Below are 56,079 nucleotides of genomic sequence, written 5' to 3'. Positions count from 1 at the left end.
ATGACCATCCACGTGGCGTGGGAGCCCGGCGACCCCGGAACTCCGCCGCATCGCCACTCCGGACCGGCGTTCGGATACGTCGTCAAGGGCGCGGTCCGCTTCGAACTCGAGGGCGAGCCCGAGCGCGTCGTCGAGGCAGGCGGCACGTTCTGGGAGCCCGGCGGCGACGCCATCCACTACCAGGACGGCAATGCACTGGAGGACGCCAGGACCGAGTTCGTGGTCACCATGATGTGCGCCCCGGGCAAGCCCATGCTCGAACTCGTCGACGAGGAGGAGCTCAAGCAGCGCGCACATCTGCGCGCTCCGCGGCCCACAGCCTGATCCGCGGCCGTCAGACGGTCCCGCCCACCGGACACCGCCACGCAGGAGGGGACGAGCGGCCATGGATGCCTCCGACCTCGTTCACGTGATGCTGACCGTGCTGTTCACGGCCGTCGCCGTGCACGCAGTGCACCGGGGTATGGCGTCCCACCGGGCGGGATGGCGCGGACGTGGAGACCAACTGCTGCATGCCGCCATGGCTTCCACCATGGCGGTCATGCCGTGGAGCCACGATGCACTACCGCCCCGCCCCGCTGGAGCAGCGTTCTTCGCGGCCGCAGCCGTCTGGTTCCCCGTGACCGCCGTCCGCCGGCACTACGAGTCCCGGTTCGCCGCCCTTGCCCGAAGACTGCCTTCCACGACCGGTATGGCCGCCATGGCCGCCATGGCCTGAATGGAGTGGCCGTCGCACGCCGAGCCCGGCCCGCCACACGAGAACCTCGCCGGTCCGCCGGCCACCGCGCACCACGTCGACATGCCCGGTCATGCGGCACACCTCTCGACAACCGGCCAGACGGTCACCAGCGCACTGGCCCTGTGTCTCCTGGCGTACGCCCTGTCGTCACTGGTCCGCGTCCTGCCCGGCCGGTGTACCCGGCCCGACCGGACCGCGGGCTCGATCGATCGGCACGAGCCGTACGCACCTTTCTGGGACGGATCCATGGCGCTGGGCACGAGCGTCATGCTGCTCATGCCCCACTGATCCGCACTGAGCCTCCGTCAACTTGCGCTCGTGGCGGGCCCAAACGGTGTTCACCGCGGTCTGGAGGTTCCGGAGGGGCGCGTCGGTGGTTTGGCCCGGTCCGGTCGGGTCGCGGCCTCGCGGCGGTGCCCGCCGTTGAGGGCCACGGCACCGGCGAGAGCGTCCGGCAGCGCGCGTCGCGAGTTGATCCCGAGCTTCGCGTACACCTTCCGCAGGTGCCACTCCACTGTGTGCGGGCTGATGAACAGCTCGGCACCGATCTTCGCGTTCGTCATGCCGTCGGCGGCGAGGGTCGCGATCTGCGTCTCCTGTGCGGTCAGGGTGTTCGTCGCCTTGGTCACGCGGGCCTTGACGTGCTCGCCGGTGGCGATCAACTCGCGGCGGGCCCGCTCGGCGAATGCGTCGGCCCGCATTCCGTCGAACATCTCGTAGGCCGCGCGAAGGTGGTCGCGGGCCTCTGACGGACGACGGTGACGGCGGAGCCACTCGCCGTACAGCAGGTGGGTGCGTGCGACTTCCACGGTCACGCCGCCGCGGCCGAACTCCTCGATCGCGGTCCGGTAGAGAGCGTCGGCCTCGTCGCCGTCTGCGAGCAGGGCCTGGCTGCGCGCGCCTGCGCCGACGGCCCATCCGGAATCGGCGGCACGGGTGAGTTCGAGCAGCCGGGCGAGCGAGGCGTGGGCTTGGTCGAGCTTGCCGCACCGGGTCGCGGCCTCGATGTGTTCGACCAGCGACAGGCCGGTGAAGTTGAACCCGTCGTGCTCGATGCCCGAGCGAGCGGCCGCCAGGGCTTCCTCGTAGCGGGCCAGCCCGTTGCACAGCACGCCCTGGATGTATCCCGTGACGCCCAGGAGAGACACCTCGCCGCGTTCCACAGCACTGGCCCGGGCATCGTCGATGATGCGGGCGGCCGCGTCCGCGTCGCCCCGCCACGCGGCCAGGACGAGCGCCGCGTACTTGTGCGGTGCGTGACCGGTCGCGGCGGCGATCGCATCGGCTTCGTCGATCATCCGGGCGGCCTCGGCGAAGTTGCCGTAATGGATGTGGACTCCGCCGGCGTAGATCAGCGCCGGTGGCAGCGCGCCGAGCGCACCGATGTCGCGGGCCAGCCGCACCGCTCGCGTCGCCAGCACGTCCCACGCGTGCAGGTCCCAGGCGTAGTGGATGAACGCCTCCAGGGCGACCGGAGCCAGGAGGAGCCAGCGCATGGTGGCCTCGCGGGTTCGGAGTTCCTCTTGTGCGAGGAGGTCCAACGCGCTACGCAGGGCCGGGACTCCGGTCTCGTAGCCGTCGGTGAGGATCGCCGCCACACCCTCCAGAAGGAGGTCGGCTGCCTTGGACCCCGAGGGTGGCGCCCCGGATGCGCGGGCTGCGACGGCGGCGGCACGAGCACCTGTCGGACCGTGCACCCTGCCCGCGAAGATGGTCGCGCTGATCGCTTCGAGGTAAGTCTCCCGCGCCAGTGGCGACTTGGCGGCGGTGAACTGTGCGGCGGCTTCAAGGAGGAGTGGTGCCGCCTCGTCGCTGCGGCTGCGGGCGAAGAGGATTCGGGCACGCAGGCGCGCCAGGCGCGCGCGGTCCAGGGAGCTGAGGGGGCACAGTTCGGCGAGCGTCGCCTGTTCGGTGGCGCGATCGGGCGAGGCGGCCGAGAAATGGGCCTCGGCGGCGGCGACGGCCCGGCGTCCCCGGCGCCAGGCGTCCGGCGTCAACTGGGCCGCGCGCTCCAGGAGTACCGCTTCGGCGGCGATCCCGCCGCGCTGCCGCGCCCGGTCGGCCGCCCGTTCCAGATCCGCGGCGACCTCCTCCTCCGGTCCTGAGGCAGCCTGGGCCGCGTGCCAGGCGCGCCGGTCGGGATCCAGGGCGGGGTCCGTGGCCGCGGCCAGCGCCCGGTGGACCGCGCGGCGCTCCTCGGGGTCGGCTTGGTGATAGACCGCGGACCGGACCAGTGGGTGCCGGAAGCGGAGGAACCCGTGGAGGTCGATCAGGCCTGCCGTCGTGGCCGGAGCGGCGTCGGGAGCGATCTTGAGCGAGGCTGTGGCGCGCGTCAGCAGGCCGGCGTCCCCGACCGGTTCTGCGGCGGCGATGAGCAGCAGGGTACGGGTCGGTCCCGGCAGCGAGCCGAGCCGATCGGCGAAGTCCCGTTCGAGACGGCTCGACACCGTCCCCTCGACACCCGGATAGGCGGACGAGTCCAGGCCATACGCCAGCTCGGCGGCGGTACGGCCCCGGGAGAACTCCAGTAGGGCGAGTGGATTGCCGTGCATCTCGGCCACGAAACGGTCCCGGACCCGCTTGTCCAGCCGTCCGCCCACAGTGGACTCCAGGAGCTCCGCGGCCGCGACGGCGTCGAGTCCGCCGATCCGGGTCTCCGGCAGATCGGCGAGCGCGGCCTTCCCCTCGGGATCGCGTACGGCGAAGACCATCGCGACGGCCTCGGCGAGCAGCCGTCGGGCCACGAACTCCAGGGTCTGCAGGGACACCTGGTCAAGCCACTGGGCGTCGTCGACCGCGACGAGCACCGGTCGGGTCTCCGAGGCCCGGGTGAGCAGGGACAGCACGGCGAGCCCGACCAGGAAGCGGTCGGGCGGATCTCCTGCCGCCATCCCGAAGGCCACGCGGAGTGCGTCCCGTTGGGGGCCCGGCAGCGCATCAACCTGCCCCAGGAACGGTGCACACAGTTGGTGCAGACTCGCGTACGGCAGTTCCATGTCCGCCTCGACGCCTTGCGCCCGGGTGACCGTCACCTGTGACGCCCGGGCGACGGCGTACTCCAGCAGCACCGACTTCCCGATGCCCGCCTCGCCCCGGAACACCCGTACGCGGGACTCACCGGCACGCAGACCGACCAGCAACTCGTCGAGCGCCGCCCGTTCAGGATGCCGGCCGACCAGATCGGGAAGCGTACTGGTGGTCATGGGACGCGACTCCTATCGGACTGCGGGGACCTCGAAAGGACTGTGCATGTGCGCGCACAGGCCCGTTCACCCGACTGACCGGGAAGCGGCATGATTTGTGACAAGCAGATCGCGGCCGTCCGCCGCCGCTGACAGCGAGCGTTTCAACGCCCGACGCCAGTCCGCCCGATCCTGACCTGAATGCGAGCCCATTCACCCTCTTGCGCTCGTCTTCGAGCCTGAGGAACGGGACGGACGCGCCGCCGCCCAGGACCCACAGTGGGAGCCCCCCGCCGAGCACGCGGCCTACTACGCCGCGCTGGACGAGGCGATATCCCAAGGAGACGAGATAGTCACGCTCATCGTGGATCTGGTCGACCGGCACGAGAGCGGAAGGGGTTCGGTCTTCATGTGCGTGGGCGCGACGATCCTCGGCGACCGGGTCTTCTGCAGCGAGCGCCACACTCAGAACTGGCAGACTCCGGAACCGACGAGGAACGTGCGGCCGCTGACTTCGGCCGGACCTCCGCAACATCTCGGCAGGATCGCCGCTGCCTGGTTCGAGGAGACCATGCGCAGCGCCGTCATCGTAGGGAAGGGAGGACTCCGGTTCGTCCCTCAGGGCACCGCACTTCCCCACCACCGCTGGGTGCGTAACGGCCCACGCAGTGATCCGCCGGACAAGTCCTAGACACACCGCTCCTCCGACGTGCCCGTTTCGCTCGGCTCTCCCCGCAGGTACCGCAGCAGCTCTGCGTCGGTGTCCTCGGCGCCCATCTGTCCCACGGCGCCTGTGACAGCCTGGTGCAGGACCGGCGTGCCGATCCGCAGAGTGTCGTGGGCGACGGCGGTGAGTTCGATCTCGATGCTGCGACGGTCGTCGCTGGACGTGCGGATCGTGATCAGGCCGCGGTCCTGGAGGCGGGCGACGAGGCGGCTGGTCGCGGACTGGCTCAACCCGACGACGGTGGCCAGGTCACCTAGGTAGAGCGATCCCTCGCCCGCCCATGTCCCGGGCCGCAGAGCACTCAACGCGGAGAACTCCCGGGAACCCAGCCCCACGAGCCGACGAAGATCTCGTTCGATCCGGGCCTCGATCCTCCTGTGGACACGGTTCATCGAGGTCCATCGCTTGACCATCACCAGATCGTCGCTCACCAGAGACTGCTCTTTCCCTGTCGTGGCCCGTCTGTCACGTCGTAGGACGGCCGCCGTCCTGGCTGCCGGGGCCTCGGCGCGCCTTTCTCTGATCAGACAAGGCAGAAGCTCTCCACGTGACACTCGGCGGGGACCCGGTAAGGCCGCCCCTGTCTGTGGCCCGGCGTGGCGTCAGATGAGTTCGAGACCGCCGTCGACGGTGATCACCTGTCCGGTCGCATGACGTCCGGCGGGCTCCGCGAGCCGCAGAACCCAATGGGCCACCTCTTCGGCGTCGGCGATACGGTGGGTCGGGATGCGCTCACGCTCGTAGGCGTACATGTCGTCGGCCGCTTCGGGGCTGAGGTCGGCGTGCAGCATCACGTCGGTCCGAGTCGGCCCGGGAGCGATCGAGTTGACGCGGACGCCTTCGGCGGCGAGCTCCAGCGCCCAGCTGCGCGTCAGCTGCTCCACGGCGGCTTTCGTGGCCGCGTAGTGGGCGCCTCCGGCCATGGGGCGGTGCCCGTAGGTGCTGGACAGGTTGATGATCGTGCCGGAGGTTTCGCGCAGGTGGGGCAGTGCCTCGTGCGCGAGCAGGCTCGGTGCCACGACATTGAGGGCGAACAAGTCGAGCACGACCTGCTTGTCCGTCTCGGCCAGCGGCATGACGGCTGTCGCTCCGGCGTTGTTGACCAGGTGGTCGAGACGTCCCCATCTCCGGACGGCAGCACCGATGATCTCGGCAGGTGCTCCGTCCTCGCACACGTCGATGGCGAGGATCTCGATGTTGCTGTCGATCGCCGCCGTGTCCTTCAGGGGCTTCTCCCGTCGGCCCACTCCGAGCACGTGCGCACCGGCCTGCGCGAAAGCGACGGCCGTGGCCCGTCCGATGCCCGACCCGGCCCCGGTCACGATCACGACGTGCCCGGAGAAGATCTGGTCGGTTGATTTCGTGATCATGAGACTCTCATTGTTCGAAGGTCGTCGTACATCAAACATGATGTGCAAGCGTTTCCCACTCAGTCAAACATGTGAGTCGATCGGTGACGCATGGCACAAAAACGTGTCACAGCGTCCTCACACGTCAGTACGGCGATCGGCCGTGCCGTGCGCCCGTGCGGCGACCGGTCATGCGCCCGGCGAGGCGACGTAGGACGAGAGCTTGGCCGGGTTCATCACCCACATGAGCCGCTCGACGCCCCGGGCGGAGACGTCCACGGACAGCAGAGCGATCTCGTTCCCGCCGGCCTCGACCAGCACGGCGGGCAGCCCGTTGGCCTCGACCCAGCGGACCTCGGCCTGCGGCCAGAAGCGCGGCGCGAAAGCGACGAGGTAGCGGGAGACATGTGTGCGTCCGACGACCGGGATCCTGGAAGCTCCGCGGATGCCGCCACCGTCCGCGTAGCTGACGACGTCGGCCGCGAGGATGTCCCCCAGCACGGCCATGTCACCTGTTCGCGCGGCGGAGAGGAAGACCTCCAGGAGCCGCCGGTGAGCGGCCGGACTGACGCTCTCCCTGCGCTCGGCCCCGTGACCGGTTCTTCCTCCTGGCAGGGCCACGGTGTCCTCCTCCCCCGTGGTCCGTGGCCACGCATCCACCACGTGCTCACCACGTACTTGCCACGGACTGTCAATGGCGCGACCCACCACCTCTGGAAGCGAGGTTGGTTCCACGGCCGTTCTGGACCGCTCACCCCCCTTCCGACGGAGGAGATGACCGTGGACACCACCCTCACCGAAGCAAGGCGCCCGCCCACCGTGCAGGACACCCCCGCGATGCCGGACATCGCGGATCTGGACGACGCGGTCGCCGTGTTCACGCGGACCCGCCACTCACTGCTGCACATAGCGCATCGCATCGTCGGCAGCCCGACGGAGGCCGAAGACGTCGTGCAGGAGGTCTGGCTGCGGCTGCAGGGCACGGACCGCTCGGTCGTGCACAATCCGTCCGCTCTGCTGCGGACGATCACCGCGCGGTTGGCGATGAACGTGGCGCAGTCGGCCCGCAGACGCCGCGAGTTCAGCGCCAGTCCGTGGATTCCCGACTCGCCGGGCCCCGACGTGACACCGGAGTCGGTCGCCGAGCGGCAGGACGCCGTGGCACGCGCCGTCGCCCTGCTGCTGGCCACGATGACCCCCAGGCAGCGTGCGGCGTACGTGCTGCGAGAGGGTTTCGGTTACTCCTACGACGGTATCGCGGCGCTCCTCCACCTCAGCGTCGTCAACGCACGGCAGCAGGTGGCCCGTGCGCAGCAGCGGCTCGGCAGCCGTCGTCACCGCCAGGAGGTCGACTCCGTCGCCCACCGGCGCCTCGTGCAGGCGTTCCTCGGGGCTGCGCGCAGCGGCGAACTGGCTCACCTGGAGCGTGTTCTCCTGGCGGACGTTCAGTGACGCAGTCCCAACGCCGGAGCATGTCGCACAGTCCGTCGAGGGCCAAGGCCAGGGCCAGACAGGTTCTCACGCGCGCCACCTGATCAGGCCGATATGCCGACCGTCAGAGCCGTGCGGGCGATCACCACGATGACGGTCATTGTCATGGCAATCAGTGTTCCGCGTAGCCACCGTCCGAGTCGGACACGATGCTTCTCCTCCACCGCGCTGATGCTGCCGGCGACGTGATCGGTGACCATACGTGCCACATACCTCTGCTCGTCGAGGTACCACCTCTCGAGTTCGCGTTTCTGTTCAGGGCTGAGTCATCGACCCGTGCGGTGAATTCGGCCGGCCGTCGGCGAGCCGCGCTGAGGTGGGCCTCCTGGTACAGGTAGGCCTCAATGTCGATCAGGCCGCGGGCCGCTGCCTGCTTGTCCGTGTCCATCGTGTGCTCCGAAGTGGTGTTGTACGGCCATTCGGATCCCGGTGGTGGCGGCCACCGTCCGCGGGCCCCGACACCGGCAGCCGGAAATGGCGGAGGCGCTCCCGGGCTGGGCCGCGAGGGGTCGCCGACTCACCCCTCGCGGTCCAGCCCGGGATTGCGCGGTTCAGAGGGTGGCCTGCGCCGCCTCATTGATCAGGCGGGCGACGTCACCGGGACGCGAGACGGAGACGGCGTGGGAGGCGGAGACGCTGACCGCGGTGGCGTTCGCCCTCTCGGCCATGAAGGTCTGCGCCTGCGGCGGGATGTTGTTGTCCTCCGTGGCCACCAGCACCCACGAGGGGATGTCCTTCCAAGCCGGTGCTGTGGCGCCCTCACTCAGGGCGGCATCGGTCACGGGGCGCTGTGTGGCCGCCATGACAGAGGTGATCTCTACGGCGGCGTCAGCGGCGAACTGCCGGTGGAACTTGCCCTGTTCGATGTACAGATCGTTGACCTGGCCGTTGCCGGGGAGTGTGACGGGCACCGCTCGCAGTGCCTCACCGAGGGTGCTGCCGGGGAACTTCCCCGACAGTGTGATGGCGCTCTCGCCCTCGTCAGGCAGGAACGCCGCGATGAACACGAGCGCCCTGACGTTGCTCAGGTTCTTCGCCGCGTTGCTGATGACGGAGCCGCCGTAGGAGTGACCGACCAGTACCACCGGGCCTTTGATGGAGGCGACGAGCTGCCGGACGTACTCGGCGTCGCCGGTGAGTGTCCGCAGCGGATTACTGGCGGCCACCACCGGGTATTCGTGCGACTGGAGTTTTTCGACGACCCCGTTCCAGCTGGATGAGTCCGCGAATGCGCCGTGGACGAGGACAATGGTCGGTTTGTGTTCAGTCATGGATTCGGCCTTTCGACGTGCCGGAAAGACGCCCGCATTCGAGCGTCTGAAGGGATGCATCGGACGTGGCCGGACCGCGCAAAGCAGACGTTTGCCTGATCTTGTTTGGTTCTCACACGGGCCCGGCGCTTCGCGGAGTCAGTCGGTGCCCAGCACCTTGCGCACAACGTGCACGGCCTGCTCGACGGCCGCGGTCGACGCCTGCGTGCCACGGACGGGGTTGAGCATCATGAAGTCGTGCAGGGTCGCGTTGTAGCGGATACAGGTGGTCGCCACGCCCGCTTGGACCAGCTTGCGGGCGTACGCCTCGCCCTCGTCGCGCAGCACGTCGTTCTCGTCCACGATGACGAACGCCGGCGGCAGCCCCCGGAGGTCTTCGAGCGTGGCCCGCAGCGGAGACGCGGTGATCTCCGCGCGCTCGGCGGGGTCCGTCGTGTAGGCGTCCCAGAACCACTCCATGGCCCTGGCGGTCAGGTGGGGACCGTACGCGAAGGCTCGGTAGCTCTCGGTGTCCTGAGCCGCGTCGGTCACGGGGTAGTAAAGCGACTGGTGCAGAAAGGTGACGTCACCACGCCGCTTGGCCAGGTGGGTGAGGGCAGCGGCCATGTTGCCGCCGACGGAGTCTCCCGCGACGACCAGACGGGATGCGTCCAGGCCCTCCTCGGTGCCCACGCTGGTGATCCACCGGGCGGTGGCGTAGGCCTGCTCGATGGCGACAGGGTACTTGGCCTCGGGCGAACGGTCGTACTCCACGAAGACCAGAGCGGCGGCGGCCCCGACGGACAGCTCGCGCACCAAGCGGTCGTGGGTGCCGGCGTTTCCGAGGATCCAGCCGCCGCCGTGGATGTACAGGATCACCGGCAGGACACCGGTGCTGCCGGCAGGCTTCACGATGCGCACGCGCACGTCACCAACGCCGGCGGGAACCGTGATCCACTTCTCGTCCACGTCCGGCTTCTCGATGGGCTGCGCCTGTACGTCGTCGAGGAGCTTGCGCGCTCCCTCGACTCCGAGTTCGTACAACAGCGGCGGCTTGGCGGTCGCGTCGGCGAAATCCCGGGCTGCGGGTTCGAGGACAATATCGCTCACGGCATGCTCCTTCGACGGTAGCGAGGCTTCTGGGGGTTTTTCATCCCATAGGACCGGGCCGGTAGGTTCGATGTGACACGCTCGAAGGAATTGCACGTCCTCCTGCCCGGATTGCCGACGGACCGTCGCGCCGCCGGAATCGGTGAGGCTCAGCAGCAGCGTGCCGTCAATTGGAGATCCACGTGTCCGCCATATGAATCTCGACTTCGATCACAGCCTCGATCGCAACGACGATCCCGCCGCCACCACCGTGTTCCTCGCGGCAGAAGCGGCGGTGCTCGCGGAGCGAGCCCGTGTGCTTCGCCGGCAGCTCGCCGAGGCCGGTGCACGCATACAGGAAACGACCGAGAAACTGCGCGGACTACAGACCTCGCCTTCCACAGCAGTCAACGAGGAGCACGAGAAGCCGCACGGAATCTCCGCCTCGGACACCGTCCGGCACCCGCACAACGGGCGATGCCATGAGCAGCTTGAGCGTTCCACTCCGTGCCGGGCTTGACCGCACGACGCTCCGCCACCTGTCCGCTGCGGCTCGCACAAGACAGTGGGACCATTCTCTGCATCTTCCGAGCACGACTCACCAGTGTGTCCGTGATGAGAGTATTCTCAACCATACAATGTCAAACGGTACGGAACGTAGCCGGACGCCCGCGCCGACCGTCCGCAAGCCCAGCCTGGCGGGTCAGCGTGGGGAAGTCGAGGATGAGAGGCGTCCATGGTCCCGGCAGCTCAGGCGGCGCACAACATCGAGGCCACCGCTGAGAGCCTCCAGGAGGATCTGGCGCGCCTGGAGCTGCAGAAGCGGGCGTTGGAGAGGGAACTGGCCGCCATCGTCGCGCACCTCGACTCGGTGCAACGGGCTCTGAGCGCCCTGTCGGTCCTGATGGCGGACTCCGCCGATCGGCTCGGCACTGGGGAGACAGCGCAGGCGCACGGGTCCTCCCTCCTGGAGGAACCCTCTGCACATGCTGCTGCCCCCTCGGGAATGGCTGCGGGGCAGCGGAGGCACCCGTTCCGAGCGGAGGAGCCTCGGCCACAACGGTACGGAGAGCTCACCGAGCAGATCCTCGAATACTTCGCGCGGGTCCCTGACACCAGGGTCCGGGCCCGCGACGTGGCTGCAGCGCTCGGCCGTGACACCGACAGCGGAAGCATCAATGCTGTACGCAGCACACTGGACCGGCTTGTCGGCACGTCCCGAATCCGCAGGGCCGGCCGGGGCCTCTACCGCGCCAAGTTTGATCCGACCACAGGTCGACCACCTGCCCGGCGGCGGAGACCCGTTGCCGGTCCGGCTGTGGTCCACCAGGACCGGGACGACCGGTGAGAACGTCGATCTGCGCCGGCAGGCATTCCTGCGCCGGTTCGATCTGGAGCACACGGTCCGGATGGCCAAGCAGACGCTGGGCTGGGCTCAGAAACCTCCGCCCCACGTTGAGTTGCCTGTCCATGCGCCGAAACCCACACGGCCAGGCCTCGATGGACCGCCCGGCTCCACCTGCCTGTTCCTGATGCGGTAATGCCCTGCCGATGATGGTGGATCCCGGGTTCGTTGCGCGCGCCCGTCAGCCGTGCTTGGCTCGCCCGATGAACTTTCTGTTGACGGCGAGTGGCCTGCGCAACGAGACACTCCGGGACGCACTGCGGGACATGCTGGGAAAACCGTTCGGATCGGCGAACGTCGTGTACGTTCCCACCGCATCGGTCGCCGAGCCCGGGGACCACGGGTGGTTCGTCGCTGACCTGAACCGGCTGCACAGCCTCGGCTGGCGGGAGTTCGACGTCCTGGAGCTCAACGGCCTGCCCCGGCAGATGGTGCTCGACCGGCTGCTCCACGCCGACGTCATCTATGTCGAGGGCGGCAGCCACTACCACCTCGCGCGCAGCATCACCGGCAACGGCCTGGCCGACGGCTTCCTGAAGGCTCTGGAAAGCCGGGTCTATGTGGGGGTCAGCGCCGGATCAATGATCTTCAGCCGGAATCTCACCGCACACTCCGCCGATGTCATCGGGGACGCCGCGGACCTCCACGTGCTCGGCGCGACGACCGTGGAGCCGCCGTTCGGCCTCTTCGACTGGTATCTCAAGCCCCACCTGTACTCGTCGGATTTCCCCGAGCGCGACGGCGCCTGGGCCGATCGCATCGCTGCGCGAGCGGACTTCCCGATCTACTTCATCGACGACGAGACGGCCGTTCGCGTCAGGGACGGCAAGGTGGATGTCATTTCTGAAGGCCGGTATCGGTTCCATCCGTGACTCAACGCGTGGTGGAGAGCCCCGGACAGGGCAGTGCGTCGCCCAAGAGCGCGCTGATGCGCAGCTGCCGGGGTGAGCACCTCCGTCAGACGGCGAGGCACGACAAGAGGGCCTACGTCTTCCCCGGCGCCCTCACCCTCGCCACCATCCGGCTCTGGCTCCGGTAGTGACCTGCTCCGATAAAAGGGCGCGATGGAAGCCCCCGCGAAGCCGTCGCCCACTCGGCGCAACTATCGCCGCCTGCACCCCACACAAGAGGATCTGCCGGGCGGTGATTAGGCTTCACCCATGCTGACCAGCGAAGACGAGTCGTACGAGGCCGTCAGGCGACTGGCCGCCGGAGTTGCTCCGGACCAGGCGCTCGATGTGACGGATCCGGAGTCCTGGATCGGCCTTGACTTCGGGGTACGCGAACTGGCCTGGCAGCGGCCGGAGCTGTTCCACTCGAACGCGTCGCCGTCCGGGCGGCGGCTGAGCTGGGATCCGGATACGTCGCTGCCCACCGTCACTTGGCACCGTACGCCCGGTGACGCCGAACTCGCCCTCGCCCTCTGCCACCCCGACGGCCGGATCCGTGAGGCCGCACTGGACCATACCGGGGAGCGACCCGCGCTGCTTGCGCTGGTCGTCATCCGCTGCGCGGACTGGGCGGAGCCGGTACGCGAACGGGCCCGCGGGCTCCTGTCCGAGACGCCCCCGCAACAGTTGGCCGCGCACGCCGCGCTGACCCTGCGGATCGGCCGCCGCCCGCGGGGCAGCTTCGCCCAAGAGCTGCTGACCGGGGCGCTGCGCGCGGGCCCTGCCGCGCAAGCCGAGGCGCTGCTCGACAGCGGCGACCGGGCCACGGCCCGCCTCGCGTACCGCATCGCCGTCGAGCGGCGGCTGCTCCCCGCAGCGCGGCTCGCTCAGACCGCCGCACGCCACCGCGACGTCGTAGTGCAGGACCTGTGCGCCGAAGCGGCCGTGGCCGCCCTCGGGAAGGGCACCTTCGACGAGTTCAGCGAGGTCGTGGCGCCGTTGCTCGGGTCCCGGCACCCACGGGTCAGGTCGGCGGGGGTGACCGCGCTGCGCCGGGCCGGGCGGCACGCCGACGCCGAGCCGTACCTCACCGACCGATCCGCCGTGGTACGGGCATGCGCCCGATGGGTGCTGCGGCAGGGCGGCACCGACCCCGCGTCGCTGTACCGCGCGCTGTGTGCCGACCCCGCGGCCCGGCCCGCCGCCGCAGTGGGCCTCGGCGAGTGCGGGGTGCATGAGGACGCGGACCTGGTCCGGGCACTCCTCGCACACCCGGCCCCCGGCGTGCGCGCCTGCGCATTGGCGGGGCTGCGGGCGCTGGACGCGGTACGCGTCGATGACATACGACCGCTCCTGGACGACCCCTCGGCAGCGGTGGTCCGGCAGGCGACCGCCGCTCTGTTGCCGTGGGCCGACCGCGTACCGCAGGAACTGCTGCGCGGGCTCCTGGCCGAGGACCGTCCGCGCCACCAGCGGATCGCGGCCGTCCGGCTGCTGCGGGCCGTCGGGGTGCACGCCCGGGTTGCCACGCGGCTCTGAGCTGACCCGCCGGACAGGCCCTGGCGTCCTGGTCACCGGCGCCACCTCCACGACCCCACTACAAGATCGGCCGGACACGGCTGGTCCGTGCGCTCACGCATCGCTCACGCGCGGAGACCTGTCCGAAGCTCGCGCTTGAGGATCTTGCCGGTGGCGTTGGTGGGGAGGACGTCGACGAATTCGATCAGGCGCGGGTACTTGTAGCCCGCCATCTGTTCCTTGCACCACGCGGTGAGGTCCTGCTCGGAGAGTTCGGCTCCCGGGGTGAGGACAACGCATGCCTTGATCTCCTCGCCGTGGCCGTCGTGAGGCACTCCGATGACGGCCGCCATGCTCACGGCGGGATGGGTGAGCAGTACCTCCTCGATCTCCCGTGGGTACACGTTGAAGCCGCCGCGGATGATCAGGTCCTTGGTGCGGTCGACGACGTAGAGCCATCCGTCGGTGTCCCGGCGTGCCAGGTCGCCGGTACGGAACCAGCCGTCGCGCATCACCTCGGCTGTCGCCTCGGGCCGGTTGTAGTAGCCCTTCATCACGTTGTGCCCGCGGACGACGATCTCGCCGATCGCGTCAGGGCCTTCCACCGTGGATCCGTCCTCGGCGACCAGGTTCACCTCCACGCCCCAGACGGGGCGTCCGACGGAGCCCGGACGCGCCTTCTCGCCGCGCGGCGAGAACGTGGCCGCCGGGCTGGTCTCCGACAGGCCGTACCCCTCCAGGATGGTGACCCCGAACCGCTCGTGGAACCGGCGGTGGATCTCGACCGGCAACGCGGAGCCTCCTGAGCCGGCGATGCGCAGATTCCCGGCGATCCGCGCCAGGTCCACGTCGGGGGCGTCCTCGCCGAGCAGTGCCCAGTACATGGTGGGCACGCCCGCGAAGAACGTGACGGCATGACGCTACATCAGGGCGAGCGCCGAGGCGGAGTCGAAGCGGGGCATCAGCACCAGCGTCGCCCGCGCGGCGAGGCCGGCGTTCATCTGGACGGTCTGGCCGAAGGAGTGGAACAACGGCAGGCCGATGAGATGCACCTCGTGCTCGACCTCGCCGAACAGCTTGTGGCAGGTGAGCGCGTTGAGCATCACGTTGGAGTGGCTGAGTTCGGCGCCCTTGGGCAGGCCGGTGGTGCCGGAGGTGTAGAGGATGACCGCGGTGTCGTCCGCGTCGGTGGCGACCGTCTCGAAGTCGGCGCTCTGGCCGGCCAGTGCAGCCGTCAGCGTCTGGGCGCCCGCGATCGGGGAGTCCTCGGCGGGAGCGGCGGTCATCAGGAAGAACTGCTCGCAGCCCGGGGCCTCGCCGAACCCGGTCCACCCCTCCTGCCCGAGCGGGAGTTCGGCGCTGCCTTCGAAGCAGAAGTAGGCTTTGGCCTCCGAGTCAGCCAGGTGGTACGCGATCTCCCTCCCCTTGAGCAGCACATTGAGCGGGACGACCACTGCGCCGGCCTTGAGGATGCCGTAGTAGACCACCGGGAACCACGGCAGGTTCGGGCAGGACAGAGCTACCTTGTCGCCAGGCCCGACACCGCGTGAACGCAGCAGGTTGGCCACCCGGCGCGCCGCGGTGTCCAGCTCCGCGTAGGTCAGCCTCTGGTCGCCGAGTACGACCGCGGCGCGGTCCGGCACGGCACGGGCGCTGCTTTCGAGCATGACGGCGAGGTTCAGCACGGGGTCTCCGTTAGGTGTGCGGGGCGGTGGCGGGGCTGGACGCGGTCAGCCGCGCAGCGCGGAGGCGAGGATGCCGGGCAGTTTCCACACGCTTGGTGCGGCGGTGAAGCGCGTGACGCGTTCGATGGTGGTCAGTGCGGTGCGGTTGGTGACGAAGTACGGCGGGCGCGGGGAAAGGGAGGGATCGCCCGTGAGCAGACCGCGTGGCGCGGGTGTGAAGGGGGCGCGCAGTACGGTCTTTTCGATGTTCTCGAGCATGAAAGCGTTGTGCACGAAGCCGGTGCCGCTGCCGATGTCCTGGCGGGTGTGGCCGGGAAAGGCGCCCCAGGGGGTGAAGCCGAGCAGGAAGCCCACACCGGACCAGCAGTTGATGCCCAGAGTGCCGTAGCGCAGGCCGGCGATGGCTCTCTGCACCGTCGGCCTGTCGGTCTTCTCGGTCCTGGGGTGGACGATCAGGGTGGCGCCGAGGGTTCCGGGGAGGGTGTTGTTGGCGAAGTCGACGGCGTGATGCAGGTATTCGGCCGTGGTCGCGCCTGGCAGTCGTACGACGCCCAGGGCACTGCCGAAGACCTCCTCGGTGATCAGGACGTCGTCGTGGTCGGTGATGTCGGGGACGAGGAGCCGGCAGTCGGCGCCGTGGGTCTCCGCCTGTGGGTGGGCGGCGAGAACGGCGGCCAGGCGGATGTCGGTGCCGGGGTAGTAGTCGGCGCGTGCGGGCAGCTCGCGCAGTACCCGCCGGATCTCGTCCAGGAGCCGCTCGGTGCCGTCCCAGTCACGCGGCACGACCAGGACCTGGCTGGCGATGCAGTTGTGGCCGGAGTTGTTCATCTTGCTGGTGACGATGTGCTCGGCCTGGAAGCGGAAGTCGGCGTCGCTCCACGGCCCGGGCGCCACGATGCACGGGCTGACACCGCCCAGTTCACTGCTGAAAGGCTTGGTGACCAGGGGCCGGTCGTCGCGTCGGCGCTGCTCGGCGTCCTCGTCGGTGCCCCAGACGATGGCGTCGTGGGTTCGGTCACTGCCGGTGACATGGATGGCGTCGATGCCTTCGTGGCGGGTGAGGTAACTGCCTTCGGCCGCGCCGCCGTCGACGAACCGCACCCAGTCGCGTGCGACGAAATCGGCGAAGACGCGCTCGAAGTGGGGGCGTAGGTAGGCGTTGACGGGGTTCAGTTTGGCGATGACGACCTGGCCCTCGGCGTAGAGCTTGTGCAGCACGTCGAGCGCGGTGATGGCGGCGACGTTTCCGGCGCCGAGCACCAGGGCGACGGCGGGGCGCCCGGGCCGGCCCCGGTACTCGCCCGCGGCGCTGTCCCGTACCTGCTCGGCGGTAGTACCGGGGCGCATCCATACCTGGGCCGTGAAGCCGTTGAGGAGCAGCCGGTCCCAGCCGGTGGCAGGGAAGACACCGACCTTGGTGCGGCCGTGCTCCTCGCGCACGCCTCCGGGGCCGACGGGTTCCTCGCCGTTCGCAATGCGTCGCAGTACGTGGAGATAGGCCGCGGCGTTCTGCGCCAGGGCCCACGGTCCGCCGCTCCAGTCCTCGGCGGCCCACGGGGTGTCGGGGCCGTACCCCTTGGCGTGGGCGCCCACCGCGGCCAGCTCGGCGGCGCCGGACGCCACGCGGGGCAGCAGTCGTTCCAGGAGGGCGATGCGTCTGGTGAGGGGGGTGGCCGACCAGGACCCGGCGCTGTTGCGCAGTTCCATGACGGCCCGGTCGAGGGAAGCGGTGTCGAGGGCGCTGGAGGTCACGTCATTCCTCGCTGAAGGGGGTTTGGGCGGGCGGGGGCCGTGCTCCGTGCGGTGGGGGACGGGCGGCGCACCCCGCCGGGGCTCGATGGACGTCGCCTCGTCACTCGGACAGCAGGCGCGCGTCGCGAGACGGGTCGATGAGCGTGATGGCGGCGGTTCCGCCGATCAGGAGCAGGGCACCGGTGATCAGGACAGCGTGCTGGTAGCCCGCCGACCCCTGGCTGTCCACAAGGCGCCCGATCAGTGTCGGGGCGATCAGGCCGGCGGTGGTCACCACGGCGTTCATGAGGCCAAGGGCCCCGCCGCGGCGGTGGGCCGGGGCCACTTCTGCGACGGTGGTGACGGCGACGCTGCCCATCGCTCCGGTGAGCCCGAAACCGATGACCAGGAGCGCGACCGTCGCCGCACCGGCCCGAGCCGACGGCAGGGCCAGGCACGCCGCGGCACCTATGAGCAGAAGGGTGCCGCCGACCCCGCCGCGGGCCCACCGGCTCGCGATGCCACGGCGCAGCAGCCACCCGGCCACGCCTGCCTGTCCGAGCACCACGACGCCGCTCAGACCCCAGACCAGCATCAGCAGCCGGGCGGATGCGGCCGAGGAATAGCCCAGGCCGTCGTGGAGGTAGGACGGGAGCCAGACCAGGCCGAAGGCGATGACCCAGTAGGTGCCGAAATAGGCGATCGTGGCACCGATCCAGGTACGGGTCGCGAGGATCCGGCGGTACGGCGTCCTGCGCGCGACCGTCCCCGTCCCGGGTCCGGCCCCTGCCCCTGCCCCTGCCCCCTCGACCGTCCCTGTCCCCTCACCAGAGCCGGCCGAGGCCGGGAAGTCGTTGTCCGACGTGGCCGCGTACGGTCCCTCTCCGCCCAGGGGGATCCACAGCAGCGCCCACGCTGCACCGGCGAGCGCCACCACGGTGACGGCCGAGCGCCAGCCGTGGTGGTGGATCACCCAGGTGAGGGCGGGAGCGGCGACCAGGACTCCCAGGGTGATCCCCAGCACGATCAGAGCCCCGGGCAGGTTGCGTCGATGGTTGGGGAACCAGGACAGGGTGGTCTGCTGGGCGACGGGGAAAGCGGGCCCCTCGGCGGCACCGAGGAGAACACGTGAGGTGATGAGCACCGCGAGCCCTCCGCCCATGGCCAGAGGAGCCTGGGCGACGGACCACAGAGCGGCCATCGCGAGCAGCAGCCACTTGGGCCGTACTCGGTCCGCGAGCAGCCCCACCGCGGCGCCGCAGATGGAGAACAGCAGGAAGAAGGCGCTGCTGGCGAGTCCGAAGGCGGACGAGGACAGGCCGAGGTCCTTACGGATCGGATCGGCCGCGAGGCCGAGCACGGACTTGTCGGCGAAGTTGATCATCATGAAGACGACCAGCAGCGCGGTGACGACCCATGCGCGGTGTCGGGGGCTCCTCACGGCCCTCGGGCGGTGAGCGGGCACAGCGGGTACGACATCGGTGTCGGTCACAAGGGCTCCGCGGGAGACGAGCGAAAGGAGGAGGGGGCAAAGGGGAAGAGGCGGAGTGCGGCCCGGACCCGGGTGCGGGTCCGGGCGGTGCTCAGGAGAGCGGGACCCCGGCGATCGCGATGCGTTCCATGACGCGGCGTTGCGGGTAGTAGTCGTTGATCGCGTAGTGCTGGACCGCGATGTTGTCCCAGATCGCGACGGAGTCCGGCTGCCAGCGGAAGCGCACCTGGTACTCGGGGATCCGGGCCTGCAGCACGAGCTCGTGGAGCAACTCGCGGCTCTCTTCCTCGCCGAGTCCGACGATGCGCGTGGTGAACGGTTCGTTGACGTACAGCAGTCGGCGCCCGGTCGCAGGATGCCGGACCACCACGGGGTGCTCGACCGCCGGCAGGGTCTGTCGCAGCGCGGCGATCTGGTCCTGGGTCATCGTCGCGCCCCAGGTGGGCACCCAGTCGTGTTCGGCCGTGAGCCCCTCGATCCGCTCCTTCGTCGCGTCGGGGAGGTTGTCGTAGACGGCGCCCATGTCGGCCCACAGGGTGTCCCCGCCCGAGGCCGGGATCTCGACGGCGCGCAGTACCGAACCAAGGGCCGGGGCCGCCATGAACGAGTGGTCGCTGTGCCAGATGTTCTCGTTGCCCACGGCCATGGCGTCCTTGGCCAACCGGGAGACGCCGGCTCGGTCGCCCTTGGGGAAGAAGGGGTTGGCCTCCGGCTCGCCCCAGAGCCCGGCGAGCGCGGTGTGGTCCTCCGGGCCGAAGTCCCGCTGGTCGCGGAAGAAGATCACCTTCCACTCCAACAGCGCCTGGCGGAGCTCGTCGGCCAGGTCCGCGCCGATCGGCTGGGAGAGGTCGACGCCCGTTATCTCGGCGCCGATGTGCGGGGTGAGCGGGTGAATGCCCAGGATCCGGTACTCCCCCGGAGCCGTGCCGGGTGCAGTGCGCTCCAGGATGCGCTTGCCGAACCGGATCAGTGGCTTGTCGAAAACGGGGTGGGGCGTCGAGGCGGCGGTGCCGGCCATTGCAGTCCTCCACGGTGGGAACGGCTGATTTCGTTACCGGCAGTATCGATATTGGGATGTGGAGCCGCAAGGGCTCAGAGCAACGAATTTCACGGATCGGGGCGGCCTGGTGCCACCGTCAGGGCCGCGCGGGGCGGCCCGGCGTCACCGGCAGGGGGCCGCGCAGGGCGGTCCGGTGCCACCGTCGGGGCCGCAGAGAGCGGTCCGGTGCCACCGTCAGGGCCGCGCCGCCACGGCACGTGCGACCAGGTCGACCACCTCGTCGACAAAACGTCCGTCGAGCGGCTCCTGCTCTCCCAGCAGGCGGAACACCAGTGGCGCCGCCACCAGGGTCGACGCGGCCGCGACATCGACGTCGGCCCGCACGTCCCCCCGCTCGATTCCGCGCTGCAGAATCTCACGCGTCTGCGCCGTCACGCGGGCGCTGTACGTCGCGTACGCGCTCCGAGCGGTACCCGCCTTGGCCGCCGCGCCCATGAGCTCGGCCAGCAGACGGTCCGTGCCGGGCAGGCGGTAGACCTCAAGACGCGCCGTCAGCAGAGCGTGCAGTTCGGCGCGGAAATCCCCGAGGTCGGCGACGGAAACCGGGCCGACCCGGCTCTCCGCTGCGGCGAGGATCAGATCCTGCTTGGTCGGCCAGCGCCGGTAGATGGCCGGTTTGCTCACCTCGGCCCGGGCCGCCACCGCGTCCATCGTGACCGCGTCCATACCCTGCTCCGTGACCAGGGAGAGCACCGCGCCGAGCACCACCCTCGTGACCCGCTCCTCACGCGGCCGCCCCGGCCCACGCTTTTCCGCCTGGATCTGCCGTCCACCCATGACCACGAGACTAGAGGGCGCCCACCGGCTGAGGCACACGAGGCCGGGACCGTGCGACACCGGAAACCCGACAGGAGAGCCCTGCCGCCGCTGTCGGCCCCTTCCGAACGGGCCAAACAGCTCGCCGGGATGCGGCGGCGGAGCGCGCAACGGTGACGGAACCGCCCCATGCCGGCTCCCCGGTCTCGTCGACTCCACGGGCTGCCCCGTGCCGCTGGTCGACCGCTTCAGGGCGTGACCGCCGTTGGCCCCTGGTTTGCCGGATGTCCGCCGGAGCCTCGACCGACCAGATGTCGAGCCCCGCGTCCGCCGCAGCCGCCCGTGTCCGGGCGTCCGGACCCAGCAGCAGGACCCGACGCGGGTTCTCGCTCACTGGCTCCGAAGTGGACAGGCGGCGGCCACAGGTCTCCCCGGGGTAAGGGCGTCTCAGGAGTGGAAGCACCTCACCGGTCGTGGCGCGTCAGTAGTAGTGGCGCATGATCTCGGTGGCCCAGGCGGGCTGTGTGGTGGTGCCGCCCTGAGGGCCGAACTCGCTCATGTAGGGCTTGATGTCGAGGACGGGGGTGCCGTCGACGGCGTCCAGACCCTGGACGTACAGGTCGAGTCCGTCGGTGCGCAGCAGACGGCAACGGGAGACCCCGATGCGGTTGGGGCGGTTCTTGCCGCGCTGGGCGAAGATGCCGATCTGAGGCCAGTCGGTATTGCCGCGCGGGTGACGGGCACCGGTCTCGATCTTCACGACGGGGACGCGGTCGAAGTGGTAGACGATCTCCAGGTGGGAGAAGGTGTCCAGCCCGGCCAGCGCGTCCGCGCCGAACTGCTCGGCGTCCAGGCGGATGACGGCCTCGACCGTGCCCCAGTCGTCGTCCTTGACCTCCTGCCGACCGCCGACCACTCGGCCCACGGGAATCGAGACCACTTCGGCCAAGGAACTCTTCTCAGGCATCTGCAGTACCCTCCGTCGGAATTCTTGTATCACTCGGCGCCCGAGGGTACTTCAGGGGCGTTGACCAAGATCAGCACCGCGCACAGACGTGGCGATGGCTGGAGCACTCCTGGTGCCGGTCGGCGGGGAAACAGACGCGGCAGCAGCCTCGTGCGCGCGGCACACAACAGCGGCACACAACAGGCGTCTGCGAAGCCAACAGCCCGCACCCGCGCGACGCATCACAGAAGCGCCAGGACGGCAGCTACTCGCACAGCGCTCATGCCCGCGGCACCTGCTCCCACCACCGCCGCGTGAAGTACCTGTACTGGCAACCGCCGGACACACAGCAACGAACTTCGGCGTGGCCCACAACTGTTCGTCCGTCCTGGGGCATGCCCACCAGGGCTGTGGCGGCTGCGGACGGCTGACTCTGACAGCCCTCGGGAGCTTCCTGACCGGGTCAACTTCCGCGAGGTGTAGAGGCAGTTGTGACCTGACGGTCAGGTCTGGAACCCCCTTGCGCAATGGTCAAGAATCATTGACCATTGCTCTTATGCCAACCGATGATCTTCCCGAGACGTTTCACGTCACCACGGACGAGCAACTGCGCGCCGTCTCCAATCTCACGCGCCACCGGATCATGGCCGTGCTCCGCTTCGAGCCGGCGACGATTACGCAGATCGCCGAGCGAGTGGGCCTTGCGAAGGGGAGTTCCAGCTATCACGTGCGGCTGCTGGAGCGGGCCGGCCTGGTGAAGGTGGTGCGGACACGGAAGGTACGGGGGGTCACCGAGCGGTACTACGCGATGGCCGCACGGTCGATCGAGCTGCCGGACCCGGGCGAGGGAGGGCCGGATGTGCTGATGCGGCATGCGGTGGCGGACCTGGAGGCGTCGCCGGCGGACGGCGAGCGGCATGTGCGAATGGCGCATCTGCGGCTCACCGAGGAGCAGTTCGCGGAACTGGGGGCGCGGCTGCAGGCGCTGGCGGACGAGTACCGGGAGCTGTCCGATCCGTCGCTGCCGGACGCGTCACTCGTCTTCGCACTGTTCCACCCGGCACCGCGCCGGCAGACCGAAGGGGACGCCCAGTGACCTCGGATGTCGGGAAGCTGCCGGCCGGATTCGGACGGCTGTGGACGGCGCAGACGGTGTCCTCGCTCGGTGACGGGGTGACGCATGCCGCACTGCCGCTGCTCGCGTTGACGTTGACGCGGGATCCGATGGCGCTCGCCGTCGTCACGGCCGCAGGGACGCTGCCATGGCTGCTCTTCGGGGTGCTCGGCGGAGCGCTGGTGGATCGCTGGGACCGCCGGCGCACGATGTGGGTCACGGACACGGCACGTGCGGTGCTGCTCGCGATACCCGCGGCGGCGGCCGCGCTCGATGTGCTGAGCATTCCGCTGCTCGCGGCCGTCGCCTTCCTGCTCGGCCTCGGCGGACTCTTCTTCGACACGGCCGCCACGGCCTACCTGCCGGATCTGCTCCGCCGCGACCCCGCGCTCCTGGAGCGCGCCAACTCCCGCCTGCGCGGCGCCCAGACCGCCGCTTCCGGCTTCGCGGGGCCGCCTGCGGGCAGTGCCCTGCTCGCGCTCGGGCGGGCGGTCCCGCTGCTCGCCGACGCGGTGTCGTTCCTGCTCTCCGCGCTGCTCGTCCGTACGCTGCCCGCCATGCCCCGGCCCGTGCCGGAGGTCCGCGAGTCGCTGCTTCGGCAGGCACGGGCCGGGGCCTCGTACGTCTTCCGGGACCGGGTGCTGCTCGGCCTCGCGCTCCGCCCGGCGGTCGGGAACGTCGCCTTCCTCGCTGTGGAGACCGTCCTCGCCCTCTTCGCGCACGACCGCCTCGGCATCGACACCTACGGCTTCGGCCTGCTCCTCACAGCGGAGGCCACCGGCGGCCTGCTAGGCGCAGGCATCGCCTCCTACCTTGGCCGACAACTCGGCACCGGCACCGCACTGACCTGCACAGCCACCGTCGAAGGGCTTGCCATCCTGGGCCTGGCCGCTGCCCCGAACCCGTACGCCGCCGGGCTGGCACTCGCCGTCTGCGGGGCCGGCATGGGCGCCACGATGGTGCTCGGCCCCTCCCTCCGGCAGGCGATCGTCCCCGCCCACCTGATGGGCCGGGTCGCCTCCACCTCCCGCATGCTCGCCATGTGCGCCGCCCCCATCGGCGCCTTCCTCGGCGGCTGGCTGGCCACCACGTACGACATCTGCACCCCGCTCTACGCCGCCGCCGGCCTCCTCCTGGCGATGACGGCCGTCACGGCATCCATGACCACCAACCGCCGGGTCGAAGCGGCGCTGCGTGCCGCCGCCCCGGCCGGCGGACCGGATCACCCGGCATCCCAGGGTCCCGCCCAGGAGAGTGCACCTGACTTGTTGTGACGCCTGCCGCGAAAGGGTCACACAAGTCCGGTGCCAGGCATCAATAGACTCCTCTCATCAGCGCTTACGTTCGAGTGCTGGGCCGAGAGCAGGGGGATGTGGTGTCGACGGTCGACGTGCAGAGGGTCTGGAAACCGTCTGTTTCGGAACTCTGGGCGGGACGACGCCCTTTGTGGTGGACCGTCGGCCCGACGGGGGAACTGGCTGTTCTGCTCGTCCATCGGCAGTGCCTACGCCGAAGCCGCTCCGTAAAGGGCTGGGTGGGCTGGGGCCCGCAGGTCCCATTCGATGCGGTACTCGTGATTCGCCAGGCTGACGGGTCGCTTCGACGTCGATCGATCAAGGACATCCCGGTCAGGCCGAGTCACATCGCTCTTCTCCCGAAGTCCCGACTCCTCATAGCAAGCGGTCGAGCGGGCAAGGAGGAATCGGGAGCGTGGAGCCCGAACGCCGTGGTGTTCACTCTGGAAAGTGGTGACCAAGAGGCCACCTTCTGCATCGGCGACGACATCCCTGCGCTGGTGACCGATCGCGGGGGATCGATCTGGACGGCTTACGGAGACGAAGGCATCTACGGAGGGCATCCGCAGTCTGCAGCCGGTCTGGCCGGCTGGAGTGCCGAAGGCCAGCCATTCTGGGCCCCGGGAGGTCGCCTTCCTGACGTGCCTTTGGAGGGATGCACCGCTGCCACCGAGGGGGACCAGGTCTGGCTGATCTGGTATTCCGGCAGTGGGCGGGGAGGCACGTTCTTGACGCGGATCACCCCGTCGACCGGTGAGGTGACCAGTTGGCGCAGCCCCGTACGTGACCCGGACGGGTTCGCTGTGCGCGACCGTCGAGCAGTCCTGACCAAGCGCGTTCACAACCAGCGGTCAACCGAAGTGGTGCGAGCTGAGTTGGATGGTGATGCCTGGAGTGTGACCGAGCGGTGCAAGATTCGAGTGCCCGGACGGGTGGTCATGCATTGTGGTCAGGGTCGTGACGGTCTTCTGTGGCTTCGCGCTGGCGACACGTGGCTTCGTATCGAAGCCTGATAGCAGCCGAGGGCGTGCAGCCTCATGATCGACGGGCCACCTCGGCTGCGTAGGCCATTCTGACCGCACCGGCAGACCATCGTTCGGCCGCCATAGGGCTGCTACCGAGCGCCCGTTGCAGCACGGCCGGTGGCATCTGTGTGTAGAGGTCGAGCAGGGCAGCGCATCATCCGGCTCCGGACGGGAGGCCGATGTTCCGCAGACGGGTCGCGAGCCAGCCACTGGTCTGTGCTCGTCCGGAACGCAAGGCAGGCAAGGGGACCTCTGTCGACCCATCGGACAGGCTCCAGCCAGACTCCGCATGGTCGACGTCCTGACTTGTCGCACCATCTCTCTAGCATCAGCTCATGGACGTTTCCTCGATCGTCGCCCTCGCATCCGCAGTTGTCGCTGGCGCTGTCGCCGTCGTCGTGCCCTGGCAAGCGTTCCGGTACGCCCTGCGCCAGGAGCATGCACTTTGGCACGGGAGTAACGAGTTGCGCTCTATTCGGACTCGCCTGTCGAGGCGCACGCAGAGCAGCGGTGACTGACGGGGAAATCGCGGTCTCGGAAGGTGCAGCAGGCGCGGCCGTACACGAATCTGCGACTCAATCCCATGGATCTCGCTCGGCCCGGTGCGCGAGGTGCCGTGACGGGGAGTGCCGAGGCAACGCGTCGCTTCAACGAAGTCGAGCGCGTTGTGGAACAAATCCATCTGGCGTACGCGCTTGGCCAACTGGCCGGAGAAACAGCGCAAATGCGCCTGGGACCGCGTTTGAGATCTGCGCCAGCAGCTCTGGGAGGGTGCTCTAGGCTCGGCCAGGTGATCTTCGACAAGTTCCCGTTCGTTGGCGACTTCAAGGAGCTGGAGTACGGCAGGCGAGACGGGCTATCGATCCGGGCTGCCGTGCGGGCGACCGCGTCAGAGCACGAAGGCCACCTGGTCAGGTACCTGCGTGCTGGCACGGTTTTGGTCGCCACGCCTTCGGCTGTGCCCGACGTGCTGAGCGAGACTGGCTCGTTCATCGGAGGGCTGCACCTGCTCACCGATGGACACTGGCTGTGGTACTCCGACTTGGCTCACTACGTGGGGCGTTACCACGTACAGCTGGACCCCGCGTTCGTCGAGCACGCGCGCTGCAACGGCTGGACCGTTCCGGAGGTTAGCGACGAACACCTCGAAGCGATGGTGGCGCTGCTCATCGGAGACGAAGACGAACCGGAATGAAATTGCTGCCCGTGCGTCGCTATCAGGACGAAGTTCGGGTCACCGGGCGTGGACCTGGCCGACAAGAAGGCCTCGCCTGGGCCAGGCGGCGGACCATGATGCCGATCTTCGCCCAGCGAATCATCGTCTCCGACCGGGCCGGACTGGCTTCGTAGTCCCTGGCCAGGCGTCGGTGGGCGGTCAGCCACGAGAAGGTGCGTTCCACCGCCCACCGCTTCGACTGGACTTGGAAGCCACGCTGGTCGGGATCCTTGCGGACGATCTCCAGATCGCGGCCAAGAGTCTGGGTCGTCCAGTCGACCAGGCGGCCGGCGAAGCCCTGGTCGGCCCAAACCTTCTGGACGCCTGAGTGGTCGAGGCGAGTCCACAGCAGCGGGTGTCGGGCTCCATCGCGGTCCTGAACACTTGCTGCCACGACATGGACGGCAAGTACCAGGCCGAGGGTGTCTGTGACGATGAACCTCTTGCGGCCCTTGACCTTCTTGCCCGCGTCGAAGCCCCTGGTGGCGACCGGGACGGTGTCGGCAGTGCGGACCGACTGCGAGTCGATCAATCCGGCACTCGGCTCGGCATCGCGGCCATCGGCCTCACGGACTTGGCTCCGCAGGGCATCGTGGATTCGCCCGACCGTGCCGTCGTCGCGCCACCAGGTGAAGTACCAGTACACGGTCTGCCAAGGGGCGAAGTCTCTGGGCAACTGCCGCCAGGCGCACCAGGTACGAACCACGTAGAAGATCGCGTCCACGATCCGCCTCCGTGGATGCTTCTCCCGCCGCCCACCCTTCGATCCCACCCGAGCGGGTGGCAGCAACGGCTCAACCAACGCCCACTGTTCATCCGACAGATCCGACGGATAGCCCCCACCAGTCACGCCAGGCCCAACGATCGCCCAGACCCCACGGCACGGAAGATCTCAAACGCCCTCTCAAAGAGTGTTTTGTCCTGACAGATACGTTTGATGGCGACCTGGGTAGTCGGCATGCTGGGGCGATTGGGGCTTCTGTCGACTGCCGTGATGTCTGTGGCTGGCGACAACGGTTGGGGGTCCGTTTGGGCTCCTTCACTCCTGTCTGATCCCAAGGCGCTCCCGCTCACCCCCGTTTGCGCCCTGTAGGCGAAGGGCCGTCGGCGGTACTACCGAAACATGCCTCGACAGCGGCCGTATCCGAGTGACCTGTCCGATGCCCGGTGGGAGTTGATGGAGCCCATTCTGTCGGCCTGGCGGGCCGAGCGGAGGAGGAAGGGCCTGGGCATAGGCCGACCGCCCGAGCACGACCTGCGGCGGATCATGGAAGCGGTCATCTACGTCGACCGCACCGGCATCCCCTGGCGATACCTGCCGCACGACTTCCCGCCATGGGAAACGGTGTACGGCTACTTCGCCGCCTGGCAGAAGGACGGAGTCTTCGACCAGCTCAACGGGCTCCTCCGCCGTCTGGTCAGGGCGGCGGAGGGTCGCGACGGCGAGCCGAGTGCGTGCGTGCTGGACGCGCAGAGCATCAAGACTTCCGCGAACGTCCCCGCGGCCGGCCAGGGCATCGACGCAGGCAAGAAGATCGCGGGCGGCAAGCGCCATATCGGCGTCGACACCCTCGGTCTTCTCCTGGCCGTGCTGGTCACCGCCACGAGTGTCTCCGACAACGCCGGCGGCATCCAGGTGCTCTCACAGATCTCGAAGGCCCACCCGCGCGTGGCCAAGGCCTGGGCCGACAGCGGCTACCGAATCAAAGCCATCGAGCACGGAGCCCGCCTGGGCATCGACGTCGAAGTCGTCCATCGCGACCCGGCCGCGAAGGGCTTCAAGGTGATCCCACGGCGCTGGGTCGTCGAGCGGACCTTCGGCTGGCTCATGCACCACCGACGCCTCACCCGCGACTACGAGACCCACCCACACCGGTCCGAAGCGATGATCAAGCTGGCAATGGTCGACCTCATAAGCCGCCGCCTCACGAGGGAATCCACCCTGAACTGGCGTGATGCCTGAACACCGACCGCGTCAATGGAACGGGTGGGACCGCTGGCTCGGACCGGGAGGGTCGAAGCTCACCCCGTTCTCGTCGAGTGCGTTGAAGACGGTCACGCGACCCGAATCGAAGGCGAAGCTGATGTCGACGTTTCCCTGAGCGACATCCCTGCCTGTCCATTCGAGCAGTTCGGCCCCCTTGAGGGGCAGCCCCAGCAGAGCGTGCAGTCCGGGGAAAGGTTCGGGGCGCCACTGCAGGTCGAAGCCAGGCCACCGGACTGGACGGGTGGGGTCGATCATGTTCCACGTGAGGGAGAGATCGCCGAGCTTTTGATGGTTGATCTCGACCTGCTCGCCATCGAAGTCGAACAGCACCGGGCAGTCGCAGAACCACTCGTCATCCCTGAGGTCCCACACCATCCAGACTCTCGTGAGCGTCCGGCCAGCAAGACCACGCAGACGATTTCCATGCTCCTGCACGACGTCACTACGGCCGTCCAACCATGCTGGCCGGTAGCCCGCGATGCCGAAATCGAACATGACGTCATCCTGTCAGAAGTGCCCCTCCTCGGGTTAGAGCAGTCCCGAACGGCGACCACCCCGTCAACTTCTCAAACACCCCTGCCGGGACAAAACGCCCTTTCAGTGCGGTGCGAACCGTGACCAGGTGCCGGTGATCGGTATAGCTGGTGTGGCCTGCGCCCAGTGCAATGACGGCGTCGGGATGACCGGCGACAGCACGGGCCACGGCATGTGCTCGGGCCGGTTCCCATTCCGCTTCGGCCGCCACGCGTCCGACCACGGCGATGCGCTCGCGGAGTCTGGCGATGATCCATCCCGCCTCCGCGCAGTACCCGTCCGCGGTGGCGTCCAGATCGACGAACGGTCTGCGCGTCCTCGCTGCGAGCTCTCGGCCGAGCGTGGTTTTCCCAGTGCCGGACGGACCGACCAGAACCATCCAGGGTGCCTCAATGCGCGTCGATCGGCTCACGCGGCGGTCACCTCATCACGTTCGACGAGGCGACCGCGTTCGAAGCAGGCTCCGGCGCGGACGAGGGCGACGGGGAGGGGTGCGTTCACGGCGGCCACCGCTGCTGGGCGGACTCCACCAGCTTGAAGACTATTGCCAGTCCAGCGGACATGACGCTTTGTCGGTCGCGGCATGGACGCTGACTGCGACCCGGCAGTTCGCCCGTATCCCCATCGCTCCACAGTACTGGCGGGCGACCCCGACCGACGCCATGCCGCACTTGGGGAACGACACGTCGTCGATCACCCACACCTCAGGCGTGATCGCCTCGCACAGCCGGTGGGCGATTCTCCGCCGTACCGGCCAAAGCTCGCACGGTGACTGGTCCACGAACTGCTGCAGGGCCTGCAGTTGCCGTCCGGCAGCCGCTCGGCCATCGGCTGGATCGACTTACGCCGACCGTCCAGCATCAGGCCCCGCAGATAGCACTCGCCCCACCGCCGCTGATCCCGCCGCGGCAACGACCCGAACACATCGGCCACGAACCCCGATAACTCACCCCGGAGCCGTTCCACTTCCCCCAGCCTCATACCAGGACGATGCCCACTACCAGGCGAGGTCACCCGACGTAACGAAGCGCTACCAGGCGGTCAGGTCCCGACGACGACGTCGACCTGGTCGGTGTAGAAGGCGACGTGGCCGGCGATGTCCGCGACGGCGTCGTACGGCGCGGGGTAGAACCACACGGCGTCGGTCCGCGCGCCGTCGGCGAGGGCGAGGCCGTAGTAGGACGCGTCGCCCTTGTACGGGCAGTACGTCTGGGTGGTGCTGGGGGTGAGCAGCGACTGGTCGACGTTGTCGAGCGGGATGTACTGGACGGGCGGGTAGCCGGCCTCGCGCAGGGTCAGGGCCCGGGTGGTGTCGGCGATGATCTGTCCGCCGATACGGGCCACGACGCGGGCGCCGGTGGGCTCGACGGTGATCGGGTGGTCGGGGCCGGGGATCCTGGGCTGCCGTGTCGTCGTCATGGTGTTCTCCTCGATTCCTGGTGGCGGGTGCTCTAGCCGGCGATGAGGTCGAACTCGTTGCCCTCGACGTCGGCGAACGTGGTCCACCGGGCGCCGTCGCGCACGACTTCGTGGAGCTTGGTCGCCCCGAGCGCGAGCAGACGTCCTCTCTCGCCCTCGTAGTCGCTGGTGATCAGGTCCGGGTGGAAGCGGTTCTTGGCGGTTTTGGCCTCGGGGACCCGGTGGAAGGCCAGTCGGGGCCCGCTGCCGGGATCGCCGGCCTCCACCACGGCGTCGTGCTCGTCGGCCCCGTCGGCGACCCGGCGGCCAAGGACGGCGGCCCAGAACGCCGCGGCACGTGCGGCGTCGGTGGCGTCGAACGAGGCGCCGAAGAAGGTGGTGCTCATGCGTTGTCTCCTGTCGTGACCTACTGGCCAGACCAGTCTGTCTAATCGGTCCTTCAACCGTAGATTCCATGCCCAGGGCTGTCAAACAACAGGTAGAGCGCCTGATGTCGGCCACCGTTTGACGAGACCAGGTCGTAGTGTTTAGCTGGATTGCAAGACCAGACAGACCAGTCTGGTCAATCGAAAGGAGGCGTGCCATGTCCGAGGTGCACACAGCGCTGGTGACAGGTGCGACGTCCGGCATCGGCCGGGCGACTGCGGAGAAGCTCGCCCGGGACGGGTTCAAGGTCCTGGTGCACGGACGCGACGCCGGCCGCGGAGCCGCAGTGGTCAAGGGGATCGAGGGCCTCGGCGGCCGGGCCGAGTTCATCGCCGCCGACCTCACCGACATCACCTCCGTCAAGCGGTTGGCAGAGGCGGCCAAGAACGTCGACGTCCTCGTCAACAACGCCGGGTTCTCCTGGTTCGGCCCCACCGCCGACCTGGAGCCCGACACCTACGACGCACTGTTCGACGCCAACGTGCGCAGCGCCTACTACCTCACGGCCGTCATCGCGCCGGCGATGGCCGAGCGAGGCGAGGGCGTCGTCATCAACCTGGGCAGCATGGCCGGGCAGATCGGTCTTGCGGGCGGCGCCGCCTACAGCGCCACCAAGGCCGCGCTCACCTCGCTGACCCGGTCCTGGGCCGCCGAGTACAGCCCACGGGGCGTGCGGGTCAACACCATCGCCCCCGGACCGGTCTACACCGGCGGCTCCTCCCGGGAGCGCCTCACGGCCCTGGGCAAGACCACGCTCCTGGCCCGCGCGGCGGAGGCCGAGGAGATCGCCGACGTCGTCGCGTTCCTCGCCTCACGCGCCGCCCGGTACATCACCGGCGCCGTCATCCCCGCCGACGGCGGACGCACCGCCGTCTGACCGCCACCACACCTACAGAAACCGAGCAGAGCAATGGATACCCCCGTCGTACTGATCACCGGTGCGCTGACCGGCATCGGCCGCGCCGCCGCCGTCGCCTTCGCCAGGCAGGGCGCGAACGTGGTCGTCACCGGACGCCGTGACGAGGCCGGCAAGGCCCTGGTCGAGGAACTGCGTGAACTCGGCTCGTGGGCCGAGTTCATCAACGCCGACGTCCGTAACGAGGACGAGGTGCGTGCCATGGTCGACGAGACAGTCACCCGTTTCGGCCGTCTCGATGTCGCGGTGAACAACGCCGGCACCGAGGGCCGTCCCAGCCCGATCACCGACCAGAGTGCGCAGACCTACAACGCGACCTTCGACACGAACGTCCTCGGTGTGCTCCTGAGCATGAAGCACCAGGTCCGCGTCATGCAGGAACAGGGCAGCGGCAGCATCGTCAACATCTCCTCGACCTACGGCCACGAGGGCGCCGCCGGAGCCTCCGTCTACGTCGGCAGCAAGCACGCCGTCGAAGGCATCACCAAGTCGGTGGCCCTGGAGGTCGCCGCCTCGGGAATCCGCGTGAACGGCGTGGCCCCCGGCCCCACGGACACCGGCATGCTGACCCGCTTCACCGGCACACCGGAGAACAAGGCGGCCCTGGTGAGCGAGGTCCCGCTGGCCCGCCTCGGCCTCTCTGAGGAAGTCGCCAACGCGATCGTGTTCATCGCATCGGACCAGGCGTCGTTCATCACCGGCCACATCCTCAACGCCGACGGCGGCCACAGCGCCAACTGACCTGCACCGGGCACGCAGCTCGCCCGCGCGCCCGGACAGCCATCGTGCGGCTGCCACACCTATCTCAAGACGCTGATTCAAGGAGAAGCGCCACCGTGACCGACCACACCCACGACACCGCCCCGACCCGGTTCATCGAGGCCGACGGCATCCGCTTCGCCTACCGCCGCTTCGGCAACGCGGCCGCCGGCCGGACGCCGGTCGTGTTCTTCCAGCACTTCATCGGCAACCTCGACGACCACGACCCGGCGATCAGCGACGGGCTCGCCGCCGACCGCGAAGTCATCCTGTTCAACAACACCGGGGTCGCCTCCACCAGCGGCGTCGTCCCGGACACCATCGAGCGGATGGCCACCGACGCGGGCAGCTTCATCGACGCCCTCGGACTTGCGAGCGTGGACCTGATCGGCCACTCCATGGGCGGCCTCGTCGCACAGCAGGTCGCCATCCAGCGCCCCGACCTGGCCCGCAAACTGGTCCTGGTGGGCACCGGCCCGCGCGGCGGCGTGGGCATCGGCGAGACGCCGCCGCAGACCGCAGCACTGTTCACCGTCAAGCTGCCCCGGCAGGAAGACATGTGGCTGCCGGTCCTGTTCGCCCCCACCGAGACCAGCCAGCGGGCAGGCCGCGCATACGTCGAACGGATCGTCGCCCGCAAGGACCGCGACGACTCCGCGTTCGGCGAGCAGGTCTACGCCGGCCAGGGCACCGCCATCCACACCTACGGTGCCACCAAGGACCCCGCCTACCCGGCCCTGAAGAACATCACGATCCCGGTCCTGGTCGTCAACGGCACCGACGACATCATCATCCCCACGATCAACTCCTACATCCTGCAGCAGTTCCTCCCCAACGCCGAGCTGATCCTCTACCCGGACGCCAACCACGGCGCCCACTTCCAGTACCCCGAGCGGTTCGTCACCCACACCACGTTCTTCCTCGACCGCTGAACCACACGCGGCCGCCCCAGCCCGGCAGCGGACGCGCAGCGAACGGAGGTGGTCATCGCATCGCGGTGCCCACCTCCGTTCGCTGCTCGGGAAGACAGGTCGGTCTAGCCTTGTTATCCGTGGACAGCAGCCGAAGAAGCCCCGAGCGGAGCTGTAAACTGAACCAATAGTCTGAAAGAAGGAATGCGTCATGCCCAGCAAGGTCAACGCCTCGAAACCGACCGTACGTGAGCGTCTCCTGGCAGCCGCCGACGAGCTGTTCTACCAGGAAGGCGTACAGAGCGTCGGCATCGAGCGCATCGTGCAAAGGGCAGGCGTTGCCAAGGCATCGCTCTACAACCTCTTCGGCAGCAAAGAACAACTGGTCGAGGCATATCTCGACGCCCGCCACGCCGACACCCGCGAGCAAGTCGAACGCGCCCTGACCCGGTTCCGCACACCCCGCGAGCGACTGCTGGGCGTCTTCGACGCACAGGGCCAGTTGTTCACCGAACCCGACTTCAACGGCTGCGCGCACATGACGGCCAGCGCAGAAGCACTACCCGGCAGCCCCGTCGAAGACGCCACAGACCGGTACCGGCTCTGGGTAAGGGCGCTCTTCACAGACCTGGCCCAGCAGGCCGGCGCCACCGACCCCGAAGAGCTGGCACGCCAACTGCACCTCCTGTACGACGGCGCCGGAGTATCGGCCCGCATGGACCGGGACCCCTCAGCAGCGACCACCGCACGTACAGCAGCCGCAGCACTGTTTGATGCGGCACCCAAAAACGGAACCGCGGCCAATCCCGCACAGTAACCGGACGGGCATCCCGCAGCGCCCGTCGCGGGCCGCGTCGGCGCCCCGATGCACTGCCGACCGACCGCGGCTACGACCACGACAAGTACCGGCGCCTGCTCTGGGCCCACGGAATCCGACCGGTGATCGAGAAACGCGGCGAGACTCACGGCACCGGTCCGGGCATCTTCCACTACGTCGTCGACCGCACGATCACCTGGCTTCACGGCTTCCGCCGCTTGCGCATCCGCTGGGAACGACGCGACGGCATCCACGAAGCGTTCCTCGGACTCGCCGTCTGCCTGATCACCCATCGAATATCGCCGCGGGCGTCTGCGCGGCACAGATAACCTGCGCGAATGAAGTGGACTCAGCGGGCCGCCGGCGTGATCGTCGGCTCAGCGGTGGGTGACGCGCTGGGTGGCCCCTTCGAGTTCGGTCCCCAGGGAGCGTTCTCCGCCCGGTTTCCTGCGCCTGGTGCCGGTGGCGAGATGTGCGGAGGCGGTGGCTGGGACCCCGGCGAGGCGACCGACGACACGCAGATGGCCGTCTTGGTCGCGGAGTCACTGCTGGAGCAGGGCGGGCTGGACTTGCCGGACGTCTTCGCCCGCTTTCAGCGGTGGGCAGCCTCAGAACCGAAGGACATCGGCTTGCAGACCGAAGACGTCCTGACCAACGGCATGCCCTGGGACCTCGCCGCCGCGATCCACTTCCAGGTCAACCAGCGAGCAGCGGGAAACGGCTCCTTGATGCGGGCGTCGACCTCCGCGGTCCACTTCGCTGCCGCCGGCCAAGAGGCCACCATGGACGCGGCCCGCCGGATCGCTGCCCTGACCCACGGTGACCGCGCTGCTTGGGAAGGCACCGCGATTTTCCACGAACTCATCCGCGTCACGTTCGAGGACACCGACCCCCTCCCCGCGCTCACGGACATCCTGGCTCTTGTCCACCCCGACCACCGCGGCCGTTACGCCACCGTCCTCGCGCCTGACTGGCACCCCGATCAGGCGACCGAGTTCAACGGTGCCGTCTGGCCCTGCCTGGGCTCCGCTGTCTGGGCCCTACGCACCACCGCCAGCTTCGAAGAAGCGATACGCGCGGCGATCGACCTCGGCGGTGACACGGACACCGTCGCCGCGGTGACCGGCGGTCTCGCAGGGGCGTACTACGGGCTGGATGCAATCCCTGCCCGCTGGACCCAGCCGCTCCATGTCCCCCTCCCAGGATTCGACGGACGGGTGCTGCACCTAGCAGATCTCCTCCACCTTGCACACCGCCTCGGAGGCTGAAACGGGTGCTGCTCGCGATAGCACTCTCCACGAACTCCAGCCCTCAGCCGCAGTCACCTGACCAGTGCTTACGGCAGGCAGCACAACACCACGAGGGAAGCAGACCGCTCGCCAAGTCGCACGGAGGCCTGCTCGTCCGGGAACGGCGGTGAGCAGCACGTCGGTGAGGCGGCGGCGCGACAGAGAATGCGTCCGACGAACGCGCGGGCCCGTCCGCGGTGTGCGGACGGGCCCTGTGACCGAGTGCCGAGTGAGCTGGTCGAAGATGCCGTCGGCTGTCTGCACCATGGCCCACCTCTCCCCCGCCCTCGACGGAATCTGGAAAGGATCACCGCCAGGAGGCAGCAATCACGTCAGTAGGGAGAGGTCGACCGCGTTCGCCAGCGCCTGCATGCCGGCCTCGTTGGGGTGGATGTGGTCGCCGGAGTCGTAGGCCGGGTTGAGCGTGGCGGGGTCGGCCGGGTCGGCGACGGCCTTGTCGAAGTCGACCACGCCGTCGAAGGCGCCGCTGGTCCGGATCCACTGGTTGGCCGCCTGGCGGATCGCCTCCGCGGAGTCGCTGTAGTAGCCGTTGCCCTTGTCGGGCAGCATGGTGCCGCCGATGATCCGGACTCCCGCGGCGTGCGCCTGCCGGATCAGGTTGCGGTAGCCGTCGATCAGGTCCTGCACGGTCAGTGGTGCGCCGCCGGGACCGCGGTTGTTCCCTATGTCGTTGATGCCCTCCATGACGATCACGTCCCGTACTCCTGCCTGGCCGAGCGCGTCATGGGCGAAACGCTTGGTGGCGCTGACGCCCTGCCAGATGTTGGGGACGTCCGTCAGCACGCGGTTGCCGCCGATGCCGGCGTCCACAACGGCCATGGGGCGGCTTCCGGCCAACCGTCGGGCCAGGTCGTCCGGCCAGCGGTGGTACGCCCCCGGCGGGGTGTTGTAACCGTCGGTGATCGAGTCGCCGAAGGCCACCACGGTGCCACGGGCGTGCGTCGGGACGACGTCGATCCCGGACAGGTAGTACCAGGAGGTTCTCGCCGCGACGTAGGACTCGTCCGACGCCTCGGCAGTGTGGTCGCCCGGGCCCGACAGGTAGCTGGTGTCGAAGGCGTCGGAGTGCCACGTGGCGGAACTGGTCGCATGTGGCAGGTAGATGCTGATCAGGACGCTCTGGTCGGCCTTGACGTGCATCGCCACCGGGTCGCTGACCACTTCCCCGCCGGTGGGGACGGTCACGGACCGCCGGTGGGCGAAGGTGACCGGGAGCAGTGACCGGGCGACCGCCGTTGCCCGCCCCGCCTGCGCGCCGATGGTGACATGCGCCACCGACAGCGGGATCGTGCCGCGCAGATTGGACAGGTGGATGCGCAGTGCGCTGCCGTCGACGGTGGAGTGCGCGACCATCCGAATGGTCTGGTCGTTGAAGTTCGGTCCGCCGGCCGTCATGCTCGGCGACCAGGCCGCGACTCGCTCGCGCTGCGGCACCTGGGTGTGCGACGCGGTGAAGTCGGCTGCCGGGAAGCCGGCCGTTCGGCCTGCGACGAGGTGTGTGCCGGCGAGCAGTGCGACGACCGCGGCGGGTGCCGTCAGCACGGTGAACAGCTTACGTCTGGGGGCGGCGAGCATGGGTGTTTCCTCTCTCCCGGCACATGGCCGGCCCGGTGGCGATGAGTTGCCTGTGACCGCGGTCAGTTCAGGGTGAAGCCGTCCACCAGGAGGTAGTCGCCGCCGGCCTTGGTGAGGGTCAGGGTGTGCGTGCCGGCGGGCAGATTCGAGACCGTGTACACGCTCTGCTGGGCGTGCCGTTGCGGGGTGTTCGCGCTGACGGTCTCCTTGGCGTGGCCGTCCAGCGTGACGGCGATGTCGCCTTCGTCGGAGTTCGTTTCGGTGAGGAAGGTGATCCCTGTGCCCGTGAAGGTGATCGTCGCGGCGGCGCCGTTGTGCTGTGCGTAGTGCACGCCGTTGTCGAGGTCGCCGTAGCCGCGGGACCCGCTGGAGGACCAGCTGCCGGTGTACGAGATCCGCAGGTCGTCGTCGTCGACGGTGCTGCCGGGGAGGGTGCCGGGGCCCGCGGCGTTGATGATGGCCTTTGCTGTCGGCGGCCAGTTCCCGTCGGTCACCACGGTGGCCTGCTGGAACGTGATGTCGGTGCCGCTGTTGTTGTAGGAGGCGGTGTCGCTGTAGTTGTCGTGGATCGTGTCGTCGTGGATGCTCGGCGTCCACAGGTTCGTCCAGAGCGACCCGTTGGCGAAGCGCACGACGTTGTCGTGGGTGTTCCACAGCGAGCTGCCCTCGTCGTGGTAGATCATGTTGCAGCCGTCGATGCACTCCGACAGCACGTTCCCGGCGAGTTCCGAAGGTGTGGACTGGCCGCCGAGGGTGTAGATCGGACCGCCGTCGAAGAGCGCACCCATCACGCTGTGCACGTGGTTGCCGAGGATCTTGTTGCCGCCGGCGTACGTGGTTCCGTGCAGGCAGGGGTTGGGCAGACCTTGCGCGGCTTGCAGTGTGCAGTTCGACGCCCAGCCCCAGCCCCAGCCGATGGACATGCCGGAGTACGGGGTGTAACCGATGTCGTTGTGGGAGACGGTCGTCGCCCTGCTGTGGCCGACCCACACGCCGACCGCGTCCTGATACTCCTGGCCGGGGAACTGCACGGTGTTGCCCGAGACGGTGTTGCCGCTCGTCATCAGGGCGGGGTCGGTCTGGTAGTAGTCGTCCACCTCGCCGACCGAGATGCCGCTGCCGGAGGTGTCGGTGACGGAGCTGTCCGCGATCGTGGAGTTCTGTGTCTGGTCGGCCAGGTCGATGCCGCTGGTGCCGGTGTGCCGGACCACGTCGCCGGAGAAGGAGATCCGCGTGCCCCGGTGTACCTGGACCGCTGCGGGGATGCGGATCGGTGTGCGTGTCGCCGGGTCCCAGAGCACCCCGGCCTGGTTGTCCACATAGCCCTCGGCGGACGGGGCGTTCCATGTGGTGTAGGCGAACGTCAGTCCGGAGAAGACGAGGTCGTGCACGGGTGCCACGACGTCGGGGATCACGGTGAATCCGTCGACCAGCAGATAGGTGCCGCCGGTCTTGACCAGACGCACGGTGTGCTTGCCCTTCGGCAGTCCGGTGACGGAGACCATGGCCTGCTGGGCCAGGCGCTCCTGGCCGTGGCCGGAGACCGTCGAGACCTTTGTGCCGTCGATGTAGACGTCCGCGGTGCCCTCGTCGGAGTTGGTCTCGGACAGCACCTGGATCCCGGTGCCGGTGAAGGTGTAGGAGACCGCGTCGCCGTCGCTGGAGGTGTAGTGGACGTCTGCGTTCAGGTCGCCGAGGTGCCGGCCGTCGGAGTAGCCCCAGTTGCCGGTGTAGTCCGCCCGCCAGTCGGTGTCGTTGAGCGGGGCCAGGTGTCCCGGGGTACCCGAGGCGTCGACGAGTTCGGGCGCCACCGGCAGTTCGACGTCCGCTGTCGCCAGGTTCTCGCCGGCGCGCGGCACGTAGTAGAGGTAACCGGCGTCCCCATCGAGATAGAACTGACCGGGTGTGCCGAGGAGTTGGTAGGAGTTCTCCAGCCAGCTGATGCCGTCCATCGTCGGCAGTCCGGCGCCGTTGAAGGGGAAGCTCGGGTTGGGCACCGCGTTGTGGTTGTTGTTCCAGCAGCCGGGATCGACGGTGAGGTCCGAGCCGCCCGACGTGGAACGGGTGATGGACGCCAGCGGGCAGCGCATCTGCTTCCAGCCGCTGTTGTAGACGACCTCGACCTGTGCGGGGTTCGTCCACGCGGTGTACGAGGCGTCGGCGGTGGTGAAGCCCGTGGCCGTCACCGAGAACCCCGCCGGGTTGCGCGGCCCGCGGGCGCGGTCGGCGCGTGTCCCGTTGACGAACAGCTCCCGGCCGGCGGTGCCCGCTGGAACCTTGGCCCGGTAGATGTTCTTCGCGGCGTCGACGCGCGAGAAGCCGGTGATCCGGGTCGCGCCGCTGAGCACCGGCGTCTGCCCCGGGGCCGCCCGGTACACCACCGGGTGGCCGCGTCGGCCGGAGTCCTGGACGCCCAGCCGGAAGGGAGCGGTGAGCCGGTAGGTCCCGCCCTCCAGTTCGACCACGACGTCGCCCGAGGCGTGCGGGACAAGAGATCTCGCACGGTCGCGTGCGGTCTCGAGACCGCACGGATTCCGGCTACTGCAGGCCGAACCGCGCCCGTCGGGCGCGACATGCAAAGTGTCCGCCGCGTGGGCGGACGCGTCGGCGGTGACGGCTTCGGGTGGGCCGCCGGTGAAACCCAGACAAGCCACGGCGGTAGCAAGGCACGCGGCGACAATGGTGCGCATGGTCGATCTCCCACAGGACGAGCGAAGGCCCAGACATCCGATGAATGTACGGAACCATTCCTCCAAGTCCTAGACCCCGGACGGAATTTGCGTGGTGACATCCGACCTGTCTTTGGATGCCGTCCGCGTAGTCTCGCGGGGTGCACTCTCATGTGAGCGTCGAGAACCCTCCCGCGCCGCCTCACAGCGTGGTGGTCGAGGCGTTGGAGCGGGCTCTGCGTGAACGCTCGGCGCAGGGCGAGGCGGCGGGAGTCCTGGTCGGCACGGCGTCGAACGACGACGACGCGCGGCGGCCGCTCTGTAGCACCGCGGCCGCGTCTAGGACGAAGCGTCTGCGCTTCCTCGACTTTCGTGGCTCATCGCAGAAGAGGGCGCAGTCGGGGTCTGTTGGTTTTCGACATGGTCGGCACGGATCTTCACGCTCGGCTCCGCTCCCGTCCGGGCGCGACGAGACGTGCGCCGGGGAACGAGCTACGCACCGTCGTTGCCGTCGCGCAGGGAGTGAACCATGCTCTGCAGGATCCGGAACGCGCCTGACTGCTCGGTCTCGGTCATGCCGGCCAGCATTCTGACCTCGACGGACCGGACCGCTACGGTCGCTTTCTCCAGACTCCGTCGGCCGCGAGGCGTGAGCCGCGCGGGAAGAACCTTCCCGACGGGCGCCTCCGCAGGCCTGGTCACGTAGCCATCTCGCTCCAGGGCCTGGAGCAGCACGTTCATCGATTGCCGTGTCACGAACGCGCCACGCGCGAGCTCGGAGTTCGACAAGCCCGGCCGTTGAGCCAGCAGTTCGAGGCAGGAGTAGTGCGTCACGCTCATCCCGAGCGGCCTCAGCACCTCCTCCATGGCTGCACGCAGGGCGCTCGAAGCCTCTTTCAGCAGGTAGCCCAGTGATTTGTCCAGGTCGACGCCGACACCCTTTTGACTCATGTCAGAAGTCTGACATACCTTGACCTGTGTCAGGAATCTGACACGGAGAGAAGGAGCATCATCATGCCCGCGACCGGCCCCGACTTCATCTCACTCCAAACGCGCGACCTCGACGCTTCGCAGGCGTTCTACGAGCAGTACCTCGGCCTCGTCCGCTCGCAGGCCGGGCCTCCGCACGCCGTCGTCTTCGAGACGAAGCCCATCGCGTTCGCCCTCCGCGACGTCGTTCCCGGCACCGATCTCGCATCCGTTGCTCAGCCCGGCATCGGTGCCGCGATCTGGCTCCACGCCACAGACGTCCAGGCCATCCACGACGCTCTCGCCGCTGACGGCCACACCATCGTCTCCGCACCGATCGACGGCCCCTTCGGCCGGACATTCACCTTCGCCGACCCCGACGGCTACCAGGTCACGCTCCACGACCGCACCTGACCGACCAAACACCACCCGCGATCACCGATCCCCGAAGACCGCGGGTTGCACCCTCGTACTCCAGTCGCAGATCGCTGTCGTCGCTGGTCAGAACCAGGTTTCTGAGTGGACTTGGCTGATGTGCCGTCAGGTTGCGGGAATTCGTGACCTCGGATGCGGCGACGGTAGTGGCAGCGTCTGGCCATGGCCTGGTGACGTTTGCACCAGCGGGACCAGCTCATCGCGTGGCCGATGCGCCAACGGTGTATCGGCGCGGGGCGGCCAACTGCCAGGTGCCGGCGGTTTCTGCCCCGGTGAGTGGTGCGAGCGCGTCGGAACCGCTTCTCCCGCCCCCTTTTCGGCTGCCGCTGATGCCATGGCAGCGAGGAAGGCGTGAGCGAGCATGGCCAGGGTGATGTGCCGGTACCAGCCTGGATACCGGCGGAACTCATATTGGTCGAGGCCGCACTCGTTCATCGCGGCCTGGAAGGCTTCCTCTGTCGTCGACCGTGATGATGGGACGGAGCACCGAGAATTGCCCGTCGACCTCAATCCGGATCTCGATCTCGCCGTGGCCGTCCAGCGGATGCCCTGCCTGTCGGAGAGCTCAGCCAGGGCCGATGACCAGTCGTCCAAGGCTTCGGGTGACAAGCACAGACCAAGGCGCCCGCTGGCGAAGGCGCTCGTGATGACGATCTTGGCATCAAGGTAGTCGTTGTACGGCGTGTCCCCGGGCCTCTTCCGCCCCAGCACGCGTACCCGAACGCTGCTGTCCGGGTCGAGCAAGCGGATCAGGTCCACCCCGTCGCCCCATCCACGCGCCCTCCCGATGCCCACAACGCTCCCGTTCATCATGCACGAGCCGCGAACTGGCCCCGGTCGGTGTTCCGTTAGGAGTTCTGAGCCGATCGGTCCACGTTCACAACGCTGCGTCGCGAACGATTCCGGGCGGCTATGTCCCGAACTTTGTCCATTGCCCTTCGGAGATCACCTCGACAGCGCCGTCGACGACCTTGATGGCCGTCTGTTCGTCGATGGCGTAGGCCGGGACGCCAATGTCAGCTGCCCACCGCTGCGCATCAGCCAGCATGTTGTTCGGCCACGCGTCCAAGTGCGGGAAGATCGAGAAGTCGACGACTCCCAGGGTGCGGTCGTCCGGCGCCAGCGGCCACTCGGCGAAGTACCCTCCGATCCTCGGCGTCATCACCATGCTTCCGGCACTCACCCCCACCCAGACCATGTCGGACAGCGAAGGCAGGAGATCGGCCAGCCCGGACTCCCGCATCCAATGGCACAGGTAGGTGGCGTCGCCGCCATCGACCAGGAGCACGTCGGCCGCCCGGATCCAGGGGATCCATCGCTCCGCTCCGATGGTGGGCAGGGCGGTGAGCTCGATGACACCGAGCGATGCCCAGCCCAGGCCGGACATGTGCTGCCACCCGGGCTCTGCGGCTACGAAGCCCCGCACCGATGCCGGACCGCACATCGGGTGCCCCCACTGTGCTGTCGGGATGCAGAGAGCGTGGCACTCGGAGACCGGTTTGCCGAGAAGCTGCACGAGCGCCGAGTGGATGCTTGGGTTCGTGACGCCACCTGACGTGAGCAAGAGCTTCAAAATGCCTCCAGATTCGCGAGCGGGAGTTGCATGTGGTGCTGAAGACCCGGGACAGCGCTCGAACTCATCGTCGTTGGGGCCACCTTCCACGAAGGCCCAAAGAACAGCCGGCTTCGGCGCGTGTCATCCGCCACCCATTCCCCGGGCAGGCAGGCAGTGTCGGGGGCCGCGTGAACGCTGACCGCGACCTGGCAGTTCGCCCTCTTGCCCAACGCGCCCCGGGGCCCGGTCGGCGAGCAGGCCGGTGACAGTGGTGACGTAGGCGTGGGCGGTGCCGACGGATATCCCGATGGCCGTGGCGATCCTCTTGCTCAGACGGGAAGTTCGGCGATGCTGAGGGCGAAGTCCAGGTTCCCCACTCCGTGGTTGGCGAGGCCCACCGTGACCACTCCCGCTCCTTCCAGCCAGTGCGCCATTTTCAGGCCGCCGACGTCCAGCGGGCGCAGTCCGAGGCTCTCGACGAACGCTTCCACACTTGCCTTGGCCTGCGCATTGTCGCCGGCGATGAAGACGTCGGGCCGGCCATTCGCCAGGACATGGCGGAAGATGGTGTTGAACGCCTTCACCACGCTGGCACTGGCCGGGGCCGCTTTGGCGACTTCCTGCGCGATCGAGGTCTCCTCGCGGTGGGCCAGCCCGTCGAACGTGGAGTTGAAGGGATTGCTGATGTCGACGATGACCTTGCCCGCGAGTGCGTCTCCGTACTGGGCGATGGCCGGCACGACGCCGTTGTGCAACAGGGCCACGATGACGATGTCCCCGGCCGGGGCGGTGCCCCATTCTCCGGTCGTGGCGCCGCCGCCGAGAGCCTTGGCCAGGTCAGCGGCCTTGGACTGATCGCGGCCCATGACCTCGACGGTGTTGCCGCCCGCTATCGCCCGCGCGCCGATGGTGCGGGCCATGTTTCCGGTGCCGATGATGCTGATGTTGCTCATGAGATGTCCTGCCCTGGTTGTGTGTTGTTCGGTTCAGATGGCGGTGGTACCGCCGTCGGCGACGAGTTCCATGCCGTTGACGTAGCTGGAGTCGTCGGAGGCGAGGAAGAGGGCGGCGGTGGCGATTTCGTCGGGGCGGCCCATCTGGCCGCGGGGGATGAGGGACTCGAACTGGCGCTTGGTGGCCTCGTCGAAGAGTTCTTCCTGCTTGGCGGTGGCGACCTGGCCGGGGGTCAGGACGTTGACGCGGATGCGGCGGTCCTTGAGCTCGTTGAGCCAGATGCGGGCCCAGGCCTGCTGGACGGCCTTGCTGCCGGCGTAGACGCTCCAGCCGGGGAAGGCGCCGAGGGAGGCGTTGGAGCCGGTCATGAGGATGGAGCCGCCGTCGTTGAAGAGCGGGAGGGCCTTCTGGACGGTGAACAGGGTGCCGCGGGCGTTGAGCCCGAACCAGGTGTCGAACTGGGCCTCGGTGATCTCGCCGAGCGGGGCGGGCTCGCCGCCGCCGGCGCTGGCCCACAGCACGTCGAGGCTGCCCTTCTCCCGCTTGACGGTGTCGTACAGGCGGTCCAGGTCGTCCAGGTCGGCGGCGTCGCCCTGGACGCCGGTGACGTTGCGGCCGATCTGCCTCACGGCCTCGTCCAGGGCGTCCTGGCGGCGGCCGGTGATGAAGACGTGCGCTCCCTCGTCGACGAACAGCTTCGCGCCGGCCAGCGCCATGCCGGTGGTGCCGCCGGTGATGACCGCTACCTTGCCGTCGAGCTTTCCCATAGTCGCTCCCTTGGGTCGGTGGTGCCGTGCGCACCTGGGAGGACGATGCTATGTACACCGCCCTGTGTACGTACCGTACGGGGCGGGCGGCCCGGGGCGCAAACTATGTACACCGGTCGTTACCCGGCCGGGGTACCATGGACCCATGACGGAGTTGGAGAAGGGCCCCACGGGCCGCCGCCGCGGCCGGGGCGCCCGCGAGCGCATCCTCAGCGCGTCCCAGCAGCTGTTCCGCGAGCAGGGCATCAACCGCACCGGCATGGACCAGCTCTGCGCGGCGGCCGAGGTGTCCAAGCGCACGGCCTACCAGCACTTCACCGGCAAGGACGAACTCGTCGCCGAGTACCTGCGCCGGTTCGACCCCTCCGTTCTGCCCGGCGTGTTCGACCGCACCGACCTCACGCCCCGCGAACGGCTCCTCGCCGCCTTCGACATCCCCCCCACCACTCCCCTGTGCCCCTACATCGCCGCCGCCGTCGAACTCCACGACCCCGAGCACCCCGCGTCCCAGTACGCACGCGACTACAAAAAAGCCGTCGCCGCGCGGCTCGCCGACACCGCCCGCGAAGCCGGCGCCGCCGACCCTGAACAACTCGGCGAGCAACTCGCGCTGCTCCTCGACGGCGCCGCGGCCCGCACCCGGGTCCTCAACGCCGACGCCTTCCCCACCGCCGCCGCCATCGCCGCCGTCCTCATCGACAACGCCATCCCCGCCACAGCCGGCGATGACCGGCGACGGGAGGAAGTGCCAAGCTGACTTGGCACTCCGCGGCCGGGCTGGACGCGCTGCCGGTCGCACGTCTGCACCCGCTGGTACGCGACATCAGCCGCCCGGCACCTGGCCCGGACCTGCCGGCTTTTACGGAACTGGCCGCCCGCCTGCTGAGGGCCGCAGCAGAAGCCGCCGGGGAGACCGGCGACCCCCGAGGACCCACCGACGTGGTCGGCCTGGCAACTGCTTGCCCCGCCGTCCTTCGCCGCGCAGGCGGCCAGGACGAGCGGACCGGCGACCGCGACGGCGACGGCGCGGATCCCATGGCCCGTCCGATGCTGCTGGTGCTCGGGAACACTTCATTGCCCCCCACGAACACCGCACGCCCTGAGTGATCAGAATCTGACGCAGGGAAACGGCTTGCTGATCCGTACGCCCTCTCGTTACGCCGTCGTCGCCCCTGACTTCGTGCCCAGTTCGCCTCGTACGCGGGCGGCGGCGCCGACCGGGACCGCGTCGGAGGCCAGCGCGGCGCGGACCAGGCGTACGGGGTGACCGCTGACCGGGGGGTCGGCGGCGAGAGCGGACTGGATGAACGGTTCCAGCAAGGGCCAGGCCCGGCTGACGCCACCCCCGACGACCACCGTCGTGATGTCGGCGACGCCTGCCGTGATCACGATCGCGCGGGCGATGCCCGCCCCCGCGGCGCCGTACACCGCGCGGGCGTTCTCGTCGCCGTTCGCCGCGGCCTCGGCGACCTCGCGGGCGGTGCGACGCCGGCCGGTGCGGTCGGCGTAGCGGGCCGCGATGGAGCGGCCGGAGGCCAGCGTCTCCAGGTGGCCGCGGCCACCGCACGAGCAAGGAAGGTCTCCGAAGCCTGGGATGTGCCCGATCTCGCCGGCCGCGCCGTGCGGTCCCGCGTACAGGGCGCCGTTGGTCCACAGGGCGCCGCCGACGCCGGTCCCCAGGGTCATGCCGAGCACGTCGGCCTCTCCGCGCACCGCCCCGCCGCTCACCTCTCCGTAGAGGAAGGCGTTGACGTCGTTGTCCAGGTAGACGGGAACACCGAGGGCGTCCTCGACGGCGGCGGTGACGGCGAAGCCCGCCCAGCCGTGGAAGGAGTCGCTGGCGACCAGGATGCGGCCGTTCGCGGAGTCCACCACCCCGGCGGCGCCGATTCCGGCCCCCACCAGGCGGCCCGGCGTACGGGCCAGCAGCGGGGCGAGGATGTCGAGCGCGGCGCCGATCATGGCCTGGCCGCCCTCCCGCGCCGGGGTGGCCGTCTCCGCCCGGTCGAGGACCGTCAGGTCGTCCGAGCAGACCACCACCTGGGTGGTGGTGCCGCCGATGTCGATACCGGCGAACAGCGGCCGGAGGGAAGTGTGCATCGCGAGGTCCTGCGGGGTGTGGGGGGAGAGAAGGGGTCCGGTCACGCCTGGGCCTCCGTACGGCCGGCCGCGAGGGCGGCCAGGCGCTCGGCCCTGCGACCCCGCTGCACCACCGGGTCGGGTACCGGCACGGCGGCCAGCAGACGGCGGGTGTAGTCGGTCTCTGGATGCAGCAGGGTCGTCCCGGTGGAGCCCTGCTCCTCGATCCGTCCGGCGCGCATCACGACGACGTGCTGGGCGAAGTGCTGTACGACGGCGAGGTCGTGGGAGACGAACAGGCAGGCGAAGCCCAGTTCGCCCTGGAGTTCGGTGATCACCTCCAGGACCGCTTCCTGCACGCTCACGTCGAGCGCGCTGGTGGGTTCGTCCGCGACCAGCAGTCGGGGTTCGAGCACCAGGGCGCGGGCCAGGCTGACCCGCTGGCGTTGTCCGCCGGAGAGCTCGCGGGGTGCGCGACGGCCGACTTCGCGTGGCAGCCGCACCTGGTCGAGGACGGCGGCGATCTTGGCCTGGCGGTCCTTGGCGGTCAGGTCGCGGCGGTGTATCCGGAGGGGTTCGGCGATGCACTCGCCGATGGTCATGCGGGCGTCGAGGGAGGCCACCGGGTCCTGGAGGACGACACCGATGCCGGCCCGCAGCGCGCGGCGGGCCCGGGCACGGGTGCGGCCCAGGTCGGTACCGAACAGGGAGACGGTTCCGGAGGTGGGCGCGATCAGGCCGAGCGCGACCCGGGCGGCGGTCGACTTGCCGGAGCCGGACTCGCCCACCAGGCCCAGGGTCTGCGCCGGGCCGACCCGGAACGACACCTTGTCGAGGGCGTGCACGGCGGTCTTGCCGCGGCCGAACACCACGCTGATGTCGCGCAGTTCGACCACCGGTGCGGCGGACTCGGCGACGACACCGGCCGGTTCGACCACCGGTTCGCCGGACTCGGCCACGAGAGCCGCCGGTTCGGTAACCGGACCGCGCACGGCGGCCGACTCGGTTACCGGCTGGACGACCGTCTCGGCCTCCCCCTGGGCGTCCGTGTCGGCGGCCGTCGGCCGGGCGGCCGTCTCCGCGACCGACAGCCGCGGTACGGCGGCCAGCAGGCGTCGGGTGTAGTCGTGGGTGGGCCGGAGCAGGACGTCCTCGACCGCCCCGGTCTCCACGATCTCCCCCTGGTACATGACGGCGACCCGGTCCGCGAAGTCCGCGACGACGCCCATGTTGTGGGTGACGAGCAGCACGCCTGTGCCGGTCTCGACGGCGAGCCGGCGCAGCAGGTCGAGGATCTCGGCCTGCACGGTCACGTCGAGGGCGGTGGTCGGCTCGTCGGCGATGAGCAGTCTGGGCTCGTTGGCGATGGCCATGGCGATGACGACGCGTTGGCGCTGTCCGCCGGAGAGCTGGAACGGGTAGGCGCGGGCCCGCCTTTCCGGCTCGGGGATGCCGACCCGGCGCAGCAGGTCGACGGCCTCGGCGGCCGCGTGCTTGGCGGTCACGTCGCGGTGGTTGCGGATCACTTCGGCGATCTGCTTCCCGATGCGGGTGAGCGGGTCGAGTGCGGTGGCCGGCTCCTGGAACACCATGGAGGCGGTCTTGCCGCGCAGTGCGGCGAGGCCGTTCTCCGAGGCGCCGACGATCTGGGTGCCGGCGATGACGGCGCTGCCGGTGGCTCGGGCGTTCCCGGTGAGCAGGCCCATCGCGGCAAGGGCGATCGTCGACTTGCCGGAGCCGGACTCGCCGACGAGGGCGAGCGTCTCGCCGGGACGGACCTGGAGGGACACGCCCTTGACCGCGGGTACCTCGCCGGTCTCGGTGGTGAAGACGACGCCGAGGTCGTCGAGTTCGAGGATCGGCTCGGCCGCAGCGGTGCGGGCGGCGGAACCGTCGGTGGTGGCGGTCATCCGCGTCCCCTCACATCGAATGCGTCGCGGAGTCCGTCCCCGATCGCGTTGAACGCCCACACCACCAGGATGATGGCCAGGCCGGGCGGCACGATCAGCCACCAGTAGCCGGAGTAGGCGGCGGTGAGGCCGGCGGACAGCATGCCGCCCCAGTCGGTCTGCGGCGGCCGGACTCCCATGCCCAGGTAGGAGACGTAGGCGACCAGCAGGATGGCGTCGGCGACCTGGAAGGTGGCGGCGACGATGACGGTGGAGACCGAGTTGGGCAGGATGTGCCGCAGGATCGCCCGGGCGTGCGTGCCGCCGATGGCGCGCAGGGTCAGGACGTAGTCCCGGTTCTTCAGGGTCAGGGTCTCGGCGCGGACCAGCCGGGACGGCACCAGCCAGGACACCAGGCCGAGGATGAGGACGAGTCCGCCGAGGCCCGGTGTGGTGATGGCGGAGACCACGAGCAGGATGAACAGCGCGGGGATCGCGATGCCGGCGTCGACGATCCGCATCATCACGGCGTCGATCCAGCCGCCCGCGTAGCCGGCGGCGGCGCCCCACAGCGTGCCGATGCAGGTGGCCAGGACGCCCGCGGCGAGGCCGACGATCAGCGAGACCTTGCCGCCGTACATGAGCCGGCCCAGCTCGTCGTGGCCGACGGCGTCGGTGCCGAGCCAGTGGGCGCCGCTGGGGGCGAGGTTGACCTGTTCGAGCATGGTGTGGGTCTGGTCGGTGGAGTAGACCAGCGGACCGACGAAGCAGAACAGGAAGAAGAGGACCACGACGGCGAGTCCGAAGACGGCCAGCCTGTTGCGCAGGAAGCGGCGGACGGCGAGGCGTGTGCCGGTGGCCTCGCGCGGGGCAGCGGCCTTCGTGGGGACCGCGTCCGGCTGGATGACGGCGCTCATGCCCGGCCTGCCTTCACTCGGGGGTCGATGATCCGCTGGACGATGTCGGCGAGCAGGGTGCCGGTGACGGTGGCGACGGCGATCACCAGGACGCAGCCCAGCAGGACCGGGTAGTCGGAGGACTGTGCCGCCGTCCAGAACAGCAGCCCCATGCCGGGGTAGTTGAACAGCTGCTCGACGACGAGCGCGCCGCCGAAGAGCACGGGGATGTAGTAGCCGAGCATGGCCACCACGGGGGTCAGCGAGTTGCGGAACACGTGCCGCGCCAGGATGGCGCGGGAGCGGGAGCCGCCCGCCCTGGCCGTGCGGACGTAGTCCTCGGAGAGGTTCTCCAGGGTGGCCGCGCGCATGTACCTGCTGAAGACGGCGATCATGGAGGACGCGCCCGCGAACACCGGCAGGACCAGGCCCTGCGGGTCGGAGAACACCTGCCCCACGGTCTCTCCCTGCGGGGCCTGCGAGGGGAACCACGCCAGCTCCTGGCTGAAGACCAGCACCAGGATCAGCCCGAGGAAGTACACGGGCGTGGAGTAGGCGATGAAGCTGAGCGTGGTGATGACGTAGTCCGTGGCCTTGTTGCGGCGCACGGCCTGCCACATGCCCAGCGGGATCGCGAGGACGAGGCCCACGACAGCCGACAGCAGGGTGAGGACCAGGGTCTTCGGCAGCCGTTCGCCGATGAGCTGGGAGACCGGCTCGTTGAGGGTGTAGGAGGTCCCGAGGTCGCCGTGCAGCAGCTGGCCGAGGTAGTGGAAGTACTGCACGGGCAGGGACTTGTCGAGGCCCTGTTCGTGGTTGAAGCTCGCGATCTGCTGGGCGGTGGCCTGGGGGCCGAGGATCCCGCGCGCGGGGCCTCCGGGGAGCGCGTGCAGCAGGCCGAAGACGACGATGGTCACGATGACGATCACCGCGACGGCCTGGAGGACGCGTCTGATCAGGTACGAGGAAGTACTCATGTGTTTTCCGGTCGCTTCGTCTCTGTGGCGCGCGCGGGCGTCACCTGGACAGGGGCGTCACCGCGACGTGGACGTCGGTGCGGCGCGAGATCGCGAGGGGTGCGCGCGGGCCTCGGGCGGCCGGCCGTGGGGCCGGGCCGCCGTCGGCCCGCGCGGGCACCGACCGGGCCTACTTGGTCCACTTCCACATGGCGGGGTGGAAGTTGGCGAGCGAGTCCTGGGCGAAGCCGCCGAGGCCGTTGCGGACCACGGAGATCTGGTAGTCGGGCTCCGGCAGCCAGATCACGGGGAGGTCCTTGGCGAGTGCGGCGCTGTAGTTCTGCACCGCCTCGTCCGAGGAGGACGTGGTGGTCTGGGTGATCAGCTTGTCGACCGCGGCGTTGGAGTAGCTGCCGAAGTTGGAGCCGCCGCCGGTGGCGAAGAGCGAGTCACCGCTGGGGTAGGCGGGGAAGTACCAGCTGCCGGCGGTGCCGAAGAAGGACAGCTGCCAGGAGCAGCTCGACTCGCCGGCGGTGCACTGACCGGACTGCGACAGCACGGAGTTGACCGGGGCGGTCTTGATGCCGAACTTGATGCCGGTCTTCGCGAACGACGACTGGAGCGCGCTCATCATGTTGTCGGTCACGGTCGAGCCGGACTGGGACAGCACCTGCATCTCGAACTTGGTGCCCTTGTCGACGCCCGCGCCGCACTGGTTCGCGCCGGTGCCGGGGGCGTTGCACACCATGGTGCCGCCCTGCTCGGTCCAACCGTGGTCGGTGAGCAGCTTCTTCGCCTTGGCGTTGTCGAAGGGGTAGGGATTGTTCTTCTGGTCGGCCGAGACGAAGGACGACTCCTGGCCCTGCGGGATCGGCCCGTAGGTGGAGACGGCGCTGCCGTTGAAGACCACCTTGGAGAGGGTGGCCTGGTCGACCGACATCTGGATCGCCTGACGGGCGTACAGCTGCTTGAACACCGGCCCCATGGTGGGGTTGTTGAAGTTGTACGGCATGTAGGTGATCGCCCAGCCGCTCCACGGCTTCACCGAGTAGCCCTTGGCCTTGAAGGACGCCTCCTGGCTCAGGTCGGAGGCGTTGATGTAGCCGTAGTCGACGGTGCCGGCGCGGAGGGCGTTCTCCTCGGCCTCGGTGGTGGTGAACGGCAGCAGGTTGACGTTCTTGATGCTGGCCTTGCCGCCGCCGTCGTACTTCGCGTTGGCGGTGAGTTCGACCCGGCCCGCGGTGGAGAACGACTTGATGGTGTACGGGCCGCTGACCGTCTTCCACAACGGGTCGGTCGCGTAGCCGGATATCTTCTTGGCGGCGTTGTTGAGGTACGTCCAGACCTGCTTGGCGCCGGCGGCGGTGCGGTCCAGGTCGGAGACGGCGCCCGAGTCGCTGGTCCTGTCCCAGGCGTGCTGCGGGATCGTGCGGATCATGCTCAGCTCGTTGGCGAGCATCCACTGCTGGTTGTAGGCCTTGTCGAAGGTGATCGTGAAGTGCGTGTCGTCGACCGTCTTGAAGGACGTCCAGTTGTCCGGCGCCTTGCCGGGGCTGTAGCTGGCCCAGTCCGCCTTGTTCGCCTTGACGAGGTTGAACCAGAACTCCACGTCGCGCGAGGTGATCGGCTTGCCGTCGCTCCAGTGGCGCTGCCCGAGGGTGATCGTCACGCTCTTGCCGTCCGCGGCGAACTTGGCGTCGCTGGCCAGCGAGTTGTCCTTGTTCCAGCCGACCTTGCCGGTGGAGCCGTCGTACGCGATCAGCGGCTCCCAGACGGCCTGGGAGATCGAGGAGTTGTTGGTGTTGAGGTGCGCGGCGGTGCCGATCGGGAGGATCCAGTTCGGCGTGAAGTTCGCCGGGAGCGCGTAGTTGATCGTGTCCGACGACGCCGGGCCGGACGACGAGGTGCCACCGCCGGAGCAGCCGGTGACCAGCGCGCCGGTGATGACGGCGACACCCGCGACGAGGACCCAGCGGCGACCGGCGGCCGTGGGAGCAAGGAACATGGCTCTCCTCAGAGTGAAAGGACCCGCAAACGTCATGGGAGGACCCAAACCGGCGCCGCGGGATCGGCGCTGCGTATGGCGACAGTCAACGACGGACGTACCGAACAAACAAACAAGAATGAATAACAAATAAGTTACTGCGATTTCAAAAAAAGTCAGAACCGCCCACTGCGGGCGTATCTATCGAGGATTTTGTGGCGATTTGCACGGCATTGAGATTGCGTCAGTGCCAGCAGTTCTCTCCACGGAACCGTTCCCCAGGTGCCGGAACGGGCGTACTGTCTCCGGCACACCCATCACCGCGGAAGTTACTTCGTACATGACTGAAATAAGCCCACGGGACCGCAAGAGCAACAAGGGCGTGAACCCGAAGGGCGCCGTGCCGAAGGGCGCGGCCCTCGCCACGCGGGTCCTCGAACTCGTCGCGTCGGGGCAGGCGTCGTCCCGCGCCGAACTCGCTCAGCTCCTCGGCACGGCCCCTTCCACCATCTCCCTCACGGTGGCCGAGCTGGTCGAGCGCGGGCTCATCGCCGAGGAGGGCACCCAGTCCTCGACCGGAGGCCGCCCCCGCAGGGTGCTCAGGGCCGGCAGCACCGACGAGTACGCCGTGGCCGCGGACGTCGGCGGCCGGCACGCCCGGATCGGCGTGGTGCTGCCGGGCAACGGTGTCCGCGACGTCGCCAACGTGCCCTTCGAAATCGCGGACGGTCCCGAGGCGGCGCTGCCGAGGCTCGCCGAGCACCTGGAGTCCCTCGCCCAGCAGCGCGGACGCGACCGGCTCCGGGGGGTGGGACTCTCCCTGCCCGGACCGGTGGACGTGGCCGCCGGCGCCGTCGTGCTGCCCTCCCGGATGCCCGGCTGGAACCGCTTCCCGGTGGCCGCCTGGCTGGAGGAGCGATTCGGCGTCCCGGCCGTCGTCGACAACGACGCCAACTGCATGGCGGTCGGCGAGCAGAGCGTCCGGCCCGCCGAGCACCGCCGGACGATCACGGTGAAGATCGGGTCGGCGATCGGCGCCGGCGTCATCATCGACGGGAACCTCTACCGGGGCGCGACCGGGGCGGCCGGCGACATCACCCATATCCGTATCGAGGGCGGCGCCGACATCCCCTGCTCCTGCGGCAACACCGGCTGCCTGGAGACCGTGGCGTCCGGTGCCGCGCTCGTCCGCATCCTGCACGAACACGGGGTGGACGTGACCAGCACCGAGGACGTGGTCCAGCTCGCCACCGACGCCGACCCGCAGGCCACCCGCGCCGTCCGCAGGGCCGGCGACCACCTCGGCCGGGTGCTCGCAGCCAACGTCAACTTCTTCAACCCGGACGCCGTCTACCTCGGCGGCATCCTCTCCACCCTGGAGCCGTTCGTCGCCGCGGTGCGCAGCCAGCTCTACGAAAGCTGCCACCCGCTGGCCACCGAACACCTCACCATCGAGCGGGCCATCCTCGGCGCCGACGCCGGCCTGGTCGGGGTCGGACTCTTCGCCCTCCGGCGCGCCCTGGCCCGCGCCCTGGGCGACGCCGGTGGCGACGGCACGGACCGGTTCCACACCGCCGTACCCCCCAGAAAGGGCTGACACCCCCCAGAGACCTCCGCTCCGCAGCACCGCCCACTCCGCACCAGCCCGCACGAGGAGCCATGACGCACACCCGCACCGCCGTCGCCCGCCCCGTCATCGCCGTCGCCGGCCTCGGCATCGAGTCCTCGACCTTCTCCCCCGCCCGCACGGAGGCACCCGCCTTCCATCCCTCGCGCGGCGGCGAGGTGTTCGAGCGGTACCCCTTCCTCGCTCCGGGCGAGGAGCTGCGCGAGGCCGCCGAATGGCACGGCGCGCTGGTCGGCAAGTCGCTGCCGGGCGGCACCGTCACCGCCGCCGCGTGGACCGCGCTCACCGACGAACTGATCGAACGCCTCGCCGCGCTCCCCCGGCCGGACGGTCTCTGGTACGACATCCACGGCGCCATGACCGTGGAGGGGGTCGACGACGCCGAGGCCGTGCTGCTGGAGCGCATTCGCGCCACCGTCGGCCCGGACGTGATCGTCTCCACCTCGATGGACCTGCACGGCAACGTCTCCCGTGAACTCGCCCACCGCAGCGACCTGATCACCTGCTACCGGATGGCCCCGCACGAGGACCACATGGAGACCAAAGAGCGTGCCGTGCGCAACCTGGTCAACCTCCTGGTCTCCGGCGGTCCCCGCCCGGTCAAGGCCTGGGTGCCGGTCCCCGTGCTGCTGGCGGGCGAGCAGACCTCCACCCGGATCGAACCCGCGAAGAGCGTGTACGCGGCGGTCGACGAGGTCGAGGCCACCGCGGGTGTGACGGACGCTGCCGTCTGGGTGGGCTACGCCTGGGCGGACGAGCCCCGCAACCGCGCCGTGGTGGTCGTCACCGGCGACGACACGGCCGCGGTCTCGGCCGGTGCCGAGCGCCTCGCCCGCGGCTTCTGGGACGCCCGCGACGCCTTCGACTTCGTCGCCCCGACCGGCACCTACGACGAACTCCTCGACGAGGCCCTCGCCTCCGACCAGCGGCCGTACTTCATCAGCGACACCGGTGACAACCCGACCGCGGGCGGCGCCGGTGACGTCACCTGGGGGCTGACCCGGCTGCTGGAGCGGCCCGAGTTCCAGAAGGAGGACGGGCCGACCGTCATCTACGCCTCGGTGCCAGGGCCCGCCGCGATCGAGGCTGCCGTCGCCGCGGGCGTCGGGGCCACGGTCACCGTGACCGCCGGCGCGGAGGTCGACGACCGACACGCAGGACCCGTCACCCTGACCGGCGTGGTCCACGCGATACGGCACGGCGACCGGGACGCCGAGACCGAGGTCGTCGTCCGCGTCGGCAGCGTGCACGCGATCCTCACCAGGCTGCGCAAGCCGTACCACCACGAGCACGACTTCACCGACCTCGACCTCGACCCGCGCTCCGCCGACATCGTGATCGTCAAGATCGGCTACCTGGAGCCCGAACTCTTCGACATGTCGGCCGGCTGGAAGATGGCCCTCACTCCCGGCGGTGTCGACCAGGACCTGGTGCGCCTCGGTCACCGTCGCATCCGCCGCCCGATGTTCCCCTTCGACCGCGACATGGCCGTCCCGGACCTGACGGCCCGTGTCATCCCGGCCTCCGACCAGCCGCTCACCGGGGACGACGAGTGAGCGACCCCACCGTGCCCGCACTGGAGATCGCCGTCACCTCACCGGCCGGCGCCCGTGTCGCCCTGGACCACGGAGCCGATCGTGTCGAACTCTGCACCGGTCTGGAGCTGGGCGGTCTGACCCCGTCGGCCGCCCAGGTCGAGGCGGTCGCCGCCGTGGGCCTGCCGGTCCAGGTGCTGGTCCGGTGCCGGCCGGGCGACTTCGTGTACGACGCCGAGGACGTCGCCCTGATGGTCGCCGAGGTGCGGTCCGTGATCGCCTCCGGCGCCTCCGGTGTGGTCGTGGGCGCGCTCGCCGCCGACGGCAGTCTCGACACCGAGGCCGTCACCCGCCTCGCCGCGGCGGCCCAGGACGCGGGCCGGCCCGTCGAGGTGACGCTGCACCGCGCGGTCGACCTGTCCGCGGACCCCGTCACCACCGCGGCGCTGCTGCCCGCGCTGGGGCTCACTCGGGTGCTCACCTCGGGCGGCGCCCCGGCCGCCGGACAGGGGCTGGAGCGCCTCGCCGCCATGGTCGAGGCCGCGCCCGGTGTGCAGGTGATGGCGGGCGGCGGGGTACGACCGTCCGACATCCCGGCGTTGACGGCCGTCGGGGTGGCCGCCGTCCACCTGTCGGCGAAGCGCCGCGCGGAACCCCGACACGGGACCGCGTGGGTCCCGCTCGGCGCCTCCCGTTCGTCCGCCGACCAGGACACGCATTTCCTCACCGACCCGGCGGTGGTCGCCGAGGCCAGGAGGATGCTGGAGACCCGGACGACGGTCTGAGAGCCCCGGCGAACCCCGGTCAGCCGAGACCGCGGTGGGCGGCCCACAACGCTCCGGCCCTGGTGGCGGCCTCGGCGATCAAGGCCGCCAGTTCAGGCTTGTCGGGGACGGGGAACGAGACGTAGGCGCCCCGGCCGCCGGCGACCGGACGGCCGTAGGCCTTCGCGGCGAGCCGGCCGTCGGGGAGGAGCCGGATGTTGAGCGTGGTCAGCGTGAACGCCTCACCGCGGCGGGTGTCCGTCCAGCGGAGTGCCTGCGGAATCATGACGTTGATCGCCAGGGCACTCACGTCCAGGTCGCCGCTCATGGCCGAATGATCCCATGCGAGCCGTCGCGGAGTCTGCGCGATCGAGCGGAGGTATGAG

The 56,079-nt window shown here is 69.3% G+C and carries 50 protein-coding genes and 10 pseudogenes (1 of these 60 running past the window's edge); 25 read left to right on the top strand and 35 right to left on the bottom strand.

Features of this window, described 5'->3' with window-relative positions; genetic code table 11:
* Nucleotides 1–324: the 3' portion of a cupin domain-containing protein gene (locus ABZ642_RS15865; RefSeq protein WP_360483167.1), read on the top strand. 141 nt of this gene lie to the left of the window's left edge; only the last 324 of its 465 coding nucleotides appear in the window; its start codon lies off the left edge, out of view; the stop codon is at nt 322–324.
* Between the two features lie 61 nt (nt 325–385).
* Nucleotides 386–1,027: pseudogene (locus ABZ642_RS15860) on the top strand (DUF5134 domain-containing protein).
* A 50-nt stretch (nt 1,028–1,077) separates the two neighbouring features.
* Here the strand turns inward: ABZ642_RS15860 and ABZ642_RS15855 are convergent.
* The 4 genes and pseudogenes from ABZ642_RS15855 to ABZ642_RS15840 all read right to left on the bottom strand — a co-directional run.
* Nucleotides 1,078–3,942, bottom strand: a complete 2,865-nt coding sequence (locus ABZ642_RS15855) for an AAA family ATPase (RefSeq protein WP_360483164.1) — start codon at nt 3,940–3,942, stop codon at nt 1,078–1,080.
* A 666-nt stretch (nt 3,943–4,608) separates the two neighbouring features.
* A complete protein-coding gene (locus tag ABZ642_RS15850) occupies nt 4,609–5,079 on the bottom strand; it encodes a MarR family winged helix-turn-helix transcriptional regulator (RefSeq protein ID WP_360483162.1) in 471 nt (156 codons plus the stop codon).
* Between the two features lie 171 nt (nt 5,080–5,250).
* Nucleotides 5,251–6,018 carry an SDR family oxidoreductase gene (locus ABZ642_RS15845; protein WP_360483159.1) on the bottom strand — a complete coding sequence of 256 codons (768 nt, stop codon included), beginning with the start codon at nt 6,016–6,018 and terminating at the stop codon, nt 5,251–5,253.
* A 168-nt stretch (nt 6,019–6,186) separates the two neighbouring features.
* Nucleotides 6,187–6,585, bottom strand: a pseudogene (locus tag ABZ642_RS15840) (RNA polymerase subunit sigma-24); the annotation flags it as partial.
* A 192-nt stretch (nt 6,586–6,777) separates the two neighbouring features.
* On the opposite strand from ABZ642_RS15840, the gene ABZ642_RS15835 reads away from it, so the two are divergent.
* Complete coding sequence (locus ABZ642_RS15835) at nt 6,778–7,449, top strand: sigma-70 family RNA polymerase sigma factor (protein WP_360483156.1); 672 nt, start codon at nt 6,778–6,780, stop codon at nt 7,447–7,449.
* Between the two features lie 83 nt (nt 7,450–7,532).
* Here the strand turns inward: ABZ642_RS15835 and ABZ642_RS15830 are convergent, their stop codons facing one another.
* The 3 genes from ABZ642_RS15830 to ABZ642_RS15820 form a co-directional block, all read right to left on the bottom strand.
* A complete protein-coding gene (locus tag ABZ642_RS15830; protein ID WP_360483153.1) occupies nt 7,533–7,688 on the bottom strand; it encodes a hypothetical protein in 156 nt (51 codons plus the stop codon).
* Between the two features lie 351 nt (nt 7,689–8,039).
* Nucleotides 8,040–8,759, bottom strand: a complete 720-nt coding sequence (locus ABZ642_RS15825; protein WP_360483150.1) for an alpha/beta hydrolase — start codon at nt 8,757–8,759, stop codon at nt 8,040–8,042.
* Nucleotides 8,760–8,897: 138 nt separating this feature from the next.
* A complete protein-coding gene (locus ABZ642_RS15820; protein WP_360483147.1) occupies nt 8,898–9,848 on the bottom strand; it encodes an alpha/beta hydrolase in 951 nt (316 codons plus the stop codon).
* 193 nt (nt 9,849–10,041) lie between these two features.
* On the opposite strand from ABZ642_RS15820, the gene ABZ642_RS15815 reads away from it, so the two are divergent.
* The 6 genes and pseudogenes from ABZ642_RS15815 (at nt 10,042) to ABZ642_RS15790 (ending at nt 13,661) form a co-directional block, all read left to right on the top strand.
* Nucleotides 10,042–10,347 (top strand): hypothetical protein, encoded by a 306-nt coding sequence (locus tag ABZ642_RS15815; protein WP_360483144.1) that lies wholly within the window; start codon nt 10,042–10,044, stop codon nt 10,345–10,347.
* 216 nt (nt 10,348–10,563) lie between these two features.
* Nucleotides 10,564–11,082 (top strand): annotated as a pseudogene (locus ABZ642_RS15810) (hypothetical protein); the annotation flags it as partial.
* A gap of 1 nt (nt 11,083) precedes the next feature.
* A pseudogene (locus ABZ642_RS15805) lies at nt 11,084–11,266 on the top strand (transposase); the annotation flags it as partial.
* 169 nt (nt 11,267–11,435) lie between these two features.
* Nucleotides 11,436–12,104: a Type 1 glutamine amidotransferase-like domain-containing protein gene (locus tag ABZ642_RS15800; RefSeq protein ID WP_360483477.1), complete on the top strand. Its 669-nt coding sequence runs from the start codon at nt 11,436–11,438 to the stop codon at nt 12,102–12,104.
* Nucleotides 12,101–12,271 (top strand): hypothetical protein, encoded by a 171-nt coding sequence (locus ABZ642_RS15795; protein ID WP_360483141.1) that lies wholly within the window; start codon nt 12,101–12,103, stop codon nt 12,269–12,271. The genes ABZ642_RS15800 and ABZ642_RS15795 overlap by 4 nt, the downstream gene beginning before the upstream one ends.
* A gap of 121 nt (nt 12,272–12,392) precedes the next feature.
* Nucleotides 12,393–13,661 (top strand): hypothetical protein, encoded by a 1,269-nt coding sequence (locus tag ABZ642_RS15790; protein WP_360483138.1) that lies wholly within the window; start codon nt 12,393–12,395, stop codon nt 13,659–13,661.
* Nucleotides 13,662–13,765: 104 nt separating this feature from the next.
* Here ABZ642_RS15790 and ABZ642_RS15785 read toward each other — a convergent pair whose 3' ends face one another.
* The 7 genes and pseudogenes from ABZ642_RS15785 to ABZ642_RS15755 form a co-directional block, all read right to left on the bottom strand.
* Nucleotides 13,766–14,152 (bottom strand): hypothetical protein, encoded by a 387-nt coding sequence (locus ABZ642_RS15785; protein WP_360483474.1) that lies wholly within the window; start codon nt 14,150–14,152, stop codon nt 13,766–13,768.
* 39 nt (nt 14,153–14,191) lie between these two features.
* Nucleotides 14,192–15,307 (bottom strand): annotated as a pseudogene (locus ABZ642_RS15780) (AMP-binding protein); the annotation flags it as partial.
* A 63-nt stretch (nt 15,308–15,370) separates the two neighbouring features.
* Nucleotides 15,371–17,077, bottom strand: a complete 1,707-nt coding sequence (locus ABZ642_RS15775; RefSeq protein ID WP_360483135.1) for an aldehyde dehydrogenase family protein — start codon at nt 17,075–17,077, stop codon at nt 15,371–15,373.
* A 100-nt stretch (nt 17,078–17,177) separates the two neighbouring features.
* Entirely contained in the window at nt 17,178–18,497 is a 1,320-nt protein-coding gene (locus tag ABZ642_RS15770) for an MFS transporter (RefSeq protein ID WP_360483132.1), read from the bottom strand.
* A gap of 142 nt (nt 18,498–18,639) precedes the next feature.
* On the bottom strand, nt 18,640–19,566 hold the full coding sequence (locus ABZ642_RS15765; RefSeq protein WP_360483129.1) for a TauD/TfdA family dioxygenase: 927 nt from the start codon (nt 19,564–19,566) through the stop codon (nt 18,640–18,642).
* A gap of 216 nt (nt 19,567–19,782) precedes the next feature.
* Nucleotides 19,783–20,385, bottom strand: coding sequence for a TetR/AcrR family transcriptional regulator (locus ABZ642_RS15760; protein ID WP_360483126.1), 603 nt, complete (start codon nt 20,383–20,385; stop codon nt 19,783–19,785).
* Nucleotides 20,386–20,845: 460 nt separating this feature from the next.
* Nucleotides 20,846–21,331, bottom strand: coding sequence for an SAM-dependent methyltransferase (locus ABZ642_RS15755; protein ID WP_360483124.1), 486 nt, complete (start codon nt 21,329–21,331; stop codon nt 20,846–20,848).
* Between the two features lie 535 nt (nt 21,332–21,866).
* Here ABZ642_RS15755 and ABZ642_RS15750 point away from each other — a divergent pair.
* The 4 genes from ABZ642_RS15750 to ABZ642_RS15735 all read left to right on the top strand — a co-directional run bounded on the left by ABZ642_RS15750 (nt 21,867) and on the right by ABZ642_RS15735 (nt 25,939).
* Complete coding sequence (locus ABZ642_RS15750; RefSeq protein ID WP_360483121.1) at nt 21,867–22,406, top strand: helix-turn-helix domain-containing protein; 540 nt, start codon at nt 21,867–21,869, stop codon at nt 22,404–22,406.
* Complete coding sequence (locus ABZ642_RS15745; RefSeq protein ID WP_360483118.1) at nt 22,403–23,698, top strand: MFS transporter; 1,296 nt, start codon at nt 22,403–22,405, stop codon at nt 23,696–23,698. The genes ABZ642_RS15750 and ABZ642_RS15745 overlap by 4 nt, the downstream gene beginning before the upstream one ends.
* Nucleotides 23,699–24,150: 452 nt before the next feature.
* Nucleotides 24,151–24,732 carry a hypothetical protein gene (locus ABZ642_RS15740; RefSeq protein ID WP_360483115.1) on the top strand — a complete coding sequence of 194 codons (582 nt, stop codon included), beginning with the start codon at nt 24,151–24,153 and terminating at the stop codon, nt 24,730–24,732.
* An 802-nt stretch (nt 24,733–25,534) separates the two neighbouring features.
* Entirely contained in the window at nt 25,535–25,939 is a 405-nt protein-coding gene (locus ABZ642_RS15735) for a hypothetical protein (protein ID WP_360483112.1), read from the top strand.
* 22 nt (nt 25,940–25,961) lie between these two features.
* Here ABZ642_RS15735 and ABZ642_RS15730 read toward each other — a convergent pair whose 3' ends face one another.
* Nucleotides 25,962–26,825, bottom strand: coding sequence for an IS5 family transposase (locus tag ABZ642_RS15730; protein ID WP_360483472.1), 864 nt, complete (start codon nt 26,823–26,825; stop codon nt 25,962–25,964).
* 258 nt (nt 26,826–27,083) lie between these two features.
* Here ABZ642_RS15730 and ABZ642_RS15725 point away from each other — a divergent pair, with 258 nt between their 5' ends.
* On the top strand, nt 27,084–27,923 hold the full coding sequence (locus ABZ642_RS15725) for an IS5 family transposase (protein ID WP_360483109.1): 840 nt from the start codon (nt 27,084–27,086) through the stop codon (nt 27,921–27,923).
* Between the two features lie 12 nt (nt 27,924–27,935).
* On the opposite strand, the gene ABZ642_RS15720 is transcribed toward ABZ642_RS15725, so the two are convergent.
* The 5 genes and pseudogenes from ABZ642_RS15720 to ABZ642_RS15700 all read right to left on the bottom strand — a co-directional run bounded on the left by ABZ642_RS15720 (nt 27,936) and on the right by ABZ642_RS15700 (nt 30,286).
* Nucleotides 27,936–28,442, bottom strand: coding sequence for a hypothetical protein (locus ABZ642_RS15720; RefSeq protein WP_360483106.1), 507 nt, complete (start codon nt 28,440–28,442; stop codon nt 27,936–27,938).
* A 4-nt stretch (nt 28,443–28,446) separates the two neighbouring features.
* Nucleotides 28,447–28,893 (bottom strand): shikimate kinase, encoded by a 447-nt coding sequence (locus ABZ642_RS15715; protein ID WP_360483103.1) that lies wholly within the window; start codon nt 28,891–28,893, stop codon nt 28,447–28,449.
* A gap of 129 nt (nt 28,894–29,022) precedes the next feature.
* Nucleotides 29,023–29,345, bottom strand: a pseudogene (locus ABZ642_RS15710) (transposase).
* Between the two features lie 177 nt (nt 29,346–29,522).
* Nucleotides 29,523–29,900, bottom strand: coding sequence for a DUF427 domain-containing protein (locus ABZ642_RS15705; RefSeq protein ID WP_360483100.1), 378 nt, complete (start codon nt 29,898–29,900; stop codon nt 29,523–29,525).
* A gap of 32 nt (nt 29,901–29,932) precedes the next feature.
* A complete protein-coding gene (locus ABZ642_RS15700) occupies nt 29,933–30,286 on the bottom strand; it encodes a VOC family protein (protein WP_360483098.1) in 354 nt (117 codons plus the stop codon).
* A 197-nt stretch (nt 30,287–30,483) separates the two neighbouring features.
* On the opposite strand from ABZ642_RS15700, the gene ABZ642_RS15695 reads away from it, so the two are divergent.
* The 6 genes and pseudogenes from ABZ642_RS15695 (at nt 30,484) to ABZ642_RS15670 (ending at nt 34,997) form a co-directional block, all read left to right on the top strand.
* Entirely contained in the window at nt 30,484–31,203 is a 720-nt protein-coding gene (locus ABZ642_RS15695) for an SDR family oxidoreductase (RefSeq protein WP_360483096.1), read from the top strand.
* A gap of 33 nt (nt 31,204–31,236) precedes the next feature.
* Nucleotides 31,237–31,983 carry a glucose 1-dehydrogenase gene (locus tag ABZ642_RS15690; RefSeq protein ID WP_360483093.1) on the top strand — a complete coding sequence of 249 codons (747 nt, stop codon included), beginning with the start codon at nt 31,237–31,239 and terminating at the stop codon, nt 31,981–31,983.
* 95 nt (nt 31,984–32,078) lie between these two features.
* Complete coding sequence (locus ABZ642_RS15685) at nt 32,079–32,933, top strand: alpha/beta hydrolase (RefSeq protein WP_360483091.1); 855 nt, start codon at nt 32,079–32,081, stop codon at nt 32,931–32,933.
* A 190-nt stretch (nt 32,934–33,123) separates the two neighbouring features.
* Complete coding sequence (locus ABZ642_RS15680; protein WP_360483088.1) at nt 33,124–33,729, top strand: TetR/AcrR family transcriptional regulator; 606 nt, start codon at nt 33,124–33,126, stop codon at nt 33,727–33,729.
* Between the two features lie 32 nt (nt 33,730–33,761).
* Nucleotides 33,762–34,058: pseudogene (locus tag ABZ642_RS15675) on the top strand (IS5/IS1182 family transposase); the annotation flags it as partial.
* A gap of 9 nt (nt 34,059–34,067) precedes the next feature.
* Complete coding sequence (locus ABZ642_RS15670; protein WP_360483085.1) at nt 34,068–34,997, top strand: ADP-ribosylglycohydrolase family protein; 930 nt, start codon at nt 34,068–34,070, stop codon at nt 34,995–34,997.
* Nucleotides 34,998–35,345: 348 nt separating this feature from the next.
* Here the strand turns inward: ABZ642_RS15670 and ABZ642_RS15665 are convergent, their stop codons facing one another.
* The 3 genes from ABZ642_RS15665 to ABZ642_RS15655 form a co-directional block, all read right to left on the bottom strand.
* The gene (locus ABZ642_RS15665; protein ID WP_360483082.1) at nt 35,346–36,614 is read right to left on the bottom strand and encodes an SGNH/GDSL hydrolase family protein; all 1,269 of its coding nucleotides are present in this window, start codon (nt 36,612–36,614) and stop codon (nt 35,346–35,348) included.
* A 62-nt stretch (nt 36,615–36,676) separates the two neighbouring features.
* Nucleotides 36,677–39,079, bottom strand: coding sequence for a hypothetical protein (locus ABZ642_RS15660; RefSeq protein ID WP_360483079.1), 2,403 nt, complete (start codon nt 39,077–39,079; stop codon nt 36,677–36,679).
* A 696-nt stretch (nt 39,080–39,775) separates the two neighbouring features.
* On the bottom strand, nt 39,776–40,234 hold the full coding sequence (locus tag ABZ642_RS15655) for a MarR family transcriptional regulator (RefSeq protein ID WP_360483076.1): 459 nt from the start codon (nt 40,232–40,234) through the stop codon (nt 39,776–39,778).
* A 63-nt stretch (nt 40,235–40,297) separates the two neighbouring features.
* On the opposite strand from ABZ642_RS15655, the gene ABZ642_RS15650 reads away from it, so the two are divergent.
* Entirely contained in the window at nt 40,298–40,666 is a 369-nt protein-coding gene (locus ABZ642_RS15650; protein WP_360483073.1) for a VOC family protein, read from the top strand.
* Nucleotides 40,667–40,792: 126 nt separating this feature from the next.
* Here the strand turns inward: ABZ642_RS15650 and ABZ642_RS15645 are convergent.
* From ABZ642_RS15645 to ABZ642_RS15620, 6 genes and pseudogenes are all read right to left on the bottom strand, one after another.
* Nucleotides 40,793–41,143: pseudogene (locus tag ABZ642_RS15645) on the bottom strand (IS701 family transposase); the annotation flags it as partial.
* Between the two features lie 72 nt (nt 41,144–41,215).
* A pseudogene (locus ABZ642_RS15640) lies at nt 41,216–41,497 on the bottom strand (DUF5959 family protein); the annotation flags it as partial.
* A 100-nt stretch (nt 41,498–41,597) separates the two neighbouring features.
* Nucleotides 41,598–42,350 carry a Type 1 glutamine amidotransferase-like domain-containing protein gene (locus ABZ642_RS15635; RefSeq protein WP_360483070.1) on the bottom strand — a complete coding sequence of 251 codons (753 nt, stop codon included), beginning with the start codon at nt 42,348–42,350 and terminating at the stop codon, nt 41,598–41,600.
* Between the two features lie 126 nt (nt 42,351–42,476).
* Nucleotides 42,477–42,566: pseudogene (locus ABZ642_RS15630) on the bottom strand (IS5/IS1182 family transposase); the annotation flags it as partial.
* A 5-nt stretch (nt 42,567–42,571) separates the two neighbouring features.
* Nucleotides 42,572–43,195 (bottom strand): NAD(P)-binding domain-containing protein, encoded by a 624-nt coding sequence (locus ABZ642_RS15625; RefSeq protein WP_360483067.1) that lies wholly within the window; start codon nt 43,193–43,195, stop codon nt 42,572–42,574.
* A 33-nt stretch (nt 43,196–43,228) separates the two neighbouring features.
* On the bottom strand, nt 43,229–43,963 hold the full coding sequence (locus ABZ642_RS15620) for an SDR family oxidoreductase (RefSeq protein ID WP_360483064.1): 735 nt from the start codon (nt 43,961–43,963) through the stop codon (nt 43,229–43,231).
* Between the two features lie 145 nt (nt 43,964–44,108).
* On the opposite strand from ABZ642_RS15620, the gene ABZ642_RS15615 reads away from it, so the two are divergent.
* Nucleotides 44,109–44,720 carry a helix-turn-helix domain-containing protein gene (locus tag ABZ642_RS15615; RefSeq protein ID WP_360483061.1) on the top strand — a complete coding sequence of 204 codons (612 nt, stop codon included), beginning with the start codon at nt 44,109–44,111 and terminating at the stop codon, nt 44,718–44,720.
* Between the two features lie 398 nt (nt 44,721–45,118).
* Here ABZ642_RS15615 and ABZ642_RS15610 read toward each other — a convergent pair whose 3' ends face one another.
* The 5 genes from ABZ642_RS15610 to ABZ642_RS15590 form a co-directional block, all read right to left on the bottom strand.
* Nucleotides 45,119–46,063, bottom strand: a complete 945-nt coding sequence (locus ABZ642_RS15610; RefSeq protein WP_360483469.1) for an ROK family protein — start codon at nt 46,061–46,063, stop codon at nt 45,119–45,121.
* Between the two features lie 41 nt (nt 46,064–46,104).
* On the bottom strand, nt 46,105–47,952 hold the full coding sequence (locus ABZ642_RS15605; RefSeq protein WP_360483058.1) for a dipeptide ABC transporter ATP-binding protein: 1,848 nt from the start codon (nt 47,950–47,952) through the stop codon (nt 46,105–46,107).
* On the bottom strand, nt 47,949–48,848 hold the full coding sequence (locus ABZ642_RS15600) for an ABC transporter permease (protein WP_360483055.1): 900 nt from the start codon (nt 48,846–48,848) through the stop codon (nt 47,949–47,951). Before ABZ642_RS15600 ends, ABZ642_RS15605 begins: the two co-directional genes overlap by 4 nt.
* Nucleotides 48,845–49,804, bottom strand: coding sequence for an ABC transporter permease (locus ABZ642_RS15595; RefSeq protein ID WP_360483052.1), 960 nt, complete (start codon nt 49,802–49,804; stop codon nt 48,845–48,847). The genes ABZ642_RS15600 and ABZ642_RS15595 overlap by 4 nt, the downstream gene beginning before the upstream one ends.
* 169 nt (nt 49,805–49,973) lie before the next feature.
* Complete coding sequence (locus ABZ642_RS15590; RefSeq protein WP_360483049.1) at nt 49,974–51,788, bottom strand: peptide ABC transporter substrate-binding protein; 1,815 nt, start codon at nt 51,786–51,788, stop codon at nt 49,974–49,976.
* 319 nt (nt 51,789–52,107) lie between these two features.
* Between ABZ642_RS15590 and ABZ642_RS15585 the strand changes: the two genes are divergently transcribed.
* From ABZ642_RS15585 to ABZ642_RS15575, 3 genes are all read left to right on the top strand, one after another.
* A complete protein-coding gene (locus tag ABZ642_RS15585; RefSeq protein WP_360483046.1) occupies nt 52,108–53,364 on the top strand; it encodes an ROK family transcriptional regulator in 1,257 nt (418 codons plus the stop codon).
* A 62-nt stretch (nt 53,365–53,426) separates the two neighbouring features.
* The gene (locus ABZ642_RS15580) at nt 53,427–54,950 is read left to right on the top strand and encodes a M81 family metallopeptidase (RefSeq protein WP_360483043.1); all 1,524 of its coding nucleotides are present in this window, start codon (nt 53,427–53,429) and stop codon (nt 54,948–54,950) included.
* Nucleotides 54,947–55,714, top strand: coding sequence for a copper homeostasis protein CutC (locus tag ABZ642_RS15575; RefSeq protein WP_360483039.1), 768 nt, complete (start codon nt 54,947–54,949; stop codon nt 55,712–55,714). The genes ABZ642_RS15580 and ABZ642_RS15575 overlap by 4 nt, the downstream gene beginning before the upstream one ends.
* Nucleotides 55,715–55,733: 19 nt before the next feature.
* Here the strand turns inward: ABZ642_RS15575 and ABZ642_RS15570 are convergent, their stop codons facing one another.
* Nucleotides 55,734–56,021: a hypothetical protein gene (locus ABZ642_RS15570; protein WP_360483036.1), complete on the bottom strand. Its 288-nt coding sequence runs from the start codon at nt 56,019–56,021 to the stop codon at nt 55,734–55,736.
* Between the last annotated feature and the right edge of the window lie 58 nt (nt 56,022–56,079).

The organism is Streptomyces sp. NPDC007157 (assembly GCF_040634235.1).
Classification (GTDB): Bacteria; Actinomycetota; Actinomycetes; order Streptomycetales; family Streptomycetaceae; genus Streptomyces.
Note: the sequence above shows the minus strand (reverse complement) of the source record. Positions and strands in the feature narration are given on the sequence as shown.

Bases quoted from the DNA above. Each gene is read 5' to 3' on its own strand.
- ABZ642_RS15855 (WP_360483164.1), bottom strand. From the start codon at position 3,942: ATGACCACCAGTACGCTTCCCGATCTGGTCGGCCGGCATCCTGAACGG.
- ABZ642_RS15845 (WP_360483159.1), bottom strand. From the start codon at position 6,018: ATGATCACGAAATCAACCGACCAGATCTTCTCCGGGCACGTCGTGATC.
- ABZ642_RS15830 (WP_360483153.1), bottom strand. From the start codon at position 7,688: ATGGTCACCGATCACGTCGCCGGCAGCATCAGCGCGGTGGAGGAGAAG.
- ABZ642_RS15825 (WP_360483150.1), bottom strand. From the start codon at position 8,759: ATGACTGAACACAAACCGACCATTGTCCTCGTCCACGGCGCATTCGCG.
- ABZ642_RS15815 (WP_360483144.1), top strand. From the start codon at position 10,042: ATGAATCTCGACTTCGATCACAGCCTCGATCGCAACGACGATCCCGCC.
- ABZ642_RS15800 (WP_360483477.1), top strand. From the start codon at position 11,436: ATGAACTTTCTGTTGACGGCGAGTGGCCTGCGCAACGAGACACTCCGG.
- ABZ642_RS15790 (WP_360483138.1), top strand. From the start codon at position 12,393: ATGCTGACCAGCGAAGACGAGTCGTACGAGGCCGTCAGGCGACTGGCC.
- ABZ642_RS15785 (WP_360483474.1), bottom strand. From the start codon at position 14,152: ATGCGCGACGGCTGGTTCCGTACCGGCGACCTGGCACGCCGGGACACC.
- ABZ642_RS15765 (WP_360483129.1), bottom strand. From the start codon at position 19,566: ATGGCCGGCACCGCCGCCTCGACGCCCCACCCCGTTTTCGACAAGCCA.
- ABZ642_RS15760 (WP_360483126.1), bottom strand. From the start codon at position 20,385: ATGGGTGGACGGCAGATCCAGGCGGAAAAGCGTGGGCCGGGGCGGCCG.
- ABZ642_RS15755 (WP_360483124.1), bottom strand. From the start codon at position 21,331: ATGCCTGAGAAGAGTTCCTTGGCCGAAGTGGTCTCGATTCCCGTGGGC.
- ABZ642_RS15750 (WP_360483121.1), top strand. From the start codon at position 21,867: ATGCCAACCGATGATCTTCCCGAGACGTTTCACGTCACCACGGACGAG.
- ABZ642_RS15725 (WP_360483109.1), top strand. From the start codon at position 27,084: ATGCCTCGACAGCGGCCGTATCCGAGTGACCTGTCCGATGCCCGGTGG.
- ABZ642_RS15720 (WP_360483106.1), bottom strand. From the start codon at position 28,442: ATGTTCGATTTCGGCATCGCGGGCTACCGGCCAGCATGGTTGGACGGC.
- ABZ642_RS15705 (WP_360483100.1), bottom strand. From the start codon at position 29,900: ATGACGACGACACGGCAGCCCAGGATCCCCGGCCCCGACCACCCGATC.
- ABZ642_RS15700 (WP_360483098.1), bottom strand. From the start codon at position 30,286: ATGAGCACCACCTTCTTCGGCGCCTCGTTCGACGCCACCGACGCCGCA.
- ABZ642_RS15695 (WP_360483096.1), top strand. From the start codon at position 30,484: ATGTCCGAGGTGCACACAGCGCTGGTGACAGGTGCGACGTCCGGCATC.
- ABZ642_RS15690 (WP_360483093.1), top strand. From the start codon at position 31,237: ATGGATACCCCCGTCGTACTGATCACCGGTGCGCTGACCGGCATCGGC.
- ABZ642_RS15680 (WP_360483088.1), top strand. From the start codon at position 33,124: ATGCCCAGCAAGGTCAACGCCTCGAAACCGACCGTACGTGAGCGTCTC.
- ABZ642_RS15670 (WP_360483085.1), top strand. From the start codon at position 34,068: ATGAAGTGGACTCAGCGGGCCGCCGGCGTGATCGTCGGCTCAGCGGTG.
- ABZ642_RS15665 (WP_360483082.1), bottom strand. From the start codon at position 36,614: ATGCTCGCCGCCCCCAGACGTAAGCTGTTCACCGTGCTGACGGCACCC.
- ABZ642_RS15655 (WP_360483076.1), bottom strand. From the start codon at position 40,234: ATGAGTCAAAAGGGTGTCGGCGTCGACCTGGACAAATCACTGGGCTAC.
- ABZ642_RS15650 (WP_360483073.1), top strand. From the start codon at position 40,298: ATGCCCGCGACCGGCCCCGACTTCATCTCACTCCAAACGCGCGACCTC.
- ABZ642_RS15625 (WP_360483067.1), bottom strand. From the start codon at position 43,195: ATGAGCAACATCAGCATCATCGGCACCGGAAACATGGCCCGCACCATC.
- ABZ642_RS15620 (WP_360483064.1), bottom strand. From the start codon at position 43,963: ATGGGAAAGCTCGACGGCAAGGTAGCGGTCATCACCGGCGGCACCACC.
- ABZ642_RS15615 (WP_360483061.1), top strand. From the start codon at position 44,109: ATGACGGAGTTGGAGAAGGGCCCCACGGGCCGCCGCCGCGGCCGGGGC.
- ABZ642_RS15610 (WP_360483469.1), bottom strand. From the start codon at position 46,063: ATGCACACTTCCCTCCGGCCGCTGTTCGCCGGTATCGACATCGGCGGC.
- ABZ642_RS15605 (WP_360483058.1), bottom strand. From the start codon at position 47,952: ATGACCGCCACCACCGACGGTTCCGCCGCCCGCACCGCTGCGGCCGAG.
- ABZ642_RS15600 (WP_360483055.1), bottom strand. From the start codon at position 48,848: ATGAGCGCCGTCATCCAGCCGGACGCGGTCCCCACGAAGGCCGCTGCC.
- ABZ642_RS15595 (WP_360483052.1), bottom strand. From the start codon at position 49,804: ATGAGTACTTCCTCGTACCTGATCAGACGCGTCCTCCAGGCCGTCGCG.
- ABZ642_RS15590 (WP_360483049.1), bottom strand. From the start codon at position 51,788: ATGTTCCTTGCTCCCACGGCCGCCGGTCGCCGCTGGGTCCTCGTCGCG.
- ABZ642_RS15585 (WP_360483046.1), top strand. From the start codon at position 52,108: ATGACTGAAATAAGCCCACGGGACCGCAAGAGCAACAAGGGCGTGAAC.
- ABZ642_RS15580 (WP_360483043.1), top strand. From the start codon at position 53,427: ATGACGCACACCCGCACCGCCGTCGCCCGCCCCGTCATCGCCGTCGCC.
- ABZ642_RS15570 (WP_360483036.1), bottom strand. From the start codon at position 56,021: ATGAGCGGCGACCTGGACGTGAGTGCCCTGGCGATCAACGTCATGATT.